General features: G+C 65.1%; 41 protein-coding genes and 1 pseudogene (1 of these 42 running past the window's edge). 24 read left to right on the top strand and 18 right to left on the bottom strand.

Translation table 11 applies throughout. The features are described from left to right. The 3 genes from DDZ17_RS00205 to DDZ17_RS00195 all read left to right on the top strand — a co-directional run. Positions 1–560, top strand: partial view of an LLM class flavin-dependent oxidoreductase gene (locus DDZ17_RS00205; protein ID WP_116363953.1) — the 3' portion only. It extends 325 nt beyond the left edge of the window; only the last 560 of its 885 coding nucleotides appear in the window; its start codon lies off the left edge, out of view; its stop codon occupies positions 558–560. A 252-nt stretch (positions 561–812) separates the two neighbouring features. Then, the gene (ppdK, locus tag DDZ17_RS00200) at positions 813–3,422 is read left to right on the top strand and encodes a pyruvate, phosphate dikinase (RefSeq protein WP_116363952.1); all 2,610 of its coding nucleotides are present in this window, start codon (positions 813–815) and stop codon (positions 3,420–3,422) included. Positions 3,423–3,555: 133 nt separating this feature from the next. Beyond that, positions 3,556–4,734 carry a pyridoxal-phosphate-dependent aminotransferase family protein gene (locus DDZ17_RS00195; protein ID WP_116363951.1) on the top strand — a complete coding sequence of 393 codons (1,179 nt, stop codon included), beginning with the start codon at positions 3,556–3,558 and terminating at the stop codon, positions 4,732–4,734. Positions 4,735–4,740: 6 nt separating this feature from the next. Here the strand turns inward: DDZ17_RS00195 and DDZ17_RS00190 are convergent, their stop codons facing one another. Together DDZ17_RS00190 and DDZ17_RS00185 are read right to left on the bottom strand one after the other, a co-directional pair. Then, entirely contained in the window at positions 4,741–5,847 is a 1,107-nt protein-coding gene (locus tag DDZ17_RS00190) for a metal-dependent hydrolase (protein WP_116363950.1), read from the bottom strand. Next, positions 5,847–6,422: a heme-binding beta-barrel domain-containing protein gene (locus tag DDZ17_RS00185; RefSeq protein ID WP_206613394.1), complete on the bottom strand. Its 576-nt coding sequence runs from the start codon at positions 6,420–6,422 to the stop codon at positions 5,847–5,849. Before DDZ17_RS00185 ends, DDZ17_RS00190 begins: the two co-directional genes overlap by 1 nt. A 273-nt stretch (positions 6,423–6,695) precedes the next feature. On the opposite strand from DDZ17_RS00185, the gene DDZ17_RS00180 reads away from it, so the two are divergent. After that, entirely contained in the window at positions 6,696–7,343 is a 648-nt protein-coding gene (locus DDZ17_RS00180) for a YiaD family glycine zipper/OmpA-like lipoprotein (RefSeq protein WP_116363949.1), read from the top strand. A 108-nt stretch (positions 7,344–7,451) separates the two neighbouring features. Here DDZ17_RS00180 and DDZ17_RS00175 read toward each other — a convergent pair whose 3' ends face one another. Continuing rightward, entirely contained in the window at positions 7,452–11,270 is a 3,819-nt protein-coding gene (locus DDZ17_RS00175) for a translocation/assembly module TamB domain-containing protein (RefSeq protein WP_116363948.1), read from the bottom strand. Continuing rightward, entirely contained in the window at positions 11,267–13,006 is a 1,740-nt protein-coding gene (locus DDZ17_RS00170; protein WP_157976371.1) for an autotransporter assembly complex protein TamA, read from the bottom strand. The genes DDZ17_RS00175 and DDZ17_RS00170 overlap by 4 nt, the downstream gene beginning before the upstream one ends. Before the next feature lie 188 nt (positions 13,007–13,194). Between DDZ17_RS00170 and pap the strand changes: the two genes are divergently transcribed. Both pap and DDZ17_RS00160 read left to right on the top strand, forming a co-directional pair. After that, positions 13,195–14,673 carry a polyphosphate:AMP phosphotransferase gene (gene pap / locus DDZ17_RS00165; protein ID WP_116363946.1) on the top strand — a complete coding sequence of 493 codons (1,479 nt, stop codon included), beginning with the start codon at positions 13,195–13,197 and terminating at the stop codon, positions 14,671–14,673. A 92-nt stretch (positions 14,674–14,765) separates the two neighbouring features. Beyond that, positions 14,766–15,248, top strand: coding sequence for an asparaginase domain-containing protein (locus DDZ17_RS00160; RefSeq protein WP_116363945.1), 483 nt, complete (start codon positions 14,766–14,768; stop codon positions 15,246–15,248). Between the two features lie 36 nt (positions 15,249–15,284). On the opposite strand, the gene DDZ17_RS00155 is transcribed toward DDZ17_RS00160, so the two are convergent. Both DDZ17_RS00155 and DDZ17_RS00150 read right to left on the bottom strand, forming a co-directional pair. Continuing rightward, positions 15,285–16,559: a DUF819 family protein gene (locus DDZ17_RS00155; protein ID WP_116363944.1), complete on the bottom strand. Its 1,275-nt coding sequence runs from the start codon at positions 16,557–16,559 to the stop codon at positions 15,285–15,287. Positions 16,560–16,622: 63 nt separating this feature from the next. Further along, a complete protein-coding gene (locus DDZ17_RS00150; RefSeq protein WP_277749282.1) occupies positions 16,623–17,108 on the bottom strand; it encodes an Lrp/AsnC ligand binding domain-containing protein in 486 nt (161 codons plus the stop codon). A 142-nt stretch (positions 17,109–17,250) separates the two neighbouring features. On the opposite strand from DDZ17_RS00150, the gene putA reads away from it, so the two are divergent. From putA to DDZ17_RS00110, 8 genes are all read left to right on the top strand, one after another. Then, positions 17,251–21,009 (top strand): bifunctional proline dehydrogenase/L-glutamate gamma-semialdehyde dehydrogenase PutA, encoded by a 3,759-nt coding sequence (gene putA / locus DDZ17_RS00145; RefSeq protein WP_116363942.1) that lies wholly within the window; start codon positions 17,251–17,253, stop codon positions 21,007–21,009. 67 nt (positions 21,010–21,076) lie between these two features. Further along, entirely contained in the window at positions 21,077–21,919 is an 843-nt protein-coding gene (locus DDZ17_RS00140) for an ion transporter (protein ID WP_116363941.1), read from the top strand. Between the two features lie 126 nt (positions 21,920–22,045). Continuing rightward, on the top strand, positions 22,046–24,523 hold the full coding sequence (locus DDZ17_RS00135; protein WP_241505739.1) for a TonB-dependent receptor: 2,478 nt from the start codon (positions 22,046–22,048) through the stop codon (positions 24,521–24,523). A 162-nt stretch (positions 24,524–24,685) separates the two neighbouring features. Beyond that, the gene (locus tag DDZ17_RS00130) at positions 24,686–26,698 is read left to right on the top strand and encodes a DUF3604 domain-containing protein (RefSeq protein WP_116363940.1); all 2,013 of its coding nucleotides are present in this window, start codon (positions 24,686–24,688) and stop codon (positions 26,696–26,698) included. A gap of 123 nt (positions 26,699–26,821) precedes the next feature. Then, entirely contained in the window at positions 26,822–27,457 is a 636-nt protein-coding gene (locus DDZ17_RS00125) for a hypothetical protein (RefSeq protein WP_116363939.1), read from the top strand. Between the two features lie 96 nt (positions 27,458–27,553). Beyond that, the gene (locus DDZ17_RS00120) at positions 27,554–29,776 is read left to right on the top strand and encodes a YgiQ family radical SAM protein (RefSeq protein WP_116363938.1); all 2,223 of its coding nucleotides are present in this window, start codon (positions 27,554–27,556) and stop codon (positions 29,774–29,776) included. Positions 29,777–29,930: 154 nt separating this feature from the next. Beyond that, positions 29,931–32,411 carry a TonB-dependent receptor gene (locus DDZ17_RS00115; protein WP_170150122.1) on the top strand — a complete coding sequence of 827 codons (2,481 nt, stop codon included), beginning with the start codon at positions 29,931–29,933 and terminating at the stop codon, positions 32,409–32,411. A gap of 35 nt (positions 32,412–32,446) precedes the next feature. Then, on the top strand, positions 32,447–32,980 hold the full coding sequence (locus tag DDZ17_RS00110) for an OmpA family protein (protein WP_193940514.1): 534 nt from the start codon (positions 32,447–32,449) through the stop codon (positions 32,978–32,980). 13 nt (positions 32,981–32,993) lie between these two features. On the opposite strand, the gene hrpB is transcribed toward DDZ17_RS00110, so the two are convergent. Continuing rightward, positions 32,994–35,570: an ATP-dependent helicase HrpB gene (hrpB, locus tag DDZ17_RS00105; RefSeq protein WP_116363935.1), complete on the bottom strand. Its 2,577-nt coding sequence runs from the start codon at positions 35,568–35,570 to the stop codon at positions 32,994–32,996. A gap of 406 nt (positions 35,571–35,976) precedes the next feature. Here hrpB and DDZ17_RS00100 point away from each other — a divergent pair, with 406 nt between their 5' ends. After that, entirely contained in the window at positions 35,977–37,449 is a 1,473-nt protein-coding gene (locus tag DDZ17_RS00100; protein ID WP_116363934.1) for an HAD-IB family hydrolase, read from the top strand. A gap of 17 nt (positions 37,450–37,466) precedes the next feature. Here DDZ17_RS00100 and DDZ17_RS00095 read toward each other — a convergent pair whose 3' ends face one another. Together DDZ17_RS00095 and DDZ17_RS00090 are read right to left on the bottom strand one after the other, a co-directional pair. Further along, positions 37,467–38,591 carry a zinc-binding dehydrogenase gene (locus tag DDZ17_RS00095; RefSeq protein ID WP_116363933.1) on the bottom strand — a complete coding sequence of 375 codons (1,125 nt, stop codon included), beginning with the start codon at positions 38,589–38,591 and terminating at the stop codon, positions 37,467–37,469. 48 nt (positions 38,592–38,639) lie between these two features. After that, positions 38,640–39,491 carry an SDR family oxidoreductase gene (locus tag DDZ17_RS00090; protein ID WP_116363932.1) on the bottom strand — a complete coding sequence of 284 codons (852 nt, stop codon included), beginning with the start codon at positions 39,489–39,491 and terminating at the stop codon, positions 38,640–38,642. 169 nt (positions 39,492–39,660) lie between these two features. Between DDZ17_RS00090 and ptsP the strand changes: the two genes are divergently transcribed. After that, positions 39,661–41,904: a phosphoenolpyruvate--protein phosphotransferase gene (gene ptsP / locus DDZ17_RS00085; RefSeq protein ID WP_157976370.1), complete on the top strand. Its 2,244-nt coding sequence runs from the start codon at positions 39,661–39,663 to the stop codon at positions 41,902–41,904. 45 nt (positions 41,905–41,949) lie between these two features. Next, entirely contained in the window at positions 41,950–42,834 is an 885-nt protein-coding gene (locus DDZ17_RS00080) for a lysophospholipid acyltransferase family protein (protein WP_241505738.1), read from the top strand. A 35-nt stretch (positions 42,835–42,869) separates the two neighbouring features. Here DDZ17_RS00080 and DDZ17_RS00075 read toward each other — a convergent pair whose 3' ends face one another. The 6 genes from DDZ17_RS00075 to moaC form a co-directional block, all read right to left on the bottom strand. Next, entirely contained in the window at positions 42,870–44,879 is a 2,010-nt protein-coding gene (locus DDZ17_RS00075) for an acyltransferase family protein (RefSeq protein ID WP_157976369.1), read from the bottom strand. A gap of 13 nt (positions 44,880–44,892) precedes the next feature. Continuing rightward, positions 44,893–45,441: an NUDIX hydrolase gene (locus tag DDZ17_RS00070; RefSeq protein ID WP_116363929.1), complete on the bottom strand. Its 549-nt coding sequence runs from the start codon at positions 45,439–45,441 to the stop codon at positions 44,893–44,895. Positions 45,442–45,506: 65 nt separating this feature from the next. After that, positions 45,507–45,977 (bottom strand): flavin reductase family protein, encoded by a 471-nt coding sequence (locus DDZ17_RS00065; RefSeq protein ID WP_116363928.1) that lies wholly within the window; start codon positions 45,975–45,977, stop codon positions 45,507–45,509. An 84-nt stretch (positions 45,978–46,061) separates the two neighbouring features. After that, positions 46,062–46,502 (bottom strand): molybdenum cofactor biosynthesis protein MoaE, encoded by a 441-nt coding sequence (locus DDZ17_RS00060; RefSeq protein ID WP_116363927.1) that lies wholly within the window; start codon positions 46,500–46,502, stop codon positions 46,062–46,064. Between the two features lies 1 nt (position 46,503). Further along, positions 46,504–46,752, bottom strand: coding sequence for a MoaD/ThiS family protein (locus DDZ17_RS00055; RefSeq protein WP_116363926.1), 249 nt, complete (start codon positions 46,750–46,752; stop codon positions 46,504–46,506). Continuing rightward, positions 46,749–47,237, bottom strand: coding sequence for a cyclic pyranopterin monophosphate synthase MoaC (gene moaC / locus DDZ17_RS00050; protein ID WP_116363925.1), 489 nt, complete (start codon positions 47,235–47,237; stop codon positions 46,749–46,751). Before moaC ends, DDZ17_RS00055 begins: the two co-directional genes overlap by 4 nt. Positions 47,238–47,412: 175 nt before the next feature. Between moaC and DDZ17_RS00045 the strand changes: the two genes are divergently transcribed. Further along, positions 47,413–48,426, top strand: coding sequence for an LLM class F420-dependent oxidoreductase (locus tag DDZ17_RS00045; RefSeq protein WP_206613393.1), 1,014 nt, complete (start codon positions 47,413–47,415; stop codon positions 48,424–48,426). 118 nt (positions 48,427–48,544) lie between these two features. Then, the gene (locus DDZ17_RS00040) at positions 48,545–49,915 is read left to right on the top strand and encodes a diguanylate cyclase domain-containing protein (protein ID WP_116363924.1); all 1,371 of its coding nucleotides are present in this window, start codon (positions 48,545–48,547) and stop codon (positions 49,913–49,915) included. Positions 49,916–49,930: 15 nt separating this feature from the next. On the opposite strand, the gene DDZ17_RS00035 is transcribed toward DDZ17_RS00040, so the two are convergent. Together DDZ17_RS00035 and DDZ17_RS00030 are read right to left on the bottom strand one after the other, a co-directional pair. Further along, positions 49,931–50,830, bottom strand: a complete 900-nt coding sequence (locus DDZ17_RS00035; RefSeq protein WP_116363923.1) for an LLM class F420-dependent oxidoreductase — start codon at positions 50,828–50,830, stop codon at positions 49,931–49,933. Further along, the gene (locus DDZ17_RS00030; RefSeq protein ID WP_116363922.1) at positions 50,827–52,008 is read right to left on the bottom strand and encodes a cytochrome P450; all 1,182 of its coding nucleotides are present in this window, start codon (positions 52,006–52,008) and stop codon (positions 50,827–50,829) included. Before DDZ17_RS00030 ends, DDZ17_RS00035 begins: the two co-directional genes overlap by 4 nt. 96 nt (positions 52,009–52,104) lie before the next feature. Here DDZ17_RS00030 and DDZ17_RS00025 point away from each other — a divergent pair, with 96 nt between their 5' ends. From DDZ17_RS00025 to DDZ17_RS00010, 5 genes are all read left to right on the top strand, one after another. Beyond that, positions 52,105–53,241: a helix-turn-helix transcriptional regulator gene (locus tag DDZ17_RS00025; RefSeq protein ID WP_157976367.1), complete on the top strand. Its 1,137-nt coding sequence runs from the start codon at positions 52,105–52,107 to the stop codon at positions 53,239–53,241. A gap of 43 nt (positions 53,242–53,284) precedes the next feature. After that, positions 53,285–53,884 (top strand): thermonuclease family protein, encoded by a 600-nt coding sequence (locus tag DDZ17_RS00020; RefSeq protein ID WP_157976366.1) that lies wholly within the window; start codon positions 53,285–53,287, stop codon positions 53,882–53,884. A 447-nt stretch (positions 53,885–54,331) separates the two neighbouring features. Continuing rightward, entirely contained in the window at positions 54,332–54,484 is a 153-nt protein-coding gene (locus tag DDZ17_RS22210; protein WP_157976365.1) for a hypothetical protein, read from the top strand. 36 nt (positions 54,485–54,520) lie between these two features. Further along, positions 54,521–54,994: a hypothetical protein gene (locus tag DDZ17_RS00015; RefSeq protein ID WP_116363919.1), complete on the top strand. Its 474-nt coding sequence runs from the start codon at positions 54,521–54,523 to the stop codon at positions 54,992–54,994. A gap of 160 nt (positions 54,995–55,154) precedes the next feature. Further along, positions 55,155–57,563, top strand: a complete 2,409-nt coding sequence (locus tag DDZ17_RS00010) for a class I SAM-dependent DNA methyltransferase (RefSeq protein WP_116363918.1) — start codon at positions 55,155–55,157, stop codon at positions 57,561–57,563. On the opposite strand, the pseudogene DDZ17_RS22975 reads toward DDZ17_RS00010, so the two are convergent. Continuing rightward, positions 57,552–57,671 (bottom strand): annotated as a pseudogene (locus DDZ17_RS22975) (IS30 family transposase); the annotation flags it as partial. The gene DDZ17_RS00010 and the pseudogene DDZ17_RS22975 overlap by 12 nt on opposite strands.

The following is a 57,671-nucleotide window of genomic DNA, read 5'->3' as shown; positions in this document are numbered from 1 at the left end:
CGATGGAGCGCCCTCTTCGCGGCCGCTACCAGCGCATGGATCAGCAGGTGGCCCAATTGCGCCGGGTGTGGAACGGCGAGGAAATTATCGACGGTGGCGGCAGCATTGGCCCCGCCCCCACGCGCCCGGGCGGGCCGCAGCTGCTGGCCGGCGCCCTGGGGCCCAAAAGCATTGCCCGCTGCGCGCAGTGGGCCGACGGCTTGTACGCCTGGTCTGGCAACGGCGAGCAGGGCGAGTTGGCCAATGCCTTTGCGCTGGCCAACCGGGCCTGGGCCAACGCCGGGCGCGAGCAGCCGCCCTATCGCCTCGGCGGCTTCTGGTATTCACTGGCGGACAACGCCGAGCAGCGCCTTTACGACTACGTGTACGACTACCTGGACATCGCCGGCGCGGAAATCGCCACCGCCATGGCCCGCTCGGTGCACCGCCACAACGCCGACGCCGTGCGCGAGGCCCTGGACAACGCCGAGGCCGCCGGTTGCGAAGAGGTGTTTGTGGTGCCGGCCACCGCCGACCTTGCCGAGATCGACCGCCTCAGCGACCTGCTGGCGCGGCGCTAGCGGCCGCCACAGCGCCCCGGGCGAGGCCGTAAAAAGCCGGGGGGCCCAGGGCGACAGGCGGCCGCGCTCGGCTAGACTGTAGTAAATCTACAAAGATGGGCCGTTCCGGGGGCGCTGTGACCCCCGGCTTGTAGTTTCACTACAAGTTGTTGATATTGAAACAATTTTATATAGCGCCGCGCTCCCGCGGCGGGCGCGGAGCCTATATACTCGCGCCCTCACTCATCCAGCCGAACACACCCCGGAGTATTCATGGCCAAACGAGTCTACCTGTTCAACGAAGGCAGCAAGGACGATCGCGACCTGCTCGGCGGCAAGGGCGCCAACCTGTGCGAAATGACCACCCTCGGCCTGCCGGTGCCCTTTGGCTTCATCATCACCACCCCCACCTGCCGTGAGTTCTTTGAAGCCGGCAACAAGCTGCCGCCGCTGCTGGAGCAGGAATACCGGGTGGCCCTGGACCTGGTGGAGAAAAACATGGGCGCCCGCTTCGGCGACCCGGAAAACCCCCTGCTGTTCTCGGTGCGCTCCGGCGCGCCGGTGTCCATGCCCGGAATGATGGACACCATCCTCAACCTCGGCCTCAACGACGACATTGCCGCCGGCCTGGCGAAAAAAACCGACAACCCCCGCTTCGCCTACGACTGCTACCGCCGCTTCATCCAGATGTTTGCCAACGTGGTGCTGGAAGCCGACGGCGAACAGTTCGAGCACGAGATCGAGAAGTACAAAGAGCAGCACAACAAACCCCTCGACACCGACATGAGCGCCGAGGACTGGCAGGCCATCATCAAGACCTTCAAGACCCTGGTGAACTTCCCGGAAGACCCCTTCGTGCAGCTGAAGATGGCGGTGGAAGCGGTGTTCCTGTCCTGGCACACCCCCCGCGCCTACGTCTACCGCGAAATGAACAACATTCCCGAGACCCTCGGCACCGCGGTGAACGTGCAGGCCATGGTGTACGGCAACTTTGGCGACACCTCCGGCTCCGGCGTGGCCTTTACCCGCAACCCCTCCACCGGCGAGCACGAGTTTTTCGGCGAGTTTCTGTTTAACGCCGCCGGCGAGGACGTGGTGGCGGGCACCCGCACCCCGCTGCCGCTGGAATCCCTGAAGGACAAACTGCCCGCGGTGTACGACGAGCTGTACAACACCCAGGCCCTGCTGGAGAAGCACTACCGCGACATGCAGGACCTGGAATTCACCGTGCAGGAAGGCCGCTTTTACATGCTGCAGACCCGCAGCGGCAAGCGCACCGGCCGCGCCTCGGTGAAAATTGCCGTGGACATGGTGAACGAGGGCTTGATCAGCGAGAGTGAAGCGCTGATGCGGGTATCCCCGGAGCACGTGGAGGCCTTCCTGCACCCGATGGTGGATCCGCAGGCCAAGACCGACATTGTCGCCACCGGACTGCCCGCCAGCCCCGGCGGCGCCACCGGCAAGGTGGTGTTCTCCGCCGACGAGGCAGTGCAGGTTGCCGCTGGCGGCGACAAGGTGGTGCTGGTGCGCCGCGAAACCACGCCGGAAGACATCCACGGCATGAAGGTGGCCGAGGGCATCCTCACTGAGCTTGGCGGCATGACCTCCCACGCGGCGGTGGTGGCCCGGGGCATGGGCGTGTGCGCCATCACCGGCTGTGGCAGCCTGAAGATCAACTATGCCGAGGGCACCGCCACCACCAGCGACGGCGTGGTGATCAAGCGCGGCGACGTAATTACCCTGGATGGCACCGCCGGCGACGTGATGCTGGGCGACATTCCCAAAACAGAAGCCTCGTCGTCCGACGACTTCCAGGTGTTGCTGAGCTGGGCTGACAAACACCGCCGCCTGAAGGTGCGCGCCAACGCCGAAACCCCCGAAGACGCCGCCAAGGCCCGGGAGCTTGGCGCCGAGGGCATTGGCCTGTGCCGCACCGAGCACATGTTCTTCGAGGCCGAGCGCATCGACCTGATGCGGGCCATGATCCTGTCCGAATCCAAGGACGAGCGCCAGAGCTACCTGGACCAGCTGTTGACCTTCCAGCACGACGACATGCTGGCCCTGTTCAAAGTGATGGACGGCCTGCCGGTGACGGTGCGCCTGCTGGACCCGCCGCTGCACGAATTCCTGCCCCACGACGACGCCGAGATTGAGGCCCTGGCCGGGCGTATCGGCAAAAGCGCCGACAAGATCCGCGACATCGTCAAGGACCTGGCGGAAGTGAACCCCATGCTGGGCTTCCGTGGCTGCCGCCTGTCAGTCGTGTACCCGGAAATCACCGAGATGCAAGTGAAGGCGATCATCAGCGCCGCCGTAGCCGCCATCGAGGCCGGCCACAAGCCGCTACCGGAAATCATGATTCCGCTGGTGGTGAACGTGCGCGAGATTCGCCTGATCTCGGAAATCATCGACCGCGGCATCCGCGCGGTACTGGCCGAGAAAAAGATTTCCGTGCCCTACAAGATCGGCACCATGATGGAAACGCCCCGGGCCACCCTGGGCGCCGACCGCCTGGCCGGCGAAGTGGAGTTCATGAGCTTTGGCACCAACGACCTCACCCAGATGACCTACGGTTTCTCCCGCGATGACGCCGGCAAGTTCATTCCGCAGTATCTGGAGAAGAAACTGGTGGAGGCCGACCCCTTCGTGTCGCTGGACCAGCGCGCCGTGGGCCGCCTGATGGAAATGGCGGTGAACGAGAGCCGCGCCCGCAAGCCCGGCATCAAGTACGGCATTTGCGGCGAGCACGGCGGCGACCCGCGCTCCATCCAGTTCTGCCACGACCTGGGGCTGGACTACGTGTCCTGCAGCCCCTTCCGGGTGCCGGTGGCGCGCATCGCCGCGGCCCAGGCCAAGGTGAAGCGGGAAACCGGCAACGCCTGACCCCGCCGGCGGGTATCACTGCCATGGATGCAGAGTATTGATACCTGCCGCTTAAGCCCCCCCGGCAATGCTGCTAGGCTTGCGCCTCCTGCAGTTCGACACCTTTTAACCGCTTATCACCCGGAGTTTTCCCATGACCGGCAGCTTCTATCCTCCCCAGCGCACCCTGATGGGCCCCGGCCCCTCCGACGTTCCGGCCCGCGTTCTCGGCGCCCTGGCCCGCCCTACCCTGGGCCACCTGGACCCGCTGTTTGTGGGCCTGATGGACGAGATCAAGGCCCTGCTGCAATACGCCTTTAAAACCCGCAACGAGCTGACCCTGCCGGTGTCCGCCCCCGGCTCTGCCGGCATGGAAGCCTGCTTCGTCAACCTGCTGGCGCCGGGCGACACGGTGATCGTCTGCGCCAACGGCGTGTTTGGCGGACGCATGAAAGAGAACGTCGAACGCTGCGGCGCCACCGCGGTGATGGTTGAAGATGCCTGGGGCCAGCCAGTTTCCCTCGACAAGGTGCAGGCTGCCTTTGCCGACCACCCCGAGGCGTCGGTGCTCGCCTTCGTGCACGCTGAAACCTCCACCGGCGTGCGCTCCGACGCCGCCGCCCTGTGCGCCCTGGCCCGGGAGCACGGCGCCCTGTCCATCGTCGACACGGTCACCTCCCTCGGCGGTATCGAGCTGGACGTGGACGGCTGGGGCGCCGACGCGGTGTACTCCGGCACCCAGAAGTGCCTGTCCTGCGTGCCGGGCATTTCGCCGGTCACCTTCAGCCCGCGCGCGGTAGAGCGCATCAACGCCCGCGAGCACAAGGTGCAAAGCTGGTTCCTGGATATGCAACTGGTGATGGGCTATTGGGGTGGCAACACCAAGCGCGCCTACCACCACACCGCCCCGGTGAACGCCCTGTACGCCCTGCACGAATCGCTGGTGATGCTGCGCGAGGAAGGGCTGGAAACCGCCTGGGCGCGCCACGCGCGCAATCACGCGGCGCTGGTGGCGGGCCTTGAGGCCATGGGCCTGTCGATGGCGGTGGCTGCCGAGCACCGTCTGCCGCAGCTGAACGCGGTGAACATTCCCGAGGGGGTTGACGACGCCGCAGTGCGCAGCGCCCTGCTCAATGAATTCGACCTGGAGATTGGCGCGGGCCTTGGCGCCCTGGCCGGCAAAACCTGGCGCATCGGCCTGATGGGCCATTCCAGCCGCGAACGCAATGTGATCACCCTGCTGGCCGCGCTGGAATCTGTGCTGGGCCGCCAGGGTGCCCCCATCACCCACGGCGACGCCCTGCCCGCCGCCCAGGCGGTGCTGGCGGGCTGAGTCTGCCTAGCGGGCCGGGGCGCCTGCTCCGGCCCGCGCGCCTGGCTCGCTTGCTGCGTTCTGGGCCTCTGCGTTCTGGGCTTGTGCATCCGGCGCTTCCGTCCCCTGCCCTTTTTTACCGCTTAACATCCGCCACAGGGCTGCGCCGCGCTGTGGCCCACCCTCACGGTGGGTGATGTAGGCGGCGTGGGCGCTGTCGTCGGCCGCCGGGTCCAGCACAATGCTCCACAGGGGGGCAATCTCGTTGGGCAGCAGCGAATAGCGAATGTCGATCACCCGGTTGGCATGGGTGGGGTCCAGCGCCACATAACCGTTGCTGAACCAGCTGAAACGGGCCACATCCAGTGCCTGCTGGCTGTTCGGCGCCAGCCAGGGCAAATCCCGCGGCACGTTCAGCACCGGCAGGGATTCGCCGGCAAACACCCGGGGGCTCAGGCCGGTGCGCACCGCATCCACGTAGAAGCGCTCCTCGGTCTGGTACACCACCTTCCACAGCAGGATATTGGCAAAGCTCGGCTTGGCCTCCAGGCGCAGCGGCTGGTGGCCGCGCTGGGCAGCCAGTTCGCGGCCGATGGACTGGGCCTCGTTGCGCTGCCACAAGCCAAGGCAGAGGTAGGCCAGCACCCACACCAGCGCATAGCGCGCCAGCACCGGCTGCTTGCGCAGCCCCGCCAGCAGCACCAACACCAGCAGCGGCAAGGTAAACAGCGGGTCGATGATGGAGATGGTGTTCCAGGCGATGCGCGCCTCACTAAAGGGCCAGAACAGCATGGTGCCGTAGGTGGTGCAGGCATCCAGCAGGCCGTGGGTGGCATAGCCCAGGGTGCAGAAGGCATAGCTACGCCCGAAGGAGAAGCCGCGCCGCCGGCCGATCAGGCCGTGCAGGGCCAGGGCGCAGAGCAGCCCGCCCACCGGAATGAACAGCAGCGAATGGGTAAACTGGCGGTGGTATTCCAGAAACAGCAGCGGGTCGCTGGATGAGCGAATCAGCACATCCAGATCCGGCGCCATGCCGGCCAGAAAACCCAGCAGGCCGGCCCCCGCCGCCTCCCTGCGCCGTGCGCTGCTCTGGGGCAGCGCGGCGCCAAGTACGCCCTGGCTGAGCGGATCCATCAGCCGACGCGGGTCAGGGTATTGACGTCTTTGTGGTCGTAACTGCGCTTTTCGTAGATATCCAGCGTGGTGCTTTCGGTATAGCGCATCTGGTCGCCCTTCACGCTCAGCCGGTGGCTAAAGGCCGTGGTGCGCCCGTTGTCGAACATGTAGGCCGACTGGGCAATGCCGCTGCCCTCTGCCGCGCAGGACACTTCAAACACTACCTCGCCATCGGCGCCCTCGGGCGCTGTCACGGTGCCGGTAGCCACCACCGCCACGGCCCGGGGAATGGTGAAGGTTTCCATCACCGTATTGGTGGCCGGCTCCCACAGCCAGAACCCGACCTGGTCGTGGAACACCTTGTCGTTGGACTTGCGACGCACCACCTGGTGATAGCGCACAATGGCCAGCACCTGGTCTTCGCAGTTGGTCACATCACCGGCGGCCTCGAAGGTGATGGTTTCGTAATAGGGGTTGCGCTCCTCGCCATCCGGTTCCGGGGCGCGATCCACCCCCTTGTCACCGCGCCATTCCCCCAACAGCGCCACCAGTGGGCCGTAATCCACGCCGTCGTTGGTGGTCAGTTCGCTCATCCTGTCTGTCTCCCGCTTCTATGGTCTTTACATTTGTCCACTTGCCAGCAGTCCCGCTGGCAGTGCCTGCCGGCATTAAACTACAAAAGTGGTGATAAAGGCGCTACTTTAAAAGGCGCTGCTTGCAGGGTGTCGCTTCCAAGCCGAGCGGAGCAGGCGCACACCGCCACAGCGAACCTTGGGCACGCAGCGCTGTCCAAGCAGCCAGCCCGGTGATAACGGGCACAACGCCGGGGCGCCCCGGCGTACAAACTTCCAAAAGGAGCAAGACCAATGGGAACTCTTCGCAATACGGCGCTGGCCGCCGCGGGCATGCTGGCCATCAGCGCCTGTACCACCAACCCCTACACCGGCCAACAGCAGGCCAGCAAGGCCGCCACCTACGGCGCCGGCGCCGCGGCTGTCTGTGCGCTGGTGGGGGCCATCGAATCCAGCAAACACGCCCGCAACGCGGCCCTGGGCTGCGGCCTGGCCGGCGCTGGCGTGGGCGCCTACATGGATGTGCAGGAAGCGAAACTGAAAGAACAGCTGCAGGGCACTGGCGTGCAGGTGCAGCGCGAGGGCGACAACCTGCGCCTGATCATGCCGGGCAACATCACCTTCCAGACCGATTCCTACAACCTGCGTTCAGACTTTTACCCGGTGCTGAACTCAGTGGGTGAAGTGTTGGCCAAGTACGCCGATACCACCCTGCGGGTGAGCGGCCACACCGACAGCACCGGCAGCCGTTCCTACAACCAGACCCTGTCCGAGCGCCGTGCCGGCTCAGTGGCGGATTACCTGGTGACCCGGGGCGTGACCCGCTCGCGCATGCTGGTGCAGGGCATGGGGCCGGACCAGCCCATCGCCGACAACGGCTCCGAGTCGGGCCGCTCCCAGAACCGCCGGGTTGAACTCTACATTCTGCCCAAGGCCATCTAGGTTCAGCGCGGGGCGCCGTGGGCGCCCCGCTTTCTAGCACGCCCTTTCTCGCACCATCTTTTCTCGCACAAACGGCCCCTGGCCGCGCCATGCAGGCTGTTGCGCCCCTCACTCGATGTCGAAGCTGTAGTACAGATCGACAGAGCTCTCCAGTCGGCTGACCACTTCCAGCCACAGCCGGGTGTACAGGTACAAGCGTGCGGTCAACACGTTCACCGGCTCGTACAGGCCCACGCCGTAGGACAGATAAATGCGCTCGCCCAGATAGCCGCTGACCGTGGCCGCGGTGTCGTCCGCGCTGCCCTCGGCGCCAAATTCCACGTTGCTCAGCCCCGGCACGCGATTGAGCCCTTCCACCAGGGCGCTGCGGTTCAGGATGCCGCTGCCCAGCGACAGGGCCAGGGCGGTGCCGTCGGCATCGGCGCCGGAATCCAGCCCCCGGCCGCGCACCAGGTAGGACAGTGCCTCGGCCTGGGACATGGGCGGGTCGCTGTACACCTGCAGGGTGGGGGCATCCAGAGTACCGCCCACGCTCACACCGGCGGTGACTTGCTCCAGGGAAATATCCCGCTCGGCCCGTAAATCCAGCTCGGGGTTTTCCGGCACGCCGGCAAAGGAAACCCGGCCCTGGCGTATGTTCAGGTGCTGGCCGTAGGCGCGAAATTCCCCGTCCACCACGTTCAGGTTGCCATACAGCTGCAGTGGCCGCCCGGGGCGCTGGCGCACTTCCAGGTTGCCGCCCACCCGGGCGTCCAGCCCCTGGCCCAGCACCCGAAAGCGCTCGGCAATGGCAAGTCGCAGGTCGATGCGGGTGTCAAAGAGCTGCTGCTCGTCCAACTCGTTGCCGGCGTAATCCACCCGCACGACATCGTTGGACAGCTGCACGCTGCCCTCTGGCAACTGGTCCTGTTCCAGCCGCCCTTCCTCCACCTGAATGTCGCCGGCCACTGTCACCAGGTCGGCCCGGGCGGTGAGCTTGAGGTCCGGGCTGACCACTACCTCCAGGCTCGGCGGGTACAGCAGGCGGTTGCTTTGCCCCTGTACGTTGAGGGTCAGGGCCCAGTCCGGCAAGCCCTGCAGTTCGCCCTGCAGGCTGATCTCACCGCCCCCCAGCAGGCCACCACCGGCCAGCTGCATGCGCTGGCCCTGCAGGTCCAGCTGCAAATCCAGCTGCTCCAGCTCGGTGGGGTTATCCAGCAGGCGCAAGGCGCCCTGGTGCCAGCGCAGGCGGCCACGCACGTCGGGCTGGCGGGCGGTGCCGGCCAGGGCCAGGCGGCCGGCCAGCGCGCCCTCCAGCCGCGCCAGCTGGGGGATAAAGGGTCGCAGGGCGGCCAGCTGCAGATCGCGCAGTGTCAGATCGCCCGACAGGGCGTCGCCGTTGTTGCCATCGATCTGCACGTCCAGCAGCGCGACGGCTTGCTCGTCCTGCTGCGCGCCCTGTTGCAGGCGCGCGGCCAGATCGGTGCTGCCCTGCTGGTGCCGGGCGTCCAGTGTCATTTTGTCCCAGCGCCAGCTGGCGGTACTGTGTTCCAGCTGCTGGCTGACTTCGCCATTGGCCAGGCTGATGTTGGCCTGGGCCTGAAGGGGGCTGGTTGCGCTCCAGCTGGCTGTCACTTCGCCATTCAGTTGGCCAGTCACCTGCACGCCATCGCTGGCGAACTGCTCCAGCAGCGCCGCATCACCCTTGAGGTTCAAGGCCAGCGCACCGCTCGCGCCAATATTGGCCTGCTGCACGCACAATGCCGTGGCGGCCTGCCGCCAGCAGTGAGGGGCAACGCTCAGTTCGCCGCCCTTCACGTCCAGCGCAACCGGCTGCGCCAGCGCCCAGGGGCCAAGGGGCGTTTTGATCTCGGTGGCGGCCAGGGTGGCGCGCCAGTCCTGCCAGCTGCCGAGACTGCGCTGGGCAGACAGGGACAGCTCCCCTTCGATGTCACCCCGGCTCTGCCAGTTAAGCTGGTAATGCTCGCCGCGCCCGCTCAGGGCCAACTCGTTGCGGTAGAGCAGCAGGTCTCCCTGCTTCAGGCCGCGCAGCAGCACGGTGGCATCAATCGCGCCGCCATCAATAGCGCCCCCATCTGCAAGGTTAAAGCGCCCCTTGGCGCTGCCCTGCTCCAGGGTGGTCTGCTGCCATGCAATGTCCTCGGCGGTGGCCTCGAAGTCGATCGAGGCCAGTGCAGCCTGCGGGGCCGCTTTGGGCGCATTGCCGCTGGCGGCGTTGTTCGGGGTGGCGTTGTTCGAGGCGGTGTTATTCAACGTGGTGGTATTGAGGGTGGCGTTAAGGCTCAAAGACCCGCGGCTGTCGCGCCGCCAGCGGCTGAGGTCCGCCACCGACAGGCTCAGCACGCTGCCACTGCCGTTTTGCGCCCCCGCGCGCAGGCTGCCGCGAGCCCCGTTCACATCAAAGTCCAGCTGGCCTGCGCTGAGGTAGCGCTCGCTGTCGGCGCTGAGGCTGCCGGTCACCGTCGCCGGCAGGCCGTTGACCTCGCCGGACAGGTCCGCGTGCTGCAGCGCCAGCGTCCAGCCGCTATCCGCCAGCGTGGCGGCAACGGTGAGGTCGCCCTGCACCCGCCCGAACAGGTAGTCGCTGAGTGCCGGCAGGGTCAGCCCGGGGCTGTTGATTGCCAGTGCCAGCGAGGGCGCCTGCCCCAGTTGCAGCTGGCCGGTGGCGAACAGTGCGCTGCCCTGGGGGCCGCTCTCCTGGGCGCTGAGGGAGTCCAGCCGGAACGCGCTGCCCTGCCCCTGCACCTGCCCCTCAAGCACCAGCGCCACACCCTCGTACCCCAGGCCGCTGGCCTTGGCGGCGGCCAGCAACTGTTGCTGCTGCACATCACCGTGCAGGGACAGTGACAGGGGCGATGCCAGCAGCACCGCTGGCGCGTCCTCAGGCAGCGCCACCAGGCTGGACAGGGCCAGCGCCCCGGGCCAGGCCAGCTGGCCTTCCAGCTCAAACGCCAGGGCCGGGTCGAGGGCATCCACGGTGGCGCGCAGGCGCAGCTGCCGCTGCGCCGTGCCGTCTATGGCCAGGGCCAGGGCCGACAGGTCGCCGCTGGCACTTACCGCCAGGGGCCCCGGCTGCAGCTCGGCCATGCCGGGCAAGGCGGGGTTGGCCACCACGCTTGCCTTCACGTTCAGCGGCCAGTCACCGGCAAAGCGCACCTCGCCGGCAAGCCCGGCTTCGCCCCAGTCGGTGTGTTGCAAGCGGGCCTCGGCCAGCTGCAATTGTGGCCCCAGCCAGCGCCCCTGCAGGCTGGCCCGGGCCAGCTCGCCAGCCTGGCCGGCCAGGTTCCAGCGCGTCTGCACCAGTTCAAGGTCGTCGATGGCCAGTTCGAAGGGCAGCCAGATGGGCGGCAGAGCGATGCGCTCGGCGCCCCCGTCGTCACCCGGCTCCACGCTCAGCCGGGCGCCGCGAATACGGGCGCCATTGATGTAAATGCCGGTGGTTTCCATGCGCGCGCTGAGCAGCGTTGCCGCCTGCTCCCAGCGCCCGCCGGGCCACTGCACAGCCAGCCCCGCCAGCTCGATGCGCGGGGCCAGCACCCGCAGGGGGAACAGCAGCGGCGTGGTATCAGGCGCAGGGTCCGGCACTGCATCGCCAGTGGCGGCATCCGCCTCGCCCTCTGCCACCACAACCTGCAGGTGCTGCACCGCCAGGTGCTCAAAGCAAAGCTGGCCCTGCACCAGGCAGGCGGCGCGCACCGCGGCATTCACGCCGCGCACTTCCACCGCCACATCCCCGGCGTTCAGGCGCAGGGATTTAAGCCGGAAGCGGCCGTACAGGCTGCCGCCACCGTAGTCCACCTGCAGCGGGGTGTAGCGCCCAAGCAGGCCCACCAGCGCGCGGCTGCCGCCTTCGGTGAGGGGCAAGGCCAGCAGCGCGGTGAGCAGGCCCACCAGCAGCAATGGCAGCAGGGCCAGCAAGCGCTTCAAAACTCGGCCCCGATGTTGATGATAAAGCGCCAATCCGGGTCGTCCTCGCTGATGCTGTTGGCCACTTCCAGCTTGAGTGCGCCCACTGGCGTCAAGTAATGCAGGCCAACCCCCACCCCGTAGTTGGCGTCAAACTGCTCGGCGTCAAAGGCATCGCCGGCGTCGATGAATACGGCGCTGCGCCAATTGGGGCGAAAGCGGTACTGGTATTCCAGGCTGCCCACCAGCAGGCGGTCACCGCCCACCACCACGGTGCCGGTGCTGCCATCATCCCGGGTGACCTTCACCTCCTTGCCGATGCTCTGGTAGCCGTAGCCCCGCAGGCTCTGGGAGCCGCCGGCAAAAAAACTGAGCGAGGGCGCCAGCTCGTCGCGCTGGCCCGCCGATACGATTACGGCCCCCGCCTCCAGGCGCCCCACCAACCGGTGGCGTTCGTCGGCCAGGGAGTGCACGTACACCAGTTTGCCGTAGGCCCGGACCAGGTCGAGGTCGGAACCGGCCTGGTCGCTGCCCCCCTCCACCAGGTAGTACTGGCTGAGGCCGCGACTGGGGTTCACCAGGGCGCCCTCGCGGTATTTGTGGGCCAGGCTGAAGCCGGGCAGCAGGTAGTCGTCATTCTGGCTGGCGCCGGCCACGTCCCAGCGCTCGTTCAGGTGGCGCAGGGAATAGCCGTAAATCCAGCGGTCGCGGTGCATTTCGCGCCGCACGCCAAACTCGGTCTGGTCACTGTCGATGTCGCCAAATTCGTTTTGCTCCAGCCGCGCCCGCAGCTGCAACACATCGTCCAGCGGGTGGGTAAGCGGGATGTTGTAGGTGACCCGGCCGCTGGGGTTGATGGCAGAGTACTCCAACCGGGTTTCCTGGCTGTGGCCCCAGCGGTTGATGCGCGGCGTGCGCCACACCATCGACACCCGCTCCTCGGTGTCGGTGCTGTAGCCCAGGCCCACCTCAAAGCTGTGGCGCTTGGCCGGCGCCAGATCCAGCGCCAGGGGAATGCGCTGATCCACCGCCTCATCGATCTGGGGGCGCACCAGCACACCGCGAAAGTAGCCGGTGCGCTGCAGTTGCGACTGGAATTCCTGCAGGCGCGCCAGCTCGAAGGGGTCGCCCTCGGCAAAGGGCATCAGGCTGGTGAGTTGGTCGGTGGACAGCACGTCGCCCTGGTAGCTGACCGGGCCAAAGCGGTAGCGTGGCCCGCTGTCGAAGTGCAGGCTGAGGCGGGCGGTGTTGGCCGCCACCTCGACGGCAACCCGGCTCACGCTGAAGCGCGCGTCAAAGTACCCGCGGCGCTGGGCCAGGGTCATCAGCCCTTTCTTCATGCTCTCGTAGGCGGCGTGGTCCAGCTGATCGCCCGGTTGCAGGGGCGCCTCGGCCAGGTAGCGCTCAAACGCCGGGTCGGTGGCGGCCTCGCCCGCCAGGCGCAGGTCGTATTCGTCCAGGTGGACCGGCTCGCCCGCGACCACCTGGATGCTCAGCAGCCAGGGGCTTCGCTCCTTGTCGAGGGTGAAGTCGATATCCGGCTGGTAGTAACCCAGGGCCTGCAGGCCCTTCTCCACCCGTTCCCGGGCGGTGGACAGAAAAGCGTTGCGCGCTGTCTCGTCGGCGGGCGCCTCGCCCAGCCAGGCCTGCACGTTCTCCCGCTGGGGCTTGTCCAGGCCCCCCACCCGGTAATTGAGCACCGCCGCGCCGGCTGCGCCGGTCCACAGCATCAGCGCCGCTGCCACAGCGACCCGCACACGCAACCACCGAGGCACGGCGCTCAGCCGCGCTGCCACGAATGCGGGGTACGATCGGGGATAACGGGGGGATAACACTGTCGGCTGGTCGCTGAACTCACGGCAACAATCCTGTCACGGGCAGCGGATTATAGCCAGCCGCCGCCCCACAGCCTACGCTATGGCCAATAGTCACGGAAATGTTCACTATGTTTGAAGCACTGGAAGCCGGCAAACACCTGGACAAAACCCACTACGAGGCGCGCGAGGCCGCGCTGCGGGGCGAACTGCTGGCCCACCAGTTCCTGTTGGCTGAGCAGAACGTGCCCACCCTGGTGGTGGTGGCCGGCGTGGACGGCGCCGGCAAGGGCAGCCTGGTACACCAACTGAACACCTGGATGGACCCCCGCGGCATCGAAACCAACGCCCTGTGGATGCACTCCGACGAGGAGGAAACCCGACCCTATTACTGGCGCTACTGGCGCTGCCTGCCGCGCCGGGGGACCATCGGCATCTTTCTCGGCTCCTGGTACACGCACCTGATTCGCGCGCCCCTGGAGGGTAAGGCGCACCCCGCCCGGCAGGCCCGGCAACTGGCGCAGATCAACGACTTTGAGCGCATGCTGTGCGCCGACGGCTACCTGATCGTCAAGCTGTGGCTGCACGTCAGCAGCAAAACACAGCAATTGCAGCTGACCGAGGAGGCGCCGAAGCAGCAGCAAAACCCGCGCATTGAAGCGGACGCCAACGCTTGGAAAAAAGCCTACCCCGCGGTGCTGAAGAACGCCCAGGACATTCTGCTGGCCAGCGACACCGCCCACGCACCCTGGCACCTGGTGGAGGCCAACGACCGCAACTACCGGGAGATTGCCAGCGGGGAAGTTCTGCTGGCGGCCATGCGCGAGCGCCTGCAGCAGCCCGGTAAGGTGGCGCCACAGCCGCTGCCGGCACTGGCCGACACCAGCCGCGGCCAACCCACGGTGCTGGCGCGGGTGGACAGCGACGCCCGGCTCGGGAAGAAGGCCTACCGCAGCGAGTTGCAGCACTACCAGCAGCGCCTGCAGGACCTGACCTGGAAGGCCCACCGCAAGCAGCGCTCGTTTATTGCGGCATTCGAGGGCTGGGACGCCGCCGGCAAGGGCTCGGCCATTCGCCGCGTGACCGGGGCTATCGACCCCAGGCTCTACCACTTGGCCCAGTACGCCGCCCCCAGCAAGGAGGAACTGGCCCACCACTACCTGTGGCGCTTCTGGCGCACCATCCAGCGCGATGGCCGCGCCACCCTGTTTGACCGTTCCTGGTACGGCCGGGTGCTGGTGGAGCGGGTGGAGGGCTTTGCCGACCGGGAACAGTGGCAGCGCGCCTACAACGAGATCAACCAGTTCGAGGCCCAGCTGGTGGAACACGGCAGTGTGCTGTGCAAATTCTGGATTCACATCAGCCCGCAAGAACAGCTGGCCCGTTTCAGGGCCCGCGAGAAAACCGCCCACAAACGCTACAAAATCACCGATGACGACTGGCGCAACCGCGACAAGTGGCGCGACTACGAACTGGCCGTGGAGGACATGGTGGCCCACACCAGCACCACCGGTGCGCCCTGGACACTGGTGGCCGGCAACGACAAGCGCTACGCCCGCATCCAGATCCTGAAAACCCTGTGCGAAGCGCTTGAGCAGGCGCTGGACTGAACACTGGCTCCTGCCGAAGGAGCCTCGCTATAATGCGCCTTCTTCAAGCCCGCCATCGCGGGTGAGCACTGGCAGGAAGGCGTAATCCCAGCATGAAACTCCACATCATCACCACTGGCGGCACCATCGACAAAATCTACTTTGACGCCAAGAGCGACTATCAGGTGGGCGATCCGGTGATTGGCCAATTGCTGCAGCGCATGGGTGTGGGCTTTGACTTCAGCGTGGAATCTGCCATGCGCAAGGACAGCCTGGACATGGACGATGCCGACCGTGCCACCATCCGCGCGCTGGTAGCGCGCTGCAGCGAAGAGTGCGTGCTGATCACCCACGGCACCGACGGCATGGTGGCCACCGCCAAAGCGCTGGCGGGCCTGGCCGACAAGCGCATTGTGCTAACCGGCGCCCTGCAGCCGGCGGCCTTTGCCGAGAGTGACGCGGTGTTCAATATCGGCTGCGCCATTGGCGCGGTGCAGAGCAAGCCGCCGGGGGTTTACATCGCCATGAACGGGCAGGTGTTTGATGCCGACCGGGTGGTGAAGAACGTGGCCGCCAACCGGTTTGAGGCGCTGTAATGCCAAGGCGCTGACACAGCGCGCCCTTCTAACCCCCTACCCCACCGGCGCCGCCAGTTGCATCAGCACCGCGCACAGCCACGCCGCGTAGGTGCCAAGCGCATAACCCAGCACCGCCAGCAACACCCCCACCGGCGCCAGTGAGGGGTGGAAGGCCGCCGCCACCACCGGCGCCGAGGCCGCGCCCCCCACATTGGCCTGGCTGCCCACCGCTATGAAAAAGGTGGGCGCCTTGATGATGCGCGCCACCAGCAGCAACAAGCCCGCGTGGATGGATATCCAGATCAGCCCCACCACAAAAATGCCCGGGTAATTCACGATTGCCTTGATGTCCATCTTCATGCCGATGGAGGCCACCAGGAAGTAAATAAACACCGAGCCGATACGCGAGGCCCCCGCCGCCTCCAGGTTGCGCACGCGGGTGAAGGACAGGGCAAGGCCGATGCTGGTGGCGATCACCACCAGCCAGAAAAACTGGCTGCCCAGGCTGAACTTGTTGAGGGCCGGGTAGTTGGCGCTGATCCAGGGGGCGATGGCGTCGGCCAGCAGGTGGGACAGGCCCATCACCCCCAGGCCCACCGCCAGCATCAGCATAAAGTCCGGCAGGTAGGGCATGCGCGCGTGGTGGCGCTCGAAGTGCTCCACCGCCTGGCGCACCTCATAAATGGCGGAATTGTCCGCGCCGCGCTTTTTGTCCAGTTCGTCGGCGCGCCCGGCCATGATCAGCAGCACCGCCATCCAGATATTGGCGACGATAATGTCCACCGCAATCATCGAGGGGAAGATGTCGTCGGACACCTGCCACATCTCGTACATGGCGGTCTGGTTGGCGCCGCCGCCAATCCAGCTGCCGGCAATGGTGGACAGGCCGCGCCAGATTTCATTGGGCGCCGCCCCGCCGACCGTCTCCGGGCTCACCAGCGACACCAGCAAAATGGCAATGGGCCCGCCGATCACAATGCCCACGGTGCCGGTGAGGAACATGACAATGGCCTTGGGCCCCAGGGCCGCAATGCGCTTCATGTCAATGGACAGGGTCAGCAACACCAGCGCCGCCGGCAGCAAAAAGCGCGAGGTGACGTAGTAAATGCTGGAGTGCTCACCACTGATAATGCCCGCCGTATTGAAGATGGACGGCAGCAGGTAGCACAGCAGCAGCGAGGGCACGTAGCGGTAAAAACGCTGGCAGGCGGGGTGTTTGCTGTGCTCGGTGTAAAACACCAGGCCCAGGCACAACGCCAGCAGGCCGAGGGCCGCGGCATCACTCTGGATCAGCGGCAGTTGACTGAGATCGGCGCTGGGGCTGGCCATGCTTCCTCCCGGGCAAAGCGCGCAGGATAGCGCCCGCCCCCAGGCATTGCCAGAAACCGCCGCTCAGGCCTTCAGCGGCAGGCCGCTGTCGTGCTTGATGGCCTCAATCACCACGTAGGTGTGGGTCTGGGCGACCCCGGGCAGGTCGACAATGCTCGCCAGCACTTCGCGGTAGGCCTCCATGTCCTTCAGCCGCAGCTTGAGCAGGTAATCAAAGCCCCCCGCCACCATGTGGCACTCGGCCACCGCGTCGATCAGCACCACCGCGTCGCGAAAGCGGTCGAACACATCAGCGGTGGTGCGATCGAGGGTCACCTGAATAAAGGCCGAGGTACCATAGCCCAGCGCCGCCGCATCCAGCTTGGCGCCGTAGCTGCGAATCAGCCCCGCCGCCTCCAGGCGCCGCACCCGCTCCAGGCAGGGGCTGGGGGACAGGTTCACCCGCCGCGCCAGCTCCACGTTGGCAATGCGCCCCTCGGCCTGCAGCACGGCCATAATCCTGGTATCTGTGCGGTCGATCACCGCCGCGCTACCCGCTTTCACCTTCACGCCCGTCATTCCCCGAATTTTATGCGGCAAAAGCGCATTCTAGCCGAATATAAGGCGAGGAAAAGCCCAAAAAAGCCAGCTCATTCTGCCACCGAGTGACTACACTTCCCCTTTTTCCCCCCTTCTCCGATGAGGACAGACCATGCTGCTGGAAGGCTCACTGGCCGCCCCCGACGCCCTGCGCGCGCAACTGCGCGACTTCTACCGCAAGGATGAAAACGACGTACTGGATTACCTGCTGCCCCTGGCGGACATCAGCAACGCCGCCCGCAGCCGCGCCTGGGAGCGGGCCCGCAAACTGGTCCTGAAGATTCGCGCCGAGCAGAGCGGCAAGGGCGGCGTGGACGCCCTGCTGCAGGAGTACGCCCTGTCCACTGAGGAGGGCGTGGTGCTGATGTGCCTGGCGGAGGCCCTGCTGCGGGTGCCGGACCGCCACACCATCGACCGCCTGATCCGCGACAAGCTGGCCGACGGCAACTGGAGCTCCCACCTGGGCCAGTCGGACTCCCTGTTCGTGAACGCCTCCGCCTGGGGCCTGCTGCTCACCGGCAAAATGGTGAACTACAACGACGAGGACAAAAGCGCCCAGTTTGGCCTGCTGAAAAAAACCATGGGCCGCCTCGGTGAGCCGGTGATTCGCGCCTCGGTGCGCTACGCCATGCAGATCATGGGCACCCAGTTCGTGATGGGCACCACCATCGACGCCGCGGTGGAGCGGGCCAAAGAAGAGGAAGCCAAGGGCTACCGCTACTCCTACGACATGCTCGGTGAAGGCGCTCGCACCATGGCCGACGCCGAGCGCTATTACGCGAGCTACATGAACGCCATCGAGGTGATCGGCCGCGCCGCCGCCGGCCGCGGGCCCGTCGACAGCCCCGGGATTTCGGTCAAGCTCTCGGCCATTCACCCGCGCTACGAATTCGGCCAGCGCGAGCGCGTGATGCGCGAACTGGTGCCCCGGCTCAAGGCGCTGGCGCTGGCCGCCAAAGCCCAGGACATCGGCTTTACCGTGGACGCCGAAGAAGCCGACCGACTGGACCTGTCGCTGGATATCATCGAAGCGGTATTCAGCGACCCGGAGCTGAACGGCTGGGAGGGCTTTGGCATTGCGGTGCAGGCCTACCAGAAGCGCGGCATCTTTGTGATCGAGTGGCTGCGCGAACTCACCCTGCGGGTGGGCCGGCGCATGATGGTGCGGCTGGTGAAGGGCGCCTACTGGGACACCGAAATCAAACTGGCCCAGGTGGAGGGCGAGCACGACTTCCCAGTGTTCACCCGCAAGCCGTCCACCGACGTGTCCTACCAGGCCTGCGCGGCGAAAATGCTGGCCTACCGCGACAGCCTCTATCCCCAATTCGCCACCCACAACGCCTATACCGTGGCCACCATTCTGGAGATGAGCGACGACCGCAGCGGCTACGAATTCCAGCGCCTGCACGGCATGGGCGATGCCCTGTACGACCAGGTGGTGGACGGCGAGAAAGTCCCCTGCCGGGTGTATGCCCCGGTGGGCGTGCACGCCGACCTGCTGGCCTACCTGGTGCGCCGCCTGCTGGAGAACGGCGCCAACTCGTCCTTCGTCAACAACATTGTGGACGAGGACATCCCGGTGGAATCCCTGCTGGAGGACCCGGTGGAACAGGTGCGCCACTGGCGCAACCGGCGCAACCCCTACATTCCCCTGCCCCCGGCCCTGTACGGCGACGAGCGCCCCAACGCCGAGGGCATGGACCTGACCGACCCGCTGGTGCTGGCCCCGGCCCGCGAAGCCATGCAGCTGTGGCAGGCCAGCCTGCCCCTGGACGCCAGCAACGGCGGCGAGGTGGTGGAGGTGCGCAACCCCGCCAACCACGCCGAACTGGTGGGGCGCATCAGCTACGCCGACGACAGCGCCATTGAAGCGGCGCTGGATACCACCCACGCCGCCTTCCCCGACTGGGCCCAGCGTCCGGTACAGGAGCGCGCCGACATCCTGCGCCGGCTGGCAGATGCCCTGGAGGCCCACCGCGACGAACTCATCGGCCTGTGCTGCAAGGAGGCCGGCAAATCCCTGCCCGACGGGGTGGCGGAAGTGCGCGAGGCGGTGGACTTCTGCCGTTACTATGCCGCCCGCGCCGAGCAGGCGGACTTTGCCGCCGAAGGCCTGCGCCCCCGGGGCACCGTGCTGTGCATCAGCCCCTGGAACTTCCCCCTGGCCATTTTCCTCGGCCAGGTGAGCGCCGCCCTGGTCACCGGCAACACAGTGATTGCCAAGCCCGCCGAACAGACCAGCCTGATCGCCTGGCGCACCGTTCAACTGGCACGCGAATGCGGCCTGCCCGAGGCGGCGCTGCAACTGCTGGTGGCACCCGGCCCCCGGGTGGGCGAAAAGCTGGTGCCCGACACCCGCATCAAGGCGGTAATGTTCACCGGCTCCACCGAAACCGGCACCTGGCTTGCCAAGGCCCTGGCGGCCCGCCCCGACGCGCCGGTGCCACTGATTGCCGAAACCGGCGGCCAGAACTGCATGGTGGTGGATTCCACCGCCCTGCCCGAGCAGGTGGTGGACGATGTCATCACCTCCGGCTTCCAGAGCGCCGGCCAGCGCTGCTCGGCCCTGCGGGTACTGTTTTTGCAGGAGGACATCGCCGACAAAGTGATCGACATGATCATCGGCGCCATGCGCGAGCTAGCCATCGGCGACCCGGCCTGGCTGTCCACCGACATCGGCCCGGTGATCGACGCCAAGGCCCTGGCCCGCCTGCGTGAGCACGTGGACTACCTGGACGGCACCGGCCGCCTGCTGCACGTGTGCGACGCCCCCGCGGGCGAGGGCCACACCTTCTTCGCCCCCCGCCTGTACGAAATCAGCAACCTGTCGCTGCTGCAGCGGGAAGTGTTCGGCCCGGTGGTGCATGTGGTGCGCTTTGCCGGCCAGGACTTCCGCGGCGTGCTGGAGCAGATCAACCACACCGGCTACGGCCTCACCTTCGGCATCCACAGCCGCATTGAAGACGCCTGCGAAGAGGCCGCGCGCCTGGTCAGCGCCGGCAACATCTATGTCAACCGCAACATGATCGGCGCCATTGTCGGCGTGCAGCCCTTTGGCGGCCGGGGTTTGTCCGGCACCGGGCCCAAGGCCGGCGGCCCGGATTACCTGGGACGGCTGGTCACCACCGGCGAAGAGGCGGAAAACGCCGAGCACCAGCGCCCCCTGCCGGTGGCCGGCGGGCGCCCGGTGATCGACGAGCTGCGCAACAGCAAAACCCTGCAGCGGGCCTGGGCCCAGCGCAGCCTGAATGAGCGCCTGTCCATCCTGCGCCAGTTCATTGCCACCTACGCCGAACGGCCGGCGGCGGACGACCCGCTGATGCTGGAGAACACCCTGGCCGCGGCCCGCAGCCAGCTGCGCTACGCCGGCGAATGCCTGGGGCAGGCAACCGTACTGCCCGGCCCCACCGGCGAATCCAATACCCTGCAACTGGAGCCACGGGGCTGCCTGTGCATCCTACTGGACGATGCGGCCCACAACGGCGAGTACCTGATGGCCATTCTGTCGGCGCTGGTGGGCGGCAACGCCCTCACGGTGTTTGTGGCTCAGAGCCTGCTGAGCGAGTGGGAGGATATCGCCAGCGCCCTGCAGCGGGCCGGCGTGCCGGTGGGCCTGTTACTGGTTGCGCCGCTGGCCAGCGCCGAACAGGCCCTGGAATCGCCCCTCACCGACGGCGTGCTGGTGCACGCCCGCAGCGCCCACCTGCACGCCGTGGCGCGCCAGCTGGCCGCGCGCAGGGGCCCCATCATCCCGCTGATCACCTGCGTGTCGCCACGCACCCTGCTGCGCCAGACCCAGCTGGAAAAAACCATCAGCATCGACACCACCGCCTCCGGCGGCAATGCCTCGCTGATGACCATGCCCGGTTGAGGTTTCACCGGGCAGCGCCCTGCCTTATAGTGGCGTGGCATTCCAGACGGGGCCACGCCAGCCTGCCATGACAGCACGCGACATCACTCCTTTGCAGAAGGCGTTTTACGACGTCATCTTCGGCACCGAGACCCCCGCCGGGAAATGGTTCGACATCACCCTGATTGTCGTCATCCTGGCCAGCGTCACCATCGTCATGCTGGATTCCATCGGGCATCTGCACGCCGATTGGGGCTGGCTGTTCTGGCAGGTCGAGTGGGTGTTCACGGTGCTGTTCACCATCGAGTACCTGGTGCGCATCTGGTGCTCGCCCAACCGCAAGGCCTATGTGTTGAGCGTGTACGGAGTGGTGGATTTACTGGCCATCCTGCCCACCTATGTGGCGCTGGTGTTTCCCCAGGCGGCGTCGCTGCTGATTGTGCGCCTGCTGCGCATTCTGCGCATTTTCCGGGTGCTGCGTTTGCTGGCCTTCCTGAACGAGGCCAATATGCTGGCCGGCGCGCTGCGCCGCTCCACCCGCAAGATTTTCGTGTTCTTCTCGATGATGATGATCATCACCGTGATCTTCGGCTGCCTGCTGTACGTGGTGGAAGGCCCCAAGAGCGGCTTCGACAATATTCCCATCAGTATCTACTGGGCCATTGTCACCATCACCACCGTTGGCTACGGCGACGTGGTGCCGCTCACGGCCCTGGGCCGCGCCATCTCCGCTACCGGCATGCTGATCGGCTACGCCATCATCGCCGTGCCCACCGGCATCATCACCGCCGAACTGGCCTCGGGCCTGCGCGGCAACCACCTCACCACCCGCAACTGCAGCCAGTGCTCGCGCGCCGGGCACGACCTGGACGCCCGCTACTGCAAGTACTGCGCCAGCGACCTGCCGCCCCTCAGCCGCGACGGCAAATAGGCCCTCACGCGCCCCGGCCGGCCTGTGGGGCTGGCCTTGTCAGGGCTGCCCTCCTAGAATGTAAGCAGCCGACACACTGGCCACGCAATCCGCATAATGATTCCAATGACGAGAGAGCCGTACCGCATGAAAACCCACCCTCGCCACGCCCTGGCGGCCGCCATCATGGCCGTCTCTGCCACTGCCAGCGCCCAGCCGATGCTGGAAGAAGTCATCGTTACCGCCCAGAAACGGGCGGAGAATGTGATGGATGTGCCCATTTCCATCAGCGTGTTCAACGACGCCACGGTGGAGAAGCTGTCCGCCCGCAACCTGACCGACCTGGGCCGCTTCACCCCCGGGGTGGAGATGAACAACGACAACGCCCTGCAGCCCACCTACAGCATTCGCGGGGTGCAAACCAATGACTGGACCGTGGGCTCGGACCCGGCGGTTGCCGTGTACGTGGACGGGGTGTATGCCGCCCGCGGCGCCGGCGCCGAGGCGGCCCTGGCGGACATCGCCCGGGTGGAAGTACTCAAAGGTCCGCAGGGCACCCTGTTTGGCCGCAATGCCACCGGCGGCGCCATTCACATCATCAGCCAGCCGCCGGTGTTCGAGCGTGAGGGGCGGGCCAAGGTGAGCGTGGGCGACTACGGGCGCCTGGACGGCGAGTTCATGTTCAACACCCCCCTGTCGGACACCGTGGCCCTGCGCCTGCTGGCGGTGAGCCGCAATCGCGACGGCTACCTGGAGAACCTGTCTGGCCCCGACCAGAGCGAGCAGAACACCGACAGTCTGCGCGCCAGCCTGCTGTGGGACGCCGGCGCCAACACCGAGGTGCTGCTGCGGGCGGAATACAGCCAGATGGACCAGCACGGCGGGGCCCAGTACACCCTGATCAACAGCGTGTTTGAAGGCGCCAACCCGGGCCGGCGGCTGGACCCTTACGGCGATATCGCCAACGACTTTGTGAGCAAGGAAGAGCGCGACATGTTCGCCACCTCGCTGGAGGTCAACCACGAGATGGGCGATATAACCTTCACCTCCATCACCGGCTACCGGCGCTTTGAAACCGAGTTGCTGGAAGACCTGGACGGCTCCAACAACCCGGATTACTACTTCGCCTCCTCCAACCCCGACGACAACGAATACTTCTCGCAGGAGTTCCGCCTTACCGGCGCCAGCGACAGCCTCAAGTGGACCGCCGGCGCGGCCTATTCCCGCGAGACGGTGGATCACCTGACCACCGCCGAATTCAAAATGAGCACGCTGGAGTCCTTCGCGTGGTCGGAGATTCTGCGCAACTCCACCTCCGCCACTTCGCAAACCTTCCTGAGCGCCCTGGCCGGGCTGCCGCAGGCGCAGATTGACGCCCTGGACGGGCTCAGCAACACCGAGGTGTCCGAACTGCAGCCGGCCTACCGCCAGCAGCTGAAGGACCGCGGCCTGGACGGCATGGCGAGTTCCGCCTTTATCTGGAGCTTCCTGAACGACCAGGGCACCCTGGAGGACTTCGGCCTGTCCACCAACCCGCTGGTGGGGCTGTTCCAGATACTGAACGACGTGGGCCCGCGCATTGCCGCCGGCGATGACTGGATTGAATCCGTCGAAAGCAGCGGCACCTACGAAAGCTACGCCCTGTACGGCGACGCCACCTGGAGCGTGACCGATCGCATCAACCTCACCGGCGGCTTACGCTACACCTACGATGACAAGGCCTTCGACCTGTTCACCCAGTACCAGAACCAGATTGCCGGCGCCAACTTCGGCCTGGCCTTCTACAACAACGGCCAGCCGGTGCTGGATACCTCCCAGAGCGACACCTGGGACGCCCTCTCCGGGCGCCTGGTGCTGGACTACCACTTCACCGACAGTGTGATGGGCTATGCCAGCGTGGCCACCGGCTTCAAGTCCGGCGGCTTCAACAGCCTCAACTTCGGGCCGGACATCGACACCTCCTACGACGAAGAGGAAGTCATCAACTACGAAATTGGCACCAAGGGCGCCTACTTCGACGGCCGCGTGCAGTTCAATGCGGCCGCCTTCTTCTACGAATACAGCAACCTGCAGGAGCTGAAACTGCTGGGCCAGCCCATTCCCAGCTACAACCTGCGCAATGCCGACGCCGAGGGCTACGGGCTGGAACTGGAGGGCTCGTGGCTGATTACCGACCACCTGAGCCTGTCCGGCAATTACAGCTGGCTGAAGACCGAGTACACCGACTTCGACATCATCGCCGCCGCCGGTGAAACCGCCGCCGACGACCTGACCGGCGAGCCCCGCGTTGGCACGCCGGAAAACAAGGTCAACCTGGCGCTGGAGTACTACCTGCCGCTGGGGGACTTCGGCGAACTGCTCACCCGTTTTGATTACACCTGGAACGACGAGCGAGTGGAGAGCCTGAACGACCCCACCCGCAAGGTAGACGCCTACGACCTGGCCAACCTGCGCATCTCCCTGCTGCCCGAGGGCGAGCGCTGGGAAGTGAGCGCATGGAGCACCAACCTGTTCGACGAAGAGGTCATCACCGTGTTTGGCGACAATGGCGATGCCATCGGCTCCCTCACCGGCTGGCGCATTCCGCCGCGCATGGTGGGGATGGACTTCATCTACCGCTTCTGAGCTGGCCGCCCTTTTCACCGCTCCTTTGAAGCCCCTGCCAACACCCGCGCCCTGGGGCGCGGGATTTCCCCACCCGGCGCTGATTTGTTGAACCGGGGCATGCGCTGCCCGGTGCTAAGCTGTGGACAGTCCCGTCCGAACACATAAATAAAGGGTAAAACCATGTCCCGTCGACTCCGGCTGAGCGCCTGCCTGGCGCTCTCCTTGCCCCTGGCCCTGCCGCTGCTGGCCGCCACCCCCACCGCCCGGGCGGCGGCGCAAGTCGCTCCAAGCGATGCTGCCCACAACATGCAGCACGACATACAACACGACGCGCAAAACTACTCGCCGCCGACCCGCAACGACTGGCCCACCCGGGTGTTCTGGGGCGATACCCATTTGCACACCAACCAGTCGCCGGATGCCTTTACCTTTGGCAATCGCGGCATTTCACCAGAACAGGCCTACCGCTTTGCCCGTGGCGAAACAGTCATGGCCCAGTCCGGCCAGCCGGCCCGGCTGCAACGCCCGCTGGACTTTCTGATGGTGTCGGATCACTCGGAGTTCATGGGCATCTTCCCCAAGGTGTTCGCCCGCTCTGCTGACATCATCGATACCTCCCTCGGCAAGCGCTGGGCCGGCCACCTGGATGCCGGCCACCCGGAGCGCATATTGCTGGACTTCGGCATGCTGTCGATGAACATCCTGGCCTCGGACAACGCGCAGCACATGATCGACATGTACCCCGAACTGCCGCCGGATTACCTGGAGGGCCTTGGCGACATGGCCGTGCCGCCCGCTGTACGCGAATCCATCTGGTCGCAGGTTGGCGAGGTTGCCGACGCCTTTAACGAGCCGGGCCACTTCACCGCCTTTATCGGCTACGAGTGGACCTCCATGCCCGATGGCAACAACCTGCACCGCAACGTGCTGTTTCGCGATGGCGCCGATAAAACCGCGCAAGTGCTGCCCTTTTCCGCCATGGACAGCAGCGACCCGGAGGACCTCTGGCAGTTCATGGCCGACTACGAGGCCGCCACTGGCGGCAGCGTGCTGGCCATTCCCCACAACGGCAACGTCAGCAATGGCCTGATGTTTGCCGAAACCACCCTCGACGGCGCCGCCCTCACCCGGGACTACGCCGAACGCCGCGCGCACTGGGAACCCATCATTGAGGTCACCCAGATCAAGGGCGACGGCGAAACCCACCCCTTCCTGTCGCCGAACGACGAGTTTGCCGACTACGAAACCTGGGACAAGGCCAACTTGAGCATGACCACGCCCAAAACCCAGGACATGCTGCAATTCGAGTACGCCCGCTCGACCCTGCGCAACGGCCTGGCCCTGGCGGAATCCCTCGGCGCCAACCCCTTTGCCTTCGGCATGATCGGCAGCACTGATTCCCACACCAGCCTGGCCACCGCCGACGAAGACAACTTCTTCGGCAAAATGACCTCGGCGGAACCCGCCCCCGGCCGCGACCGCAAGCCCTACTTTGAAGCCCAAGAAGGCACCGACGCCATCTCCCTGCTGCAGTGGGAATCCCTGGCCGCCGGCTACGCCGCCGTGTGGGCCAGGGAGAACACCCGCGAATCGCTGTTTGACGCCATGCGCCGCCGGGAGACTTACGCCACCACCGGGCCGCGCATGACGGTGCGCTTTTTCGGCGGCTGGCAGTTTGCCAGCGACGATGCCCTGCGCCCGGACCTTGCCACCGTGGGCTACAGCAAGGGCGTGCCGATGGGCGCACACCTGCCGGCAGCCGGCGCCCAACAGGCCCCCTCCTTCCTGATTGCCGCCAGCAAAGATCCGGCCGGCGCCAACCTCGACCGCCTGCAGGTGGTGAAGGGCTGGCTGGATGACAAGGGCCAGACCCACGAGAAGGTGTACAACGTGGCGGCCTCGGATGCGCGCATCATTCGCAACAACCAGGTGGATGCGGTGGGCAACACCGTCAACGCCGAGGCGGCCACCTACAGCAACCGCATCGGCGACCCGGCGCTGGCAGTCACCTGGGCCGACCCGGACTTCAACCCCCGCCAGCGGGCGTTCTACTACGTGCGGGTGCTGGAGATACCCACCCCGCGGTGGACCACCATCGACGCGGCATTCTTTGGCACCGAGCGCGAGCCGGAAGCGCCGGTCTACGGCCAGGAGCGGGCCTACACCTCCCCCATCTGGTATACGCCGCAGTAGCGCTTTGCCGCGCGCGCAGTGCCCTGCGGCCGCCGGCTCGCCGCACCGGCCTGGACTATAATCCCGAGACTCAAACTCAAACCCAGACCCTCAGCCAGAACCTGAACCACCAAGGAGAACGCGATGACCCGCAACATCACCGCTTACCGATTCAGCGCCTGGCTGCTGTTTGTCAGCCTCGCCCTGCCGGCACTGCATGTTGGCGCGCAGTCGCCAGAAACCGCGACAACAGAGCCCGCCAGCGCCGTGCCCACCGCCCGGCGGGCCGCGGCGGTGCAGCTTGAGGCCACCATCACCGCCATTGACCACAACACCCGCGACCTGACCCTGGAAGGCCCCGGCGGCAACCTCTTCACCCTCACCGCCAGCGAAGACATTGAACGCCTGGACGAATTTGCCGTGGGCGATGTGGTGGTGGCCACCTACCTGGCGGCCTTTGCCTTTGAGCTGCGCGCACCCACCGACGACGAACACGCCTCGCCCTGGCAGGAAGTGGATGTAGCCGACGTGGCCAACGCCGACGAACTGCCTTCCGCCGCCGGCATGCGCCTGGTGCGCGCGGTGTGCTCGATTGAAGGCATGAACCGCCTGCTGGGCACCGTCACCCTGCTAGACCCCCGGGACAACTACCACACCGTGACCGAGGTGGACCGCGCCATCATGCCCGAGCTGCGCATTGGCGCCCCGGTGGTAGTGACCTTCACCCAGGCCCTGGCGCTAGCGCTGGAGAAGCCCGCGCTTATCCTGCCCGCCAGCTAGGGCGAGGGGCGCTTTTCAGGTACAATCGCGCCCCTGTCGTCTGACCCAGGCCGCCGCGCGCGGCCGCACTGCCCGCGCCACGAGCGCCCTGTCACCATGTCCGCTGCCAACACCGCCGCCACTCCCCTTTACGGGTACCGCAAATACTGGGCCGAATGTTTCGGGCCGGCCCCCGAACTGCCCATGTCCCGGGCGGAAATGGACGCCCTCGGCTGGGACAGCTGCGACATCATCATCGTGACCGGCGACGCCTATGTGGACCACCCCAGCTTTGGCATGGCGGTAATTGGCCGCGTGCTGGAGGCCCAGGGCTTTCGCGTGGGCATCATTGCCCAGCCCGACTGGACCAGCGCCGAGCCCTTCAAGGCGCTGGGCCGGCCCAATCTGTTCTTCGGGGTGGCCGCGGGCAACATGGATTCGATGATCAACCGCTACACCGCCGATCGCAAACGTCGCAACGACGACGCCTACACCCCCGGCAATGAAGGCGGCAAGCGCCCCGACCGGGCGGTGGTGGTGTACAGCCAGCGGGTGCGCGAAGCCTACAAGGACGTGCCGCTGATCATCGGCTCCATCGAGGCCAGCCTGCGCCGCATCGCCCACTACGACTACTGGAGCGACAAGGTGCGCCGCAGCGTGCTGCTGGATTCGCGGGCCGACCTGCTGCTGTACGGCAACGCCGAGCGGGCCATTGTCGATGTGGCGCACCGCCTGGCGGCGGGCGAATCCATTCGCGATATCCGCGACCTGCGCGGCACCGGCTTTGTACGCAAGCGCATCCCCGGCGACTGGCGGGTGATCGACTCGTCCGACATCGACGTGCTGGGCCCGGTGGAGCCGCACATCAACCCCTACGCCGACACCCGCAGCGCAAGCTGCGCGACCTCCGACGACAGTGCAGCAGGTGCTGACAGCACCGATGACGCAAACAGCCCCGTGCAGGTGATGACACCCGGCGGCGCACTGCCGGCCAGGGTGGCGGCGGAAATCGAGGCGGAACCGATCACCCTGCTGGACCGGCGCGACGCGCGCCCGGCGGTGATCCGCATTCCCGCCTACGAGCAGGTGAAGGACGACCCGGTGCTTTACGCCCACGCATCGCGCATCCTGCACAAGGAAACCAACCCCCACAACGCGCGGCCGCTGGTGCAGGCCCACGGCGACCGGGACGTGTGGCTCAACCCGCCGCCCCTGCCGCTGGACACCGACGAGCTGGACTGGGTGTTTGAGCTGCCCTACACCCGCCTGCCCCACAGTGCCTATGGCGATGCGCGCATTCCCGCCTACGAGATGATTCGCCACTCGGTGAACATCATGCGCGGCTGTTTTGGCGGCTGCACCTTCTGCTCCATCACCGAGCACGAGGGGCGCATCATCCAGAACCGCTCGGAGGATTCCATCATCCGCGAGGTGGAGCGCATCCGCGACACCTCCAAGGCCTTCACCGGTGTGGTGTCGGACCTCGGCGGCCCCACCGCCAACATGTGGCGGCTGGCCTGCAAGAGTCCCAAGATCGAGGCCGCCTGCCGCAAGCTGAGCTGCGTGTTCCCGGGCATCTGCAAAAACCTGAACACCGACCAGACGCCCCTGATCAACCTGTACCGCCGCGCCCGCGCCGTTCCCGGTGTAAAGAAGGTGTTGATTGCCTCGGGCCTGCGCTACGACCTTGCGGTGGAAACCCCCGAGTACGTAGAGGAACTGGTGACCCACCATGTGGGCGGTTACCTGAAAATTGCCCCGGAGCACACCGAAGACGCGCCGCTGTCGAAAATGATGAAACCCGGCATCGGCACCTACGACCGCTTCAAGGCCATGTTCGAGAAGTACTCGAAAAAGGCCGGCAAGGAACAGTACCTGATCCCCTATTTCATCGCCGCCCACCCGGGCACCCGCGACGAAGACATGATGAACCTCGCCCTGTGGCTCAAGCGCAACAAGTTCCGCGCCGACCAGGTGCAGACCTTCTACCCCTCGCCCATGGCCACCGCCACCGCCATGTACCACAGCGGCAAAAATCCGCTGAAAAAAGTCAGCCGGGGCGCCGACACCATGCCCACAGTGAAGAAGCTGTCGCAGCGCCGCCTGCACAAGGCCTTCCTGCGCTACCACGACCCGGACAACTGGCCGGAACTGCGCAAAGCCCTTAAAAAGATGGGCCGCGCGGACCTTATCGGCAATGGCAAGGTGCATCTGGTGCCGCCGCGCCAGCCCCCCAAACGCCACCAGCGGGTGGCCGGCGATGGCGCCTCGCGCCCCTTTGCCACCCAGCACAACGGCCTGCCGCGCACGCCGGCAAAACCGCGCCGCAAGGGCCGCTGAGGGGCGCTGCCCCGGCCGTCAACACCACTGCTGCGGTTTGCCGCCTGCCCGCCCGGGGCCATCGCCCCGGGCAATTTCACTTGCGTCACTGGCAATCTCTGCTAGCTTAGAGCACATACTCAAAGTTCTAATCATAAAAATCGGAGTATGGCCTATGTCCCGCGGTTCAGTTGGTACCCCCATTGCACTCGGCCTGATGGCGGCCGCATTGTCCCCCCTTGGCCTGGCCCAGTCGGCCGGCATGCTGGAAGAAATCATCGTCACCGCCGAAAAGCGGGCCACCACCGTGCAGGACACCCCCATTGCGGTAACCGCCTTCAGCGGCGCCGAGTTGGACCGGGCCCTGATCAGCAAATCGCTGGATATGCAGTTCTCGGTGCCCAACATGCTGATGAGCAAGGACAACTTCACCACCGCGGCCATTTCCATCCGCGGCATTGGCAACCAGGCCATTGGCGCTGCGGCAGACAGCGGCACCGGCGCCCACTTCAACGGCGTGTACCTGAACAACGGCCGCATTTTTGAAACCGAATACTTCGACGCCGAACGGGTGGAAGTGCTGCGCGGTCCCCAGGGCACCCTGTACGGGCGCAACACCACCGCCGGGGTAATCAACTTCATTACCCGCAAGCCCGAGGAGGAACTGGGCGGCAATATCAACCTGGAAGTGGGCAACTACAACCACGTCAAGGTGAAGGGGGCGGTGAACCTGCCCATCACCGACAGCCTGGCCCAGCGCTTCTCGCTCTTTTCCCTCAAGCGCGATGGCTTTGTTGACAACGAGCACACCGGCGATGACATTGACGGGCGCGACATGTACGCCCTGCGTTCCTCCACCCGCTGGTCCAGCGAGCGGGCCGACGTCAATCTGGTGGTCAATTACATGAAGGAAGATTCCGACCGCATGCGCGGCAGCAACCAGCGCTGCCTGCGCGACCCGGCCGGCATCATCGGCTGCCTGCCCACTGGCCTCGCCAACCAGCGCACCAACAGTCAGGCCACCGTCACCGGGTTTCTGGTCAACAACCTGGTTGCCGGGCGCCTGGGCATGGACTTCCCCGACGATGACTTCCTCAATTCCGCCATTAGCGACGACCCGCGCAAGCAGTACCTGGACTTTGCCCCGCGCTACGAAGTGGAAGACTGGATGGCCTCCTTCGAGGTGGAGTACGACTTCGATAAGCTCACGCTGACCTGGCTCACCGGCTATCACAACTCCGACCTGGACGCCCGCAACGACTACGACTTTGCCGTGGCATCCGAGCCCTGGCCGGTGGAGGTGACCGTGGACCGGGGCCCGGATGGCCCGATTACCGTGGATAGGGCCTATGCCAGCGATCGCTCCACCACCACCCCGGAGCAGTGGAGTCAGGAGATACGCCTGGCATCGGACTTTGACGGCCCGTGGAACTTCCTGCTGGGCGGCTTCTGGCTGAACTACGAAAGCGAGGTGCATTACTACGTGCATTCGGCGGCGCTGGAGCTCTACGGCGATACCTTCGCCATTCCCGCCAACCAACGCCTGTTCGACAACGACACACGCACCTATGAGCTTGAAACCTGGGCCGCCTTTGGCGAGTTGTACTGGCAGGCCACCGACAACCTGCGCCTGACCCTGGGCCTGCGCTACACCGAGGAGGAGAAGTCCTCCGAGCAGCGCACCATTTACCTCAGCTTCCTCAACGACCCCACCGCCCCCGGCGGCGATTACGACGCCTTCGACGGCAGCTGGGAAGAGCCGACCGGCAAGTTCAATGCCACCTGGGATATCAACAACGACGTAATGGCCTACCTGACCCTGTCGCGCAGCTACAAAAGCGGCGGCTTCAATCCCATTTCCGCCGACTCCGTGCTGCTACAGGACAACCCCTCGCTGGCGGAGTTTGACCCGGAGTACATCAACGCCTTTGAAGTGGGCGTGAAATCGCGCCTGTTCGACAACACCCTGCAGGCCAACCTGACCTACTTCTACTACGACTACGAAGGCATGCAGATTTCCAAGATCACCCAGCAGACCAGCCTCAACGAAAACTTCGACGCCTCCATCCAGGGCTTTGAGGGCGAACTGGCCTGGCTGCCCACCGACAACCTGCGCCTGACCGCCAACATCGCCTGGCTGGACACGGCCATGGACGGCGGCAGCAGCCTCGACCCGGCGGACATCAACCAGATGGGCACCACCGACTTCATCGCCAACGCCGTGAACTCCAACGTGTACTTTGGCCCCGGCTGCCCCGGCGGCGTGGCGCCCTGCGCCGGTATCGAGGCAGATCTGGACGGCAACCAGCTGCCCAACGCGCCGGAGTCGTCAATCAACATCGGGGTGCAATACAGCTGGCCCTTCGACAACGGCATGGAACTGGTGGCCGGCGCCAACTACTACTGGCAGGACGAGTTCTACTCGCGGGTGTTCAACACGGTGAATGACACGGTGGATGCCTGGGATGTCTACAACGCCACCCTCACCCTGTACAGCGCCGAGCGCAGCTGGTTCGCCGAGGCCTGGGGCCGCAACCTCAAGAACGACGACCACGTGACCGGGCAATACCTGGGTGACCAGAATGTGGGGCTGGCCACCAACCAGTTCCTGCTGGAGCCAAGGACATATGGTATTACCCTGGGCTATACTTTCTGACTCGCATCATTCCAAATGCCAGAAAGGAGCTGACTATGCGTACTTTGAAGTTTGCGGTATTGGCCGCTGCCGTCATCTCAACCACCGGTTGTGCCACCAAGAGCTATGTGGACGAGCGCTTTGCGGCGCTGGAGACCCGCGTTGACCAGTGGAGCGCCACCAGTCGCGAAGCCCTGGAGCGGGCCGAGAAGGCCGGAGTGCTCGCCGAGGGCAAATTCCTCTACAACGTGGTGCTGACCGAAGACGACCTGACCTTTACCGTTGACGACGCCAACCTGTCCAGCTCCGCCCAGTCGCGGCTCGGCCAGCTGGCCAGCCAACTGCAGGCCGACAACGCCAACGTGTACCTGGAAATCCAGGGCCACACCGACGCCTCCGGCCCGGCGGAATACAACCAGAGCCTGGGCCTGGCACGGGCGGAGTCGGTACGGCGCTACCTGCACAGCCAGGGTGTGGCGCTGGATCGCATGGCCACCATTTCCTACGGCGAAGATGCACCGGCGGCGGATAACAGCAGCGCCAGCGGCCGCGCCATGAACCGCCGGGTTGAGGTGGTTGTTCTGAAGTAGGCGGCGCCGGGCCTCAGCCCGCCTCCTGCTGCTGCCGCGCCCGGGTATGCCGGGTGGGCAGCGCGCTGACCGGGTCTTCCGGCCACGGGTGCTTGGGATAGCGCCCGCGCATTTCCTTGCGCACCTCGGCATAGCCATTGCCCCAGAAGCTGGCCAGGTCGGTTGTCACCTGCAGCGGCCGCCCGGCCGGCGACAGCAGGTGAATACACAGCGCCACCGCACCGTTGCAGATGCGCGGCCCGTCTTCGCAGCCGAACATTTCCTGCAGCTTGACCGCCAGCACCGGCGGGCGCTGGCTGTAATCCACCGCAATACTGGAGCCCGATGGCACGGCAATGCGCTCGGGAGCCAGGCGTTCCAGTTCCAGCGGCAGGGGCCAGGGCAGCAGGGCCTGCAAAATACTGCGCAAGTCCAGCCGGGCAAAGTCGGACAGGCGCTGCACGTTATCCAGCCAGGGCAGTAGCCACTGTTCCAGGCTGGCCATCAGGCCGGCATCGGACAAATCCGGCCAGGGGTTGTCTGCGCTGGCCGCAGCCTGTTCGTGCAGCAACTGCACCCGGGCACGCCACTGCTGCAGGGCCGGCGTCCAGTTCAGCACGCCCAGCCCGCGCTGCTCCAGCATGCCCAGCAGCGCCCGCCCCCGCGCCTCGGGCGATACATCCCTGAGGGCCTCGCTGCGCAGCTCGATGCTGCCTACCGCAAACGTCCGCCGGGCCAGGAAGCGCTCGCTGCGATCGTCCCAGGCCACGCGCTCGCGCACCGCCACCAGGCCCGACAGCACGCCCTCGAATGCAGCCGCGCTGAGGGGCGCAGCGCTGAATATCCGGTCTTCACTGTCGCCCCGACGCCCGCCCACTTCAGCTACCGCCAGCCAGGGTTCTGCGCACAGCTCATCGTCGGCCGGCAGGCGCGCGCTGCGCCCGTTGGCCAGCTGGTAGGCGCCCGCTGCGCTGGCGCTGCGCAAGCGGGCAATGCGGTCGGGCCAGGCGGCCGCCAGCAGCACCCCCAGGGCGTCTTCTTCCGCCACCGGCAGGGCCACCTCGCGCGGCTGGTGAATGGCGCTACAGATGCGGGCGTAGCGCCGGGCCTGTTCCCAAACCCGCCGGTGCCAGCCCTGCAGGGGCTTCGGGCATGGGGCCTCGCCCAACAGCACCGCCAGGGCGCGGCGCAGGTTGGCGCCACTGTCGGCCAGGGGGTTGCGCTCTGCCAGCAGGGCCGCCAGCAGGCAGGCCAGCTCACCGGCGTGAATGTCACAGCCCAGCAACAGCATGTGGGCCAGCCGCGGGTGCAGGGGCATTTGTGCCAGGCGCACCCCGTGGGGCGACAGCTGCCACTGGCCGGGCGCCGGGCTGAACACCGCATCGCAGGCGGCCAGCACATCCAGGGCCTGGCGATAGGGGCCGGCGGGCGGCGGGTCCAGCCACTGCAGTTCGGCCGGGTTTTGCACGCCCCAGGCCAGCAGTTGCAGGGCCAGGGGCGCCAGATCCGCCTGCAGGATTTCCGGCGTGGACTGCGGCGCCAGCTGCCGCTGCTGCTCTTCGCTCCACAGGCGATAGCAGGCCCCCGGTGCCAGGCGCCCGGCCCGGCCAGCGCGCTGCTCCGCCGAAGCACGGGAAATGCGGCGCGTGGTGAGGCGGGTGATGCCGGTGCCGGTGTCGAACAGGGCCTGGCGTTCCAGTCCGCTGTCCACCACCGTGTGAATGCCGTCAATGGTCAGGCTGGTTTCGGCGATATTGGTGGCCAGCACCACCTTGCGCTGGCCCGCCGGTGCAGGGGCAATGGCCTGCTGCTGCCGGGCCAGTGACAGGCCGCCGTACAGCGGGCACAGCATCACGCTGCTGGCCTGCTCGCCCAGGCGCGCGGCCAGTTCCGCACCAGCGCGGCGAATCTCCGCCTGCCCGGGCAAAAACACCAGCACGCTGCCCGGCTGCTCGCCCAGGGCGCGCAGTACGGTATCCACCAGCGGCGCCATAATGCTGTCACGCAGCTGATAGGGGGCGCCGTAGTGCACCTGCACCGGGTACTGGCGACCCGCGGAGGTAATAATGGGCGCACCGCCCAGCAGGCCGGCCACTGCCTCGCCGTCGAGGGTGGCGGACATGGCCAGCAGGCGCAGGGGGGCATCCGCCTCGCGGAACAGTTCCCGGGCCTGCAGGGCCAGGGCCAGCCCCAGGTCGGAATCCAGGCTGCGCTCGTGAAATTCATCAAAAATCACCAGCCCAACGCCTTCCAGGGCGGGGTCGGACTGCAGCCGGCGGGTGAGAATGCCCTCGGTAATCACTTCGATGCGGGTGGCCTTGCTGACACAGGTATCCAGGCGGATGCGATAGCCCACCGTCTGCCCCACCGGTTCATTCAGCAGTTGCGCCATGCGCAGGGCCGCGGCCCGGGCGGCCATGCGGCGCGGCTCCACCATGAGAATGGTGCCCCCCGCCAGCCAGGCGCTGTGCAACAGCGCCAGCGGCACCGCCGTGGTCTTGCCGGCGCCGGGGGGCGCCTGCAGCACCGCCTCGCAGCCGGCGTCCAGCGCGGCGCGCAATTGCGGCAGTACGTCGTGGATGGGCAGGTCAGCAGTGGCGGCATCAGGCATCGCGCCAGTCTACGGGATTGGCCGGTGGGAAGTCATGCGCGGCGTGGGTCTGCGGGCTGGCGTTTGCGACGGCGTTTGCGAAGGAGTTGGAGTGGGTGGCTGAGCCTGAAGAAGAAGTCCCCCGCGTCCGCGAAGGTGCCGGGATGGTGCCGGGGTGGATTGCGACGCCTTGTTTTGGTGCACGTTGCCCTTCGCCAACCCTTCGCCAACCCTTCGCCAACCCTTCGCCCACCCGCCGCCCGGCCGGCCTGCTGGCCCGGCGCCGGCAATTTGTCACAGGTTTTTACCCCGTCACACCGCTGTCACTCGCAAAATTTACCATCCCCCGGCTTCTGGCAAGTTATTTGCTCTGACTCTGATTGACGCGCTGCAAACGCGCGCTGATGCGCTCCGCGCAAGGACGAACATGGCCTACGCAAACTTTGAAGCCCACCTCGACGGGCTGGAACGGGGGGCTGGCGAAACGCCTGCGGTTGCCTTCTTCGACCTGGACGGCACCCTGATTGCCGGCTACTCCATTATCGCTATGGCCTGGGAGACCGCCCGTCACGGCGCCCGCCACGGCGAACTGAAGCAGTCGCTGAAGGTGATGCGCGACCTGGTGCGCCAGCGCACCCGGGGCTCTGGCGGCAACTACCACCGCCTGGTGCGGCGCCTGACCCGCAGCCTGGCGGGCATCAGCGAACAGACCCTGAGCGAGCTGGGCGAGCGCGCCTACCACAACACCCTGGCCCGCAGCCTGTTCCGCGAGGCCATTGCCCTGGTGGAGGCCCACCGCGCCGCCGGCCATCACCTGGTTATTGTGAGCGCCGCCAGCCAGTACCAGGTGGAGCCCATCGCCCGGGTACTGGGGATTGAGGCCATCTGCTGCACTCGCCTGGAGGTGCTGGACGGCCACTTTACTGGCAAGGTCATCACCCCCATGTGCTACGGCGAGGGCAAGACCCTGGCCGCACGGCGCATTGCGCGCCAGCAGGGCGTGAAACTGCGCGACTGCTGGTTTTACACCGACTCCAGCGCCGACCTGCCCCTGCTGAAGGAAGTGGGCCACCCGGTGGCGGTCAACCCTTCCGACCGGCTGGCGGCCCACGCCCGCGCCGAGCAGTGGCCCCAGTTGGGCTTTGCCTCGCGCGGCAAGCCGAACCTGGAGTCGCTGTTGCGCACCGTGCTCACGCTGGAGACCGTGGCGGCCACCACCCTCGCCGGCGTACTCGGTCAGCGCCTTGGCTTCAAGCCCTTTGGCAAAGCCAACAAGCTGACCCAACTGCTGGGCGATGTGGGCAGCGGCTTTGCCGGGCTCGATTTTGAGGTAGAGGGCATGGATCACCTGCTGGGTGTGCGCCCGGCCATTTTCACCTTTAACCACCAGAGCCTGCTGGACTCGCTGGTGCTGGCCCACCTGCTGCGCCGCGATGTGGTGCCGCTGGTGAAAAAAGAAATGGCCGGCAATCCGCTGATTGGCCCGCTGCTGCAACAAGCGGGCACTATTTTTGTGGATCGGGACGACAAAGACCAGGCGGCGGTGCTGCAGAGCGCGCTGGATGTCCTGCACAGCGGGCGCTCCCTGCTGATTGCCCCGGAGGGCACGCGCAGCACCCTTGGCAACATCCAGCCCTTCAAGGCCGGCGCCTTCTTCCTGGCCAAAAAGGCCAAGGTGCCAGTGGTGCCGATTGTGCTGCACAACGTGAAGGACGCCCTGCCCAAGGGCGGCTACCTGATTCGCCCGGCCACCATCCGCATTACCATCCTGCCGCCGGTGTATCCGGAGAATATGGGCAGCGTGCGCCAGACCTGCCACGCCATCGAGAGCCAGTACTGCGAGCTGCTGGGCAAGTCGAGCGTGGCCGCCCTGCCCCAGCCCCTGCGGGCCGCCAGCTAGCCGGCCCGTGGGCGGGCCTACTGCCAGGGGCGAATCAGGAACTTCTCGCCGGTGGCCTGGCGGCTGTAGCGGCGCAGGGTATCCAGATCCAGCGCGCCGGCCAGGCTGACTTCGCTGGTGTAGTGGCTGGCGAAGGTGGTGTGGATGTCACGCGCCACCCGGGCGCGCATTTCCAGCATCTTCTCAATACCCACCTTGGCCAGGAACTGGGGCAGCAGCCAGCCACCAACGCCCCAGGCAAAGCCGAAGCTGCGCTGGATGACCGTGGGCGACATGTCCAGCGCGCCATAGATGTAGACCTGCTTGTAGGTGTCCGAGCCATAGCGGTTGTACTCGGTCATCTTGCGCGCCGCCGCCGTCTCCATGCAGGTGAGAATCTGGCTGGCCAGCTTGCCGCCGCCGGTGGCGTCAAAGGCCAGCGTGGCGCCGGTTTCGGCGATCGCTTCGGTCAATTCGCTGAAGAAGTCCTCGCTGCTGGAGTTCACCACATAGCGCGCGCCCAGGTCGCGCAGAATGGCCTCCTGCTCGGCCCGGCGCACCACGTTCACCAGTGCAATATCGTCCGCCTGGCACAGGCGGTTCAGCATCTGCCCGAGGTTGGAGGCCGCGGCGGTATGCACCAGCGCGGTATGCCCTTCCCGGCGCAGGGTTTCCACCATGCCCAGGGCCGTCATCGGGTTGACGAAGCAGGAGGCGCCATCCACCGCGCTGGTGCCCGCCTCCAGCGGCAGGCACTGCATGGCGTTGATGCAGCGGTACTGGCCGTAGGTTTCACCGCCGAACAGCCCGACGGTGCGCCCCAGCAGGGCCTGGGCGGCATCGGACGAACCGGCGGCAACCACTTCGCCAGCGCCTTCGTTGCCCACCGGCAGGGACTGCCCCACCCGCCCCGCCAGCAGGCGCATGGCCCCTTCGGGAATGGTGGCGGTAATCACCGGGCGCTCGGCGCTGCCGCTTTGGGTGGCGGTGTCCAGGTCTGCCATGGCGGTCAGCAGGGCGAGGTCAGAGGGGTTGATGGGGGCGGCGTCCAGCTTGACCACCACCTCGCCGGGGCCGGGCTCGGGGACGCTTACCTCCTGCAGAGAGAGTTCCAGGGTGCCGTCGTCGCTTACCAGCGAGCGCAATTGCAGACCGGTGGTCATGGTGATGCTCCTTGTTTGGTGGGTTACGGGAGTCGTGCGAGCCGTTCACTATAACGAATAGACAAAGCCCGTACACTCCTCGGTATAGCGCCACAGGCGCTCGGCCGCCTCGGCATCCTGCGCCCAGGGCTTGGGTTTTACCGGGCGGCTTTTGGCAAAGTACTGGCCGCTCACGCCGGCCACCGACGGGTCGCAGGCAAGGAACAGCGTGGTTTGCGCGCCCTGCTCGGGCGATTTGAAAAACGGTTTGAGCAGCAGCGGCAACAGCCCGCTCAGCAGCCCGTCATTCTGGCTGCCAAGCGACGTGGACACCGCCCCCGGGTGCAGGCAGTTGACCGTGGGGGAGCCACCTTCCAGCCGCTTTGCCAGGCCCAGGGTAAACAGCATGTTGGCGAGCTTGGAGCGGCCGTACTCGCGAAAGGTGCGAAAGCCCTGCTCGGCCTGCATATCGTCAAAGCCCATACCGCGCACAAACTTGTGGGCATCCGAGGCCACATTGACAATGCGCGAGCCGGGCTGCGCCTGCAGCAGGCTCAGCAGCATGCCGGTCAGCACAAAGGGCGCAAAGTGATTGACCGCCAGGGTTTCCTCGAAGCCATCGGCGCTCTCGCGCCGCTCGGTGTTGATAAGGCCCGCGTTGTTGATCAGCACATCGATGGGCTCGCCGCGATCCAGCAGCACCTGGCCGGCGGCGCGCACGCTGGCCAGCGAGGCCATGTCCATAACCACCACCTGCGCGGGGGGCCCGCCCAGGCTGGCCACCTCCGCCGCCAGCGCCTCGCCCTTGTGCTGAGCGCGGCACAGCAGGGTCAGGCGGGCGCCGCGGCGCCCCAGTTCCAGTGCGGTCTCGCGCCCGATGCCCGCGGTCGGGCCTGTGATCACCACCTGTTTGTCCTGCATGTTTTACCCTTTCGCTATTGTTATGTGGCCGTCAACTCTAGCGCAGGCCCGCGCGTTGCACTAGCACGGCGGTGCGCGCGGCCATCGCTGCTGATGCGTCACTGCCAAAGCGCGTTTGCCAGCGTTTTGCCTCTTGCCCGCTTACGCCTTTTGCCGCCTAATGGCCCCCATGAACCCGCTACTCGAACTTACCCGCATTGTTCAGGCTGCCGCCCAGGCGTCTGCTCACGCCGAGCAGGTCAAGCTGATTGTGGAGTCCATTCACCGGGCCATCGGTGTGGATGTCTGCAGCCTGTATATCTCCCAGCCGGACCACAGCATGCTGCTGGCCGCCAGCCACGGCCTTGACCCGCGCTCGGTGGGCCACACCCTGCTGCCGGAGGGCGCCGGCCTGGTGGGCCTGGCCGCCCGCAGCCGCCACCCGGTGAACATTGCCGAGGCCGCCGCGCACCCCGACTTCCGCTACATTGCCGAAACCCACGAAGAGGAGTTCCACAGCTTTTGCGGCGTGCCCCTGGTGCGCGGCGGCGAGGTGATCGGCGTGCTGGTGGTGCAGGCGCGCGAAGCGCGGCTGATGAGCGAGGAAGAACTGGCCTTTCTGGTCACCCTGTCGGCTCAGCTCGCCCTGGTGCTGCCGGCGGAACCGCAGCAGATCAGCAATGTGCTCTCCGCCACCCGCCGCCTGCGCGGGGTGAAGGGTGCGCCCGGCATCGGCATCGGCAAGGTGCAGGTGTGCGACCAGTTCGACCTGTACAGCGTGTCCGACAAGGCCTGCGACGACCCCGAGCTGGCTCTGCAGCGCTGGCACGCCCTGCTGGAGCAGGTCAGCGCCGAGGTGGAAGCCGAGCGCTGCTCGCTGGGTGCGGATGTCTCCGACAGCGTGGCGGCGGTGTTCTCCGCCTACCAGATGCTGCTGGCAGACAACCACCTGCGCCAGGGCGTGGCGGAGCGCATCCGCAACGGCCAGTGGCTGCCGGGCGCCCTGCGCCAGACAGTGCAGCACTTTGCCGACATCTTCCTGGCCATGGAAGACCCCTACCTGCGCGCCCGCCACGAGGATCTCTACCACCTCGGCAACAAGCTCTACTCCGCCTGGGCCGGCGACAACGACAGCAGCGCGCTGCCCGGCGACGGGCCAGTGGTGCTGGTGGGCAGCAAAGTCAGCGTGTCGGATATCGCCTCCTGCGACCCAGCGCGCCTGCAGGCCATCGTCTGCTTTGAGGGCTCCACGTTGTCGCACACGGCAGTGCTGGCCAACGCCCTGGGCGTGCCGGCGGTCATGGGCACCGGCGCCATCAAGGCGGTCAACGACGGCGACCCGATTATTGTCGATGGCAACGTCGGGCAGGTGATCCTGCACCCACCGCTGTCGGTGAAAAAAGAGTTCCGCCGCCTGCAACAGGCCGACCGCACCCTGCAGGGTGAACTGGCCGAGCTGGTCAACGAACCGGCCACCACCACCGACGGTGAAAAAGTCCAGCTGTACGCCAATACCGGCCTGCTGGCGGATATTTCCCCAGGCATCGCCAACGGCGCCGAGGGTGTGGGCCTGTACCGCACCGAAATGCCCTTCATGGTGGCCGAAACCTTCCCCTCGGAAGACGAGCAGGAATTCATCTACCGCCAGGTGCTGAAGGCCTACGCCGGCAAGCCGGTGTACATGCGCACCCTCGACATTGGCGGCGACAAACCCCTGCCCTACTTTCCCATCGAGGAAGAAAACCCGGCCCTTGGCTGGCGCGGCATTCGCTTCTGCCTGGACAACAGCTCCCTGCTGATGACCCAGCTGCGCGCCATGCTGCGCGCCGCCGGCGATGCGGACAACCTGCGCATACTGCTGCCAATGGTCAGCAACACCGGCGAGATCGACCGGCTGCGGCGCCTGCTGGACGACGCCCTGGGCCAGTTGCGCGACGAAGGCCACACGGTCAACCGGCCGCCGGTGGGCATTATGGTGGAAGTACCGGCGGCCATTTCGCTGCTGCCCACCTGGGCCAGCCGCATCGACTTCATCTCCATCGGCTCCAACGATTTAAGCCAGTACCTGCTGGCCCTGGATCGCAACAACCCCCGGGTGGCGCCGGCCTACGACCACCTTCACCCGGCGGTGTTAAGGGAAGTGTCGCGCATCGCCCGCTGTGCAAAGGGCAGCGGCCTGCCCCTCAGCCTGTGTGGCGAAATGGCCTCCGACCCGGCGGCGGTGCTGGTGCTGGCCGGGCTTGGCATTCGTACCCTGAGCATGAGCGCATCGAAAATCCCGCGCATCAAGTGGTTGCTGCGCTCCATCGCCGCACGGGACGCCGCGGCCATGGCTGCACAGGCGCTGGAGATGGAAGACGCCGCCAGCATCCGCGAATTGCTGCAGCAGGCCCTGCGCGAGCGCGGACTGGGCCGCCTGCTGGGCGACCAGTAGCGCCTATACTGCAAGAACCACACGCCAGATCACGGAGCAAAGCCTGTGCCGATAGATTTTTCCAGCAACAACGACCCTCTGGCCGACGACGCCGCCCTGGCCGCCCACATCGACGCGGCACTGGATTCCGAACTGATCGCCGACCGCCAGCTGGCGCTGATGTTCAAGGTATTGCAAAAACTTTTCAGGCCAAGCGTACTGCATGGCGAACGGGTGCCGGAGCAGCCCTGCCTGTTTATCGGCAATCACTCGCTGTTCGCCCTGGACGGCTGGGTGTTTTCCCCCACCATTCACAATGCCCTCGGGCGCGTGGTGCGCCCCATGGGCGACCGCTTTCTGTGGAGCAATAAAACCCTGGGCGATGCCCTGTTGCGCTGGGGCGCGGTGATGGGCCACCCACAGGTTTGCGAGGCGCTGATGGAGGCCGGGCACGACCTGCTGGTGTTCCCCGGCGGCGCCCACGAGGCCGTCAAGCCCGCCAGCGCCATGTACGAGCTGCAATGGAAGGAGCGCTACGGCTTTGTACGGCTGGCAGCCCGCATGGGCTACACCATCATGCCCTTTGGCATGGTGGGCCCCGACGAGTTTTACGACCACTGGATTGAAAGCGACGAGTTGCCGGACTCCGCCCTGGGGCGCCTGCTGAACCGCCTTGGCCTGCTGGATGAAAACACCCGCACCGACATGCTGCCGCCCATTCCCCGCGGCGCCCTGGGCACCCTGCTGCCCCGCCCCCAGCGCTGCTACATCGGCTTTGGCGAGCCGGTGGACCTTGCCGCCTACGCCGGTAAAACCCCCACCAAAGCCCAGCAGCGAAAAATCCGCGACCAGGTGGCAGAACAGATCGAGGAACAGCTGGGCGAGTTACTGCGCGTGCGCGAACAGCGGCGCCGTGACGACAGCCTGCTGCGCCGTATTCTCACCATTTAACCGGGCGCTGCCACGCGGCGCCGCCGCTGGCTCGCCTACGGCGCGTTGGTGTGGTTCGTCTTGCGGGCACCTTCAACGGCGCTGCCGCTACCGCCGGTCACCAGCTTGCGCAGAAAGTCCGGGTGGCGCTGTTCATACAGCGCGCCGGCATATTCAGAAAACTCCACCGACAAGTGATGTTCGTCGTAGAACATGGGCGTAGCGTCCGGCGCCTGTGTGGCGCAGTTTTCCAGCTTCCGTTGCGGGCACAGCAATTCAACGCGGTCGATGAACAGGTCAGTCAGCGCCATGAAGGGCTCGTACAGGCGCCAGCGCGAGGGCTGGTCACCAAAGTAGGCGACGTTCTCCTCTGCCGCGCAGGCCGCCGCCGAGCCGCTGCGGTTCACCAGGCGCCAGCAGGGCTGGTTGCTGACGATGTAACCGCTGACGGTCACCACCTGTATGCCGGGGTTTCGCGCCAGCAAATCGCGAATCACGTCCAGGTGGATTTGCCGCACCGGAATGAAGGGGCGCTCCGTCGCGTACACAATCACATCCAGGGATTCCGGCAGGCCGTCCTGAAACAGCGCCTTGAAGCGCCTGGCGCAGCGCTCGTTGGTGCTGGTGTACACCCCGTCGCCGCCCTGTAGATTGGGGCAGTTGTTGGTGCTGCCGAAGGTCATCAGGTTGATGTCATCGGCCTTGCCGTAGCTGGCATACAGGAAGTTGTAGGCGTCCGGCTCGTGGGAATTGCCGAAGGTCAGCACCTGAATGGGCTTATCAAGGGCGCAGCGCTTGGGGCTATCCCACTTGGTGACCGTGCAGGCCTTGCGAATGCGCTTGAAGCGATCCTTCATGCCCTGCTCCACCTGCGCTACCGACAGCTGGTTATCGGGCTGGCGCCAGGACCAGCCATCGCCCAGCCAGGCGGATGCCGGCAACAGGGCCAGCAGGGCCGAGGTGCAAAGTATCGCAAGCGTGGGCCGCCGGAGTGAGGTTCGTCCACCATTGCTGGTAGCGTCGCCCAGGTGGCGCTGGTAAAAACGGCGTTCAACCCCGTAGTGCAGCGCCAGTGTCGCCAGCAGGGTTGCCAGGCCCAGGGCCAGTTGCACCGGCCAGTGCAGGGCTTCTGCACCGCTGTGATAGCGGTACAGGGCAATGGGCGGCCAGTGTACGAGGTACATCGAGTAAGACACTTTGCCAATCCAGAGGCTGGCGCGGTTACCCAGCAGCAGCCCGGCGACAGGCCCGGCGCGCACCGCACCGCCCAGCAGCACCAGTACACTGCCCGACGTTGGCAGCAACACCGCCCAGCCCGGGAACAGGGTGCTGGCGTCAAAGCCGTAGACACTGCCGGCAATCAGGGCAAGGCCGGCCAGCGTCAGGGCATCGGCGACACCGCGGCGCTCGGCCAGTCGCACAAAGGCGGGCCATCGCGCAATGCAGATGACAGCGGCGCCCATGGCAAATTCAAAGGCCCGGAACGGCAGCAGGTAAAACGCCGCGGAAGGGTCCCGCAGGCTCCACCAAATGCACGCGGCAAGGCCCACAAGGAAGATCACCGCCACCAGCGCGCCCAGCCCTCCCCGGCGGGGTTTGCCGAGGTACCACAGCAGCAAGGCCGGCCAGATCAGGTAAAACTGCTCTTCAATGCCCAGCGACCAGGTATGCAGCAGGGGCTTTAAGTGAGACGCGGTATCCCAGTACCCCGCCTCCGAGAAGAACACCATGTTGGAAACGCTGAACAAAGCTGCCACGGCGGAGCGGCCGATGGCGATCAGGTCGAAGGGCTCTACAATCAGGCTGGCCGCCAGGAAGGTGGCCGCCACCGTCACGATCAGCGGCGGGAACAGGCGCTGTACGCGCCGGGCGTAGAACTCACCCAGGCTGAAGCCACCGCCGGCGATCTTGCCGGCGATGATGCTGGTGATCAGGTAGCCGGAGATCACAAAAAAGACATCGACCCCGACAAAGCCGCCGGAGAAGCCGGGCACATCCAGATGAAACAGCACAACGGCGAGAACGGCGATGGTTCTCAGCCCGTCAATATCCGCGCGATACTGCACTAGGGGGATGTCCTCAGGCCGGCGGCCGCTTCAAACGCTCGATGGCCGACACCCGCACCGGGTAGTCGCCGTTGCGCCGGTCCGCGAAGTACTCCTTGAGGGCTTTGTACACCACCGGAAAGGCGATCTCGTCCCAGGGGATGTCCGCCTCGTCAAACAGGGCCGATTCCAGGCTTTCCGGCCCGGCGCCGAACTGGCCGTCTTGCAGACCGCAGCGGTAGAACATGTAGAGCTGGCTGATGTGGGGCACATCAAAAATGCGGTAGAGCCGCAGGTCGATGGCCTTGGCTTCGGCCTCTTCCCAGGTTTCCCGCGCGGCCCCGGCGGCGCTGGTTTCGCCGTTTTCCATGAACCCCGCCGGCAGGGTCCAGAAGTTGCGCCGCGGCTCGATGGCGCGGCGGCACAGCAGCACGCGGCCCTCGTGCACCGGCAGGCAGCCCACAATCACCCGGGGGTTGGTGTAGTGAATGGTCTCGCAGGAGACGCAGACGTAGCGCTCGCGATCGTCCCCGGCGGGGATGGTAAGGGATACGGCGCTGCCGCAACTGGAGCAGAAATTCATGGTGTGGCAATCACGGCCGGTTAAAACGCCCCAGTATAGTCACATCACCGGGGCGCCGACAGACCTCAGTGGATTTCGCCGTAGGCGCCGCCGTAGAACAGCAGCGGTTTGCCGGTGGGGCGGTGGGTCATGTTGAGCACGCGGCCAACGATAATCAGGTGGTCGCCGCCGGCGTGGGTGGCGTCCAGTTCGCACTCGAAGGTCACCAGTGCGTTGCGAATCACCGGCGCGCCATACTTTCCGGGGCGATAGTGCTCGCTGGCAACGGCGTGGTCGCCCTTGCGCGCGTACTGGTTGGACAGGGCCTGCTGTTCGCTGGACAGCACATTGATGTTGAAATAGCGGGCGGCGGCGTAGTCACGGTACACCTCCGAATTGTTCTGCAGGCTCCACAGCACCAGCGGCGGCTCCAGCGACACCGCGGCGAATGAATTGGCGGTCATGCCGATGGGCACCCGCTCTTCGGTGGTGGTGGTGATAATGCAGACGCCGGTGGCAAACCGCCCCAGCGCGTTTCTCAATTCACGTCCTTCCATATTCCCCTGTCCTTCCAAGGTGTGTTTGCCTGTTGTTCATTATCGGCGCCGCTACGGGGGCAGGCATCCCCCATTCAGGTGGTGTCACCAGCGCCCCGCCCGCTCGTGGTCGGCGTCGCGGGCCTCTACCCACTGCTCGCCGAAGGCGCCGAGCTCTTTCTTCCAGAAGGGCGCCCGGGTTTTCAGGTAATCCATGACAAATTCGCAACCGGCGAAAGCCTCGCCGCGGTGGGTGGCGCTGGCGCCCACCCAGACAATCTGCGCGCCGCAGGCCAGCCGGCCGATGCGGTGAACAACGCTAACGCCCTTCAGCTGCCAGCGCGCGGTGGCCTCGCGGGCAATGGCCTCGATGCTACGCTCGGTCATGCCGGGATAGTGTTCCAACTCGATGGCGGTGACCGCCGCCGCCCCGGCCTTCACGTAGCCGGTGAAGGTGACCACAGCGCCGGCGTCATCGCCTTCGAGCGCGCGCTGCAGTTGCAGGGGGTCAAAGTCCTGCGCTTGCACCTGAACGCGAATGCCCACACTAGCCCCCGGTCACCGGCGGGTAAAAGGCCACTTCATCGCCCGCGGCCAGCGGCACATTGCCGTATGCCACCTCGTGATTCACCGCCCGCAGCAGGTTCGGCTCGGCCAGCACCGTTGCCCAGGGCTCGCCACGCGCCAGTAGCGCGGCCTGCAGGGTATCCAGATCCGGCGCGTCGCTGGCGTCCAGTTGCAGGCCGTCGGTGCCGAGCGCCTCGCGCACCCGGGCGAAGAAGCGCACCTGAATCATGCGTCGCTCCCCTCACGCTGCCAGTGGCCGCTTTTGCCACCCTGCTTTTCCAGCAGGGCCACACTGCGAATCTCCATCCCCCGGTCCACCGCCTTGCACATATCGTAGAGGGTAAGCGCAGCCACCGACGCGGCTGTGAGCGCCTCCATTTCAACGCCGGTTTTGCCCGATACCCGACAGCGGGCAATGATGCGAACTTCGCTGTTGGCTTCATCGGGCTCGAAATCCACACTGACGCTGTTCAGCATCAGCGGGTGGCAAAGGGGGATCAGGTCCGGGCACTTCTTGGCGCCCTGGATGCCCGCCACCCGGGCCACGGCAAACACATCGCCCTTTTTGTGGCCGCCTGAAAGCAGCAGGGCCAGGGTTTGCGGCAACATGGCAACCCGGGCCTGGGCAACCGCTTCGCGGGTTGTTTCGGCCTTGGCGCCCACGTCCACCATGCGGGCGGCGCCACTGTCATCAAGGTGGGTGAGTTTGCTCATGGAAATCTCCGGCCGGGGGGACGGCAAAGTCTATCCAATCGACCCGGCAAATAACACCGGCGTGAGCGTTCCTGCCACAGCGGCTGGCCTCCACGGCTGATTGCAGTTAGCGGGCAGCGCCGTAAAGTAGAGAGCTGAATAACCGCAGAACACGCGATAACAGGGAAGCGTCGACATGGGACAACTGAAACTGGGACTGCAGCTGGGCTACTGGGGCGCCGCGCCGCCACCGGATTTTATCGAACGGGCCGTGGAGGCGGAGAATCTGGGTTACGACTCGGTGTGGACGGCCGAATCCTGGGGCAATGACTGCTTTACCCCGCTGGCCTGGATTGGCGCCAAGACCTCTCGCATTCGCCTTGGCACCTCGGTGGCGCAGCTGTCGGCCCGCACCCCCACCGCCTGCGCCATGGCGGCCCTGGCGCTGGACCACCTGTCCGGCGGGCGCATGATCCTCGGGCTCGGCGTATCTGGCCCGCAGGTGGTGGAAGGCTGGTACGGCCAGCCCTACGCCAAGCCCCTGACCCGCACCCGTGAGTACGTGGACATTATTCGCCAGGTGCTGCGGCGCGAGGGCCCGGTGACCTCCGACGGGGAGTTCTATCCCCTGCCCTACCACGGCGACAGGGCCTGGGGCATGGGCAAGCCTTTAAAGTCCATCACCCACCCCCTGCGCGCCGACCTGCCCATTTTCATCGGCGCCGAGGGCCCCAAGAACGTCACCCAGACCGCCGACATTGCCGATGGTTGGCTGCCGCTCTACTACTCCCCTTACCGCCAAGAGGTGTACGCCGACCAGCTCGCCAATGCCCCGGCGAACTTCGAAATTGCCAGCACGGTGATGGTGAACCTGCACGATGACCTAGCCACCGCCCTGTACCCGGTGAAGGCCATGCTCGGCTTTTACATTGGGGGCATGGGTTCCAAGCAGCGCAATTTCCACAAGGAGCTGATGGCCCGCATGGGCTTTGAAGCGGAGGCAGAGACCATCCAGAACCTGTTTTTCGAGGGCAAGCGGGACGAGGCCATCGCCTGTGTGCCGGATGCCTTCGCCGATGAAATCTCCCTGTGCGGGCCGAAGGAGCGCATCCGCGAGAAGCTCAAGGACTGGCAGCGCTCACCGGTGACCAGCTTGCTCATTCACGGCGACCTCAACCTGATGCGCACCATGGCCGAACTGGTGCTGTAACACCCACCCGGCTACCCCCGCCCGGGTGGGCGCGCAACTGCCAAAATGGGGTGCCGGGGCTTTTGAATACCCGCCTGGCTTGGGCTACGCTGCCATTTTGGCAAGTAGCCCCAGGATCATGGCGACCGCACTCACACGACGTAACAAGGCCGCATTTTCTTTTGGCATGTTCGCCCTGGTGGGCTTTGGGATTTATGCCGAGGAATCCTTCGTCAGGTTGTTCCGGGAACGCGCCATCAGCCTGGAGCGCGAGCAGACCTCCCAGGCCGTCGCCCTGGCCCGCACCCGCCTGGAAGCCGAAATACTGCGCAACACCTACCTGTCCGACAGCCTGGCCAGTTTCATCACCATGGACCCAGATCTCACCGAAAACCGGTGGGAGTCCGTAGCCGCGCGGCTATTTGAAAAATCCGACACACTGCGCAACGTAGGCATTGCGCCCGATGACGTGATTTCAAGGATTTACCCGATCGAAGGCAACGAAAAGGCACTGGGCCTGGACTTTCGCACCGTGCCGGAGCAGATGCGCTCTATACAGCGCGCGCGGGAATCCGAAGACGTGTACATCGCCGGCCCGGTGGAACTGGTGCAGGGCGGCAGTGCCATGATTGCCCGCTTCCCCATCTTCCGCGACTTTCCCAACAACCGGGACTACTGGGGGTCGGTCAGTGTGGTGATGGGCTTTAACAACATCATAAAGGCATCCGGGCTAGCCGCCATCAAGGGGGCCTCGGTCGCGTTGCAGCGACAGGATCTGGAAACAGGACAACCCGTAACCATCTACGGCGACGCCTCGGTTTTTGCCGAGCCGGATATCCAGTTGCCCGTGAATACCCCTTCCGATGAATGGCAGCTGGCGGCTCGCCACCACAGTAGCACCGCCCCGGGACTGAACCGCGCGGTGGCGATGATTCGTGGTATCGCACTTGCCGTCACGGCCCTGATCATCACCTCGATCGTACTGCTGTTTCGCGCCTATCGCCTGAGTCGCAATGCGGCGCTGATCGACGAACTGACCCAGATCCCCAACCGGCGCTTTGTCATGGCCCAGTTGCACTCGCTGGTGTCCGGTGGCGCCAAGCCGGCAAAATTTACACTGTTGCTGATCGACCTCAACCGGTTCAAGGCTGTCAACGACAGCCTTGGCCACGAGGCCGGCGACGCATTGCTGGTGCATGTTGCCAGGCAATTGCAGCAGGCTGTGCGCTCGGCGGACACGGTGGCCCGCCTCGGCGGCGACGAGTTTATCGTTATCCTGCACCGGGTCAGCGAGCGGCAACAGGCGGAAGCCATTATCGAGAAAATCCGCCGCCACCTGCAGGCCAGCACCCTGCCCTGGCACGACGAGGTTATCCACCCCTCCATCAGCATTGGCTACGCCGCATGCTACGGCCAGGACACCAGTGTGAAGGAGCTGCTCGCCCGCGCGGATGAGATGATGTACAGCACCAAACGCCGACAGGCCGAGGTTATCTCCCCATGGCGGTAACGGACATCACGATAACTACAGGGCACCCATCACACTGTCCTGGTAGCGGCCAATAAACTGGTCGATGGCCGGCAGGTCTGTGTCTTCCCCTGCCTCGGCGGCCGTGCACACCAGCCGGGTAACACCGGCATCCCGATAGGCCCGCGCCAGCCCGACATCAAAGGTTGCACCGGGGCGGTAACTGGCGGGCCAGACCGTCACCGGAAAGTCCTGCGGCAACGGACGCCTGGCAGCAATGGCGGTCGCGCGCAGTTCCTCCAGCCGGGCGGCCACCGCCTCAGGCGAAATCACATAAGGAAAGAACCCGTTGCCGCGCAGTCCTGCGCGCTTTGCCGCAGCGGCGGAGCTACCGCCAATGTGCAGAGGCACCCCGCCAGGTCGCACTGGTCGGGTGTCGCAGACTACGTTGCTGAAGTCGACAAAATCGCCGCAAAAACTGGCCGGGTTGTCGCACCACAGTGCGCGCATGGCGTCGATCAGTTCATCCAGGCGCTGGCCCCGCCGCTGATAGGGCACACCCACCGCCTGGTATTCCTCCCGCTGCCAGCCGATGCCCAGCCCAACCTGCAACCTTCCGCCTGACAGGCAGTCCAGCGTAGCAAGACGCTTCGCCAGTATGGCTGCACTGTGTTGCGGGCCGATCAATACACCGGTACACAGTTGCAGCGTGTCAGTACAGGCAGCGGCGAAAGTCAGCCAGTGCAGCGGGTCCGGCATGACCGTATCCTCCGCGATAGGGGCGCGCCCGTCATCGGAGTATTCGTAGAGTGGCTCGTAATCCACCGCCATCACCACGTGTTCGGGCATCCAGACTGACTCAACGCCCCGTTGCTCTGCCACGGCGAGGAAAGACCGGGTCCACGCGGGGCTATCGATGCGGCCTCGCTGACACAAGGGGATCAGGCCAAACTTCATGCGGCGGGGCCCAGTTCAACACGCAGCGCCTGCGGCCCGCGAATCACAGCCTGCGAAATCGTCACATCAAACCCCGGCGCCAAGCGCATGTCCGGGTAGCGGCTGAACAGCACCTTCAGGGAGCACGCCAGTTCCTGTCGCGCCAGGTGGGAGCCCAGGCAAAAATGCACACCGTGGCCAAAGGCGAGGTTTTTATTGGTCCGACTGGCCTGAAAAGAACGGGGTTCGGGGAAGACCGACGGGTCGCTGTTGGCGGCGGTGATGCCAAACAGCACCCAGTCACCCGCCGCCATGCGCCTGCCGTAGAAATCAATGGCCTTGGAACACATGCGCGGCAACAGCGCCGTGGGCGGCTCAATGCGCAGCCCCTCCTGCACCAGGGCCTCGCGGTCGCCGTCACTGCCCCGGGCCAGGGCCACCAGCGCCGGGTCGCGCAGCACGTAGCTCAGCAGGCTGCCCAGGTTCTTGTAGGTAGTATCGGACCCGGCGGGAAACAGCAAACGGCAAAACGACAGGATTTCCTCGTCGTCGAGAAAATGACCCTCAAATTCCGTGGTGGCAAGAATGGACAGAATATCCTCCGCGGGTGCCTGCCGCCTGGCCTCGATGATGGGCGCCATGTACTGGCTGAAATCCTGGCGCGCCCGCAGTGCGCCCTCCGGGTCCCAGGGATAGTCGATGAGCTTCAGCGCCCATTCAAGAAAGGCCGCCTCATCGTGGGTGGGTATGCCCAGCATGCGGGTAATCACCCGGTAGGGATAGGGCCGCGCATAGGCTGGTATCAAATCCACCTCCGTCTGCCCGGCAAAGCGGTCCACAATGGCGTGGGCCTCCGGTTCCAGCAGCGATTCCACAACCGTCCTGATCTGCCGCGGGAAAAACGGCGACGACACCAGCGCCCGATTCACCCGGTGCTCGTTGCCGTACATGGTCTGAATGGTGCGCCCCATGGCGGGCTCGGAATGAATGCGGTAGGCCGCCGCACACTGAAAGTGCTCTTCGTCGGCAAAGGCCTCCCGCAGCGCCTCGTAACCGGTAATCAGCCAGGCAGGCTCACCGTGATAGGTGACCGGAACCACCGGCCCCGCTGTGCGCAGTTCATCCAGAACCGTGTGCAAATCCGGCAGGGCATCGTAGGCAAAATCCGTGTCGGGCAGCATTGATGAGGCTATGTTCATGGCGGGCTCCTTATGTATCGCCCCCACTATGCGGGCACCGCGCGCCCCTCTCAGCTACCATATTGGGGCAATCTAGAAACGCGGGAGCACTGCCCGTTGAGCAGGCCACAACAGATTGAAGCACTACTGGATGAACACAGCCTGGCGCTGATCTACGAGGGCCCCATGCAGAGCCCGCCGTGGCAGGCGCTGGTTGCCGACATCCGCCAGCGCTTTGGCGTGGTGGCCTGCAGCCTGTACCTGCAACTGCCCGGCGCCGGGCAGCAGGGGCTGGATGTGACTGATACCGACTGGGACGTGCAGGTGCTGCGCGATCACAACAGCCAGCACTACTATCGCTACAACCCCTTCGACTACCCGGCCATGCAGCCCGGCGAAGTGTACCGCTGGACCGATTTCATCAGCCGCGAGCGCTTTATCGAAAGCGCCTACTACCGCGAATTCTGCGCGCCGGTGGGTTTTGACTACGCCCTGTGCCTGGGCATCGACGAACCCGGCGGGCTGCGCATCTGGCTGTCTGTTGTGCGCAACACCCAGCAGGGGGACTTCAGCGAGGCCGAGGCAAATGCCTTCCAGCGGCTCTATCCTCACCTGCAACGCGCACTGCGCCTGTTGTCGCACATCCAGCGCTCAGAAACCGAACGGCTGGTCTACCAGGCCTCCCTCGAACAGATGGCCATCGGCACCCTCGTAACCGACCCCAGCGGCCACATCCTAAGCAGCAATGCCGCCGCGCAGGCCATCATCGACAACTGCCCCAGCCTCCACCTGCGCGCCGGCCGCCTGGCCCTGCGCGACGCCGCCGGAAACCGCGCACTCAAGCAAAGCATCGCCTCCCTCGCCAGCGCCTGCGAACAGGCCCCGCCGGTGGTGATCGCCGTGGAGCGCCCGGGCACCTGTGCCATGGGCCTGCTGCTGCGCCGCCTGCCAGCGCGCCCCACCGTCGATTCCGCCAGCCGCCCGGCACTCATCATTTACCTCACCGACCCCAACCGCCATACCCTCACCCAGCACAGACTCATCGCCCAGCTCTTCAACCTCACCACCGCCGAAGCCACCCTCGCCACCCTGCTGGCCGAAGGCCTCAGCGTTGCCGATGCCGCCAGGGCCATGCACATCTCCGAGAACAGCGCGCGCACCTACTGCAAACGCATCTACGCCAAAACCGGCGTCAACCGCCAGGCGGATATCGTGCGATTGGTGCTTGGTAGCGTGGCGCGGCTGGCGGGGTAAGCAGGATGCACGCGCCGGCAGGTGAATGGCGAATTGCCGTACGATGAGTGGGAATCGACACAACAGACGGTGGCGCAAGAAAAACCGCCCGTTCTACCGGCGCCGCGCTACAACGTGGTCAACCGCAAAACTACTGCTGCCACCGCTGATCACATTTGGCATTGTCCTCGCCTACCTCGGCACTTCCATGGGCGTGAGCAATGTCAAAAAAGCTCTGGCTCTTACAACCCCGCAACCTGAAGTCGGTGAAGTGCTCCGTGTAATCGACGGCGACACGATAGAAGCCTACCTCCCCGGGCACGGTCGAGAGCACATCCGCATTTCCAGCATCGATGCACCCGAGATCGGCCAACCGTTCGGCGCTCAATCTACCCAGTGCCTGCGCGACATCCTGCGCGAAGGCCCACTGGGCGTGAAGCGCCGAAAAACCGATCAGCATGGCCGCCTTGTAGCAGACCTGTTCATCGGCGATGAGCGCGTGGATATCGCCATGGTTGAGCGCGGCTGCGCGTGGTGGTACAGCCGATATGCCCCAGCGAGCCTTGCACTGGCAACCGCCCACTTCATGGCAAAACACGAAAAGCGTGGCTTGTGGGCAGACAAAAAACCGATGAAGCCTGAGCAATGGCGCCGGCAGAATTAGTGTAGAAAGCGGAGCCTTGGACCGGGAGAGGAACACCGGCCCCAACCTGCACGGATGGAAACGGCCCCGAGGAGTTTATGCCCACCACTTGCAGTGGACTTGTAAGCAAGCCCCAAACAACCCTGCGCGTCGGAACATTTCTCCATCCACAAAAAAGCCCTGTAAAAACAGGGCTTTAATGCGATAAATGGCGGTGAGGGAGAGATTCGAAATCTCCCCGGGTATAGTTTAACCGCTCCAATCTAGGACAGATTGACACCTTTACCGATCATTTTGATTTTCATTTCCCAATTTTAGCCTATCTTGCCCTAAACGATGCCCTAAATCTTGCCCTAAAATTTTAGGGCAGAGCCAGAGTGAGGGAGAGATAATTAGCTTTCCTATCAATTCCGACCACCTGTTTGCACTGGTGACAGACCCAGCTACAGTAACCAAATGGACAAGCAAATGACCCTAGCCGAGGCCGTGTACATCGCCCTCGACAAACTGGAACAGCTGGACCCGGCGACAGTACAGGAGCCTTGGTTTCGGTTGATTGAGAAAACCGTCGATAAAGTGATCGCCGCCAATACCGAGTACATCCCGCCTACGATGCACTGACGGCCACTACAATTGAGCGCTCGCCGGAACCGGGCTATGCTCAGGCCAAACAACATCAAGAGCATGGACGCCACCGTGAAACTCATTCTCCAGATCGCCGCTGGCATTCTGCTCGCTGCCACCGTCATGGGTATTGGCAGTCTACTCGTGACCTACCTGACCGTGCAGTCCATCAATGAAACGGCCAAGGAAGGTGTCGAGCAAATGAACAGAATCAGTCAGCAGCATCAGGCGAAAATGGAAGCGCAGCGGCAGGCGCAGGCCGCCGAGGCAGAGCGCAAACGGCAGGCCCAGCTCGCTGCCCAAACCCGAGAGCGCCAACGCAAAGCTGAACAGCAGGCCAGAGCCGAGGACGAACGGCGGCGGCAAGCTGCTTTCGAGCGTCAGTATGATGCCCCCGAAGGCTGCGAAAATCCGGAGTCAGAGCGCCAGTTTATAGAATGCGCCAATGACAAAATCCGGGCCCGAAGAGAGTTTTTGGGTACCTATACCCTGACAGCTCAACAGTAAACCTTGATCCCCGTCACACTTTCTATTCCTGCCTGATCAATCTGTAGCCAATTCAGACTCGTAGGGCCCGTCTCTTGGCCCGTGGGCGGTGCTGTGCCCGCAACAAGTGATGTAACATCAGGTTACAAGTGAATCACGTGTAACAGCTAAGCGACTGCTCATGAATCTGATCCGGAAGGAACTGGACTTACCCGCTATCGAGCCACAGGATGTGGACAGTTTCATTGCCCGCTGGAGCAAAGCCACCGGGACAGAGAAGGCCAACTACCAGCTATTCCTGACAGAGCTGTGCACCCTCCTCCACTTGCCACAGCCCGAGCCCGCCAGCGAGGACACTGAGACCAACGCCTACGTCTTCGAGCGCCGGGTAGACATCGCCAACCCGGACGGCACTAGCAACCGGGGCTTCATCGACCTGTACCGCCGAGAGTCGTTTGTGCTGGAGGCCAAGCAATCCGGCAAAGACTTGGACTCCGCTGGCTGGGACAAGGCCATGCTGGCCGCCCACAACCAAGCCGACAAGTACGTGCGGGCCCTGCCCTCCACTGAGGGCCGCCCGCCTTTTATTGTCGTCACCGATGTGGGCCGTTCCATCGAGCTGTATGCCGAGTTCACGCGTACCGGGGGCACCTACGTGCCCTACCCCGATCCGTCCAGCCACCGCATCAAGCTGGAGGAACTGGCGCAGCCTGCGATTCAGGATCGCCTGCGCCGGTTGTGGGTAGCCCCGGACACGCTGGACACCAGCAAATTCGCCGCCGAAGTGACCCGGGAGGTCAGCTACAAGCTGGCCGATCTGGCGAAGTCCTTGGAGGCAAGTGGTTACGAGGTAGAACGCATCGCGCACTTTCTCAAGCGCTGCCTGTTCACCATGTTCGCGGAGGATGTGTCGCTCATCCCCGAGTACAGCTTTACCACGCTACTGGAGAGGCTGAAGGGCCAGCCAGAGGTGTTCGCGGACTCCATGGCCTCGCTGTGGAACATCATGAACACAGGCGGCTATGAAGGCCAGCTGATGAAAAAGCTGCCCCAGTTCAATGGCGGCCTGTTCACGGGCGTTGACCCCATCCCGCTGGACGCCAACCAGATACAACTGCTGATCGACGCCGCCAAGGCAGACTGGCGGTTCGTAGAACCCGCGATATTCGGCACCCTACTGGAGCGTGCGCTGGACCCAAGGGAAAGGCACAAGCTGGGAGCCCACTACACCCCAAGAGCCTACGTCGAACGGCTGGTGATGCCGACGATCATTGACCCGCTGCGCGAACAATGGAGCGTGGTGCAGGCAGCGGCGGAAATGCTGATCCAAGACAGCAAGCCTGACAAGGCGCTGGCCGAGGTGCGCAAGTTCCACCATGCCCTGTGCGAGGTAAAGGTGCTTGACCCCGCCTGTGGCAGCGGCAACTTCCTGTACGTGGCGCTGGAGCACATGAAACGTCTCGAAGGCGAGGTGCTGAACGTGATCAGCGGCCTGACCGCTGGGCAGGTCGGCTTCGAGACCGAGGGCCTGACCGTAGACCCCCACCAGTTCCTTGGTATCGAAATTAACCCCCGCGCCGCCGCCGTGGCGGAACTGGTGTTGTGGATTGGCTACCTACAATGGCACTACCGCATTCACGGCAAGCTGAACATTCCCGAGCCCATCCTGCGCGACTTCCACAACATCGAATGCCGGGACGCGCTGATTGAGTACGACGACCGTGTGCCGGTTGTAGATGATGACGGCAACCCTGTCACGATATGGGACGGAATCAGCTACAAGGAAAGCCCCGTCACTGGTGAGCTGGTGCCAGATGAATCCGGGCGTACTCAAGTCTACGAGTACGTGAACCCGCGTAAGACCGAATGGCCAGCGGCTGACTACATTGTTGGGAATCCGCCGTTCATCGGCAAAAGTCGGATTCGAGAAGCACTTAGCGATAGTTATGTGGATGCTTTACGGCTTGTCTACAAGGGTGAGGTTACTGAATCAGCAGACTTCGTAATGTACTGGTGGTGGATTGCTGCGAAAAAAGTCGCGTCAACTTCTACTCTGAGATTTGGTTTGATTACCACCAATAGTATAAAACAGCCATTTAACCGACGAGTAGTTGACAAGTTACTGCACGACACCAAAAAGCCATTATCCCTACTTTTTGCGATTCCTGATCACCCTTGGGTTGACAGTTTGAACGGTGCCTCAGTACGGATAGCTATGTCGGTAGTTGGGGCTGGTAATCTAGTGGGTATGCTTCACGCACTGGCAAGTGAGCACGCGCTTGGAGTGGGCGAGGAGCGTGGCGTTAGCCTTACACCCTCTACTGGGGTTATACACAGCGACTTCAGAATTGGTGCGAATTTAGCGAGTTCGGCGAAACTTCTCTCAAACTCAAAGCTCTGCTCGGTTGGGGTAATGGTCCATGGAAGCGGATTCGTCCTTGAAAAAGAGGCGTCAGAAAATCTAATTTCCGAAGATGGAACTGAACTTTCTCCGTTTATCAGGCCATATCTAAATGGGAAGGACATCAATCAACGCTCGCGTAATTTTGTGATAATCGACCTATTTGGTCTCGCGGATTCAACTCGCTAGTGCAACGGGGGGGGTGATTCCAAAAAATACCTGATTCGGTGTTTTCATGCCAAGACATTTTCTTGGTCGATTGTTTAATCTGTCCATTGCCTGTTTGATTTCCTTCTG

This window comes from Parahaliea mediterranea (assembly GCF_003402235.1).
GTDB lineage: Bacteria > Pseudomonadota > Gammaproteobacteria > Pseudomonadales > Halieaceae > Parahaliea > Parahaliea mediterranea.
Note: the sequence above shows the minus strand (reverse complement) of the source record. Positions and strands in the feature narration are given on the sequence as shown.

Bases quoted from the DNA above. Each gene is read 5' to 3' on its own strand.
- ppdK (WP_116363952.1), top strand. From the start codon at position 813: ATGGCCAAACGAGTCTACCTGTTCAACGAAGGCAGCAAGGACGATCGC.
- DDZ17_RS00195 (WP_116363951.1), top strand. From the start codon at position 3,556: ATGACCGGCAGCTTCTATCCTCCCCAGCGCACCCTGATGGGCCCCGGC.
- DDZ17_RS00190 (WP_116363950.1), bottom strand. From the start codon at position 5,847: ATGGATCCGCTCAGCCAGGGCGTACTTGGCGCCGCGCTGCCCCAGAGC.
- DDZ17_RS00185 (WP_206613394.1), bottom strand. From the start codon at position 6,422: ATGAGCGAACTGACCACCAACGACGGCGTGGATTACGGCCCACTGGTG.
- DDZ17_RS00180 (WP_116363949.1), top strand. From the start codon at position 6,696: ATGGGAACTCTTCGCAATACGGCGCTGGCCGCCGCGGGCATGCTGGCC.
- pap (WP_116363946.1), top strand. From the start codon at position 13,195: ATGTTTGAAGCACTGGAAGCCGGCAAACACCTGGACAAAACCCACTAC.
- DDZ17_RS00160 (WP_116363945.1), top strand. From the start codon at position 14,766: ATGAAACTCCACATCATCACCACTGGCGGCACCATCGACAAAATCTAC.
- DDZ17_RS00155 (WP_116363944.1), bottom strand. From the start codon at position 16,559: ATGGCCAGCCCCAGCGCCGATCTCAGTCAACTGCCGCTGATCCAGAGT.
- putA (WP_116363942.1), top strand. From the start codon at position 17,251: ATGCTGCTGGAAGGCTCACTGGCCGCCCCCGACGCCCTGCGCGCGCAA.
- DDZ17_RS00140 (WP_116363941.1), top strand. From the start codon at position 21,077: ATGACAGCACGCGACATCACTCCTTTGCAGAAGGCGTTTTACGACGTC.
- DDZ17_RS00135 (WP_241505739.1), top strand. From the start codon at position 22,046: ATGAAAACCCACCCTCGCCACGCCCTGGCGGCCGCCATCATGGCCGTC.
- DDZ17_RS00130 (WP_116363940.1), top strand. From the start codon at position 24,686: ATGTCCCGTCGACTCCGGCTGAGCGCCTGCCTGGCGCTCTCCTTGCCC.
- DDZ17_RS00125 (WP_116363939.1), top strand. From the start codon at position 26,822: ATGACCCGCAACATCACCGCTTACCGATTCAGCGCCTGGCTGCTGTTT.
- DDZ17_RS00120 (WP_116363938.1), top strand. From the start codon at position 27,554: ATGTCCGCTGCCAACACCGCCGCCACTCCCCTTTACGGGTACCGCAAA.
- DDZ17_RS00115 (WP_170150122.1), top strand. From the start codon at position 29,931: ATGTCCCGCGGTTCAGTTGGTACCCCCATTGCACTCGGCCTGATGGCG.
- DDZ17_RS00110 (WP_193940514.1), top strand. From the start codon at position 32,447: ATGCGTACTTTGAAGTTTGCGGTATTGGCCGCTGCCGTCATCTCAACC.
- hrpB (WP_116363935.1), bottom strand. From the start codon at position 35,570: ATGCCTGATGCCGCCACTGCTGACCTGCCCATCCACGACGTACTGCCG.
- DDZ17_RS00100 (WP_116363934.1), top strand. From the start codon at position 35,977: ATGGCCTACGCAAACTTTGAAGCCCACCTCGACGGGCTGGAACGGGGG.
- DDZ17_RS00095 (WP_116363933.1), bottom strand. From the start codon at position 38,591: ATGACCACCGGTCTGCAATTGCGCTCGCTGGTAAGCGACGACGGCACC.
- DDZ17_RS00090 (WP_116363932.1), bottom strand. From the start codon at position 39,491: ATGCAGGACAAACAGGTGGTGATCACAGGCCCGACCGCGGGCATCGGG.
- ptsP (WP_157976370.1), top strand. From the start codon at position 39,661: ATGAACCCGCTACTCGAACTTACCCGCATTGTTCAGGCTGCCGCCCAG.
- DDZ17_RS00070 (WP_116363929.1), bottom strand. From the start codon at position 45,441: ATGAATTTCTGCTCCAGTTGCGGCAGCGCCGTATCCCTTACCATCCCC.
- DDZ17_RS00065 (WP_116363928.1), bottom strand. From the start codon at position 45,977: ATGGAAGGACGTGAATTGAGAAACGCGCTGGGGCGGTTTGCCACCGGC.
- DDZ17_RS00055 (WP_116363926.1), bottom strand. From the start codon at position 46,752: ATGATTCAGGTGCGCTTCTTCGCCCGGGTGCGCGAGGCGCTCGGCACC.
- moaC (WP_116363925.1), bottom strand. From the start codon at position 47,237: ATGAGCAAACTCACCCACCTTGATGACAGTGGCGCCGCCCGCATGGTG.
- DDZ17_RS00045 (WP_206613393.1), top strand. From the start codon at position 47,413: ATGGGACAACTGAAACTGGGACTGCAGCTGGGCTACTGGGGCGCCGCG.
- DDZ17_RS00040 (WP_116363924.1), top strand. From the start codon at position 48,545: ATGGCGACCGCACTCACACGACGTAACAAGGCCGCATTTTCTTTTGGC.
- DDZ17_RS00035 (WP_116363923.1), bottom strand. From the start codon at position 50,830: ATGAAGTTTGGCCTGATCCCCTTGTGTCAGCGAGGCCGCATCGATAGC.
- DDZ17_RS00030 (WP_116363922.1), bottom strand. From the start codon at position 52,008: ATGAACATAGCCTCATCAATGCTGCCCGACACGGATTTTGCCTACGAT.
- DDZ17_RS00020 (WP_157976366.1), top strand. From the start codon at position 53,285: ATGAGTGGGAATCGACACAACAGACGGTGGCGCAAGAAAAACCGCCCG.
- DDZ17_RS22210 (WP_157976365.1), top strand. From the start codon at position 54,332: ATGACCCTAGCCGAGGCCGTGTACATCGCCCTCGACAAACTGGAACAG.
- DDZ17_RS00015 (WP_116363919.1), top strand. From the start codon at position 54,521: ATGCTCAGGCCAAACAACATCAAGAGCATGGACGCCACCGTGAAACTC.
- DDZ17_RS00010 (WP_116363918.1), top strand. From the start codon at position 55,155: ATGAATCTGATCCGGAAGGAACTGGACTTACCCGCTATCGAGCCACAG.